General features: G+C 70.9%; 48 protein-coding genes (1 of these 48 running past the window's edge). 34 read left to right on the top strand and 14 right to left on the bottom strand.

What is annotated here, in order from left to right:
• On the top strand, positions 1–279 hold the 3' portion of the coding sequence (locus DEJ01_RS01050) for an alpha/beta fold hydrolase (protein WP_111029705.1). 594 nt of this gene lie to the left of the window's left edge; only the last 279 of its 873 coding nucleotides appear in the window; its start codon lies off the left edge, out of view; the stop codon is at positions 277–279.
• Between the two features lie 24 nt (positions 280–303).
• Positions 304–1500 carry a glycoside hydrolase family 1 protein gene (locus tag DEJ01_RS01045; protein WP_111091981.1) on the top strand — a complete coding sequence of 399 codons (1197 nt, stop codon included), beginning with the start codon at positions 304–306 and terminating at the stop codon, positions 1498–1500.
• A 107-nt stretch (positions 1501–1607) separates the two neighbouring features.
• Here the strand turns inward: DEJ01_RS01045 and DEJ01_RS01040 are convergent, their stop codons facing one another.
• Together DEJ01_RS01040 and DEJ01_RS01035 are read right to left on the bottom strand one after the other, a co-directional pair.
• A complete protein-coding gene (locus tag DEJ01_RS01040) occupies positions 1608–2795 on the bottom strand; it encodes an ankyrin repeat domain-containing protein (RefSeq protein WP_111091980.1) in 1188 nt (395 codons plus the stop codon).
• A 9-nt stretch (positions 2796–2804) separates the two neighbouring features.
• Positions 2805–3872 (bottom strand): acyltransferase, encoded by a 1068-nt coding sequence (locus tag DEJ01_RS01035; protein ID WP_181438323.1) that lies wholly within the window; start codon positions 3870–3872, stop codon positions 2805–2807.
• A gap of 141 nt (positions 3873–4013) precedes the next feature.
• On the opposite strand from DEJ01_RS01035, the gene DEJ01_RS01030 reads away from it, so the two are divergent.
• Positions 4014–5666: a glycosyl hydrolase gene (locus DEJ01_RS01030; protein WP_181438322.1), complete on the top strand. Its 1653-nt coding sequence runs from the start codon at positions 4014–4016 to the stop codon at positions 5664–5666.
• 48 nt (positions 5667–5714) lie between these two features.
• On the opposite strand, the gene DEJ01_RS01025 is transcribed toward DEJ01_RS01030, so the two are convergent.
• Genes DEJ01_RS01025 through DEJ01_RS01015 form a run of 3 tightly spaced genes read right to left on the bottom strand, consistent with a single transcriptional unit; the run spans position 5715 to position 9114 of the window.
• On the bottom strand, positions 5715–6632 hold the full coding sequence (locus DEJ01_RS01025) for a glycosyltransferase family 2 protein (protein WP_181438321.1): 918 nt from the start codon (positions 6630–6632) through the stop codon (positions 5715–5717).
• Positions 6629–7705 carry a polysaccharide pyruvyl transferase family protein gene (locus tag DEJ01_RS01020; protein WP_111091977.1) on the bottom strand — a complete coding sequence of 359 codons (1077 nt, stop codon included), beginning with the start codon at positions 7703–7705 and terminating at the stop codon, positions 6629–6631. The genes DEJ01_RS01025 and DEJ01_RS01020 overlap by 4 nt, the downstream gene beginning before the upstream one ends.
• Positions 7705–9114 (bottom strand): polysaccharide biosynthesis tyrosine autokinase, encoded by a 1410-nt coding sequence (locus DEJ01_RS01015; protein ID WP_111053876.1) that lies wholly within the window; start codon positions 9112–9114, stop codon positions 7705–7707. The genes DEJ01_RS01020 and DEJ01_RS01015 overlap by 1 nt, the downstream gene beginning before the upstream one ends.
• An 83-nt stretch (positions 9115–9197) precedes the next feature.
• On the opposite strand from DEJ01_RS01015, the gene DEJ01_RS18005 reads away from it, so the two are divergent.
• The 3 genes from DEJ01_RS18005 to DEJ01_RS01005 are packed head-to-tail and all read left to right on the top strand — an operon-like array spanning position 9198 to position 12227.
• Positions 9198–10535 (top strand): hypothetical protein, encoded by a 1338-nt coding sequence (locus DEJ01_RS18005; protein WP_181438320.1) that lies wholly within the window; start codon positions 9198–9200, stop codon positions 10533–10535.
• Positions 10532–11125: a low molecular weight phosphatase family protein gene (locus tag DEJ01_RS18000; RefSeq protein ID WP_181438319.1), complete on the top strand. Its 594-nt coding sequence runs from the start codon at positions 10532–10534 to the stop codon at positions 11123–11125. The genes DEJ01_RS18005 and DEJ01_RS18000 overlap by 4 nt, the downstream gene beginning before the upstream one ends.
• Positions 11103–12227 (top strand): glycosyltransferase, encoded by a 1125-nt coding sequence (locus DEJ01_RS01005; protein ID WP_258375615.1) that lies wholly within the window; start codon positions 11103–11105, stop codon positions 12225–12227. The genes DEJ01_RS18000 and DEJ01_RS01005 overlap by 23 nt, the downstream gene beginning before the upstream one ends.
• 83 nt (positions 12228–12310) lie before the next feature.
• Here the strand turns inward: DEJ01_RS01005 and DEJ01_RS01000 are convergent, their stop codons facing one another.
• Positions 12311–13456, bottom strand: a complete 1146-nt coding sequence (locus DEJ01_RS01000) for a glycosyltransferase (RefSeq protein WP_111091974.1) — start codon at positions 13454–13456, stop codon at positions 12311–12313.
• Positions 13457–13553: 97 nt separating this feature from the next.
• Here DEJ01_RS01000 and DEJ01_RS00995 point away from each other — a divergent pair, with 97 nt between their 5' ends.
• Positions 13554–14015 (top strand): DUF3060 domain-containing protein, encoded by a 462-nt coding sequence (locus tag DEJ01_RS00995; protein WP_111039423.1) that lies wholly within the window; start codon positions 13554–13556, stop codon positions 14013–14015.
• Between the two features lie 151 nt (positions 14016–14166).
• On the opposite strand, the gene DEJ01_RS00990 is transcribed toward DEJ01_RS00995, so the two are convergent.
• Positions 14167–17898 carry an Ig-like domain-containing protein gene (locus DEJ01_RS00990; RefSeq protein ID WP_181438318.1) on the bottom strand — a complete coding sequence of 1244 codons (3732 nt, stop codon included), beginning with the start codon at positions 17896–17898 and terminating at the stop codon, positions 14167–14169.
• Between the two features lie 264 nt (positions 17899–18162).
• Here DEJ01_RS00990 and dnaK point away from each other — a divergent pair, with 264 nt between their 5' ends.
• The 4 genes from dnaK (at position 18163) to DEJ01_RS00970 (ending at position 22332) form a co-directional block, all read left to right on the top strand.
• Positions 18163–20028 (top strand): molecular chaperone DnaK, encoded by a 1866-nt coding sequence (gene dnaK / locus DEJ01_RS00985; protein ID WP_111091972.1) that lies wholly within the window; start codon positions 18163–18165, stop codon positions 20026–20028.
• 2 nt (positions 20029–20030) lie between these two features.
• On the top strand, positions 20031–20690 hold the full coding sequence (locus tag DEJ01_RS00980) for a nucleotide exchange factor GrpE (protein ID WP_083404289.1): 660 nt from the start codon (positions 20031–20033) through the stop codon (positions 20688–20690).
• Positions 20691–20731: 41 nt separating this feature from the next.
• Positions 20732–21736, top strand: a complete 1005-nt coding sequence (locus DEJ01_RS00975) for a DnaJ C-terminal domain-containing protein (protein WP_017886377.1) — start codon at positions 20732–20734, stop codon at positions 21734–21736.
• 185 nt (positions 21737–21921) lie between these two features.
• On the top strand, positions 21922–22332 hold the full coding sequence (locus DEJ01_RS00970; RefSeq protein ID WP_027464889.1) for a heat shock protein transcriptional repressor HspR: 411 nt from the start codon (positions 21922–21924) through the stop codon (positions 22330–22332).
• A gap of 58 nt (positions 22333–22390) precedes the next feature.
• On the opposite strand, the gene DEJ01_RS00965 is transcribed toward DEJ01_RS00970, so the two are convergent.
• Together DEJ01_RS00965 and DEJ01_RS00960 are read right to left on the bottom strand one after the other, a co-directional pair.
• Entirely contained in the window at positions 22391–22900 is a 510-nt protein-coding gene (locus tag DEJ01_RS00965) for a hypothetical protein (protein WP_111091971.1), read from the bottom strand.
• A 199-nt stretch (positions 22901–23099) separates the two neighbouring features.
• A complete protein-coding gene (locus DEJ01_RS00960) occupies positions 23100–25148 on the bottom strand; it encodes an Ig-like domain-containing protein (RefSeq protein ID WP_146247537.1) in 2049 nt (682 codons plus the stop codon).
• A 122-nt stretch (positions 25149–25270) separates the two neighbouring features.
• Here DEJ01_RS00960 and DEJ01_RS00955 point away from each other — a divergent pair, with 122 nt between their 5' ends.
• On the top strand, positions 25271–26416 hold the full coding sequence (locus DEJ01_RS00955) for a class I SAM-dependent methyltransferase (RefSeq protein ID WP_258375614.1): 1146 nt from the start codon (positions 25271–25273) through the stop codon (positions 26414–26416).
• 72 nt (positions 26417–26488) lie between these two features.
• On the opposite strand, the gene DEJ01_RS00950 is transcribed toward DEJ01_RS00955, so the two are convergent.
• Both DEJ01_RS00950 and DEJ01_RS00945 read right to left on the bottom strand, forming a co-directional pair.
• Positions 26489–27319, bottom strand: coding sequence for an aldo/keto reductase (locus DEJ01_RS00950; RefSeq protein ID WP_111091968.1), 831 nt, complete (start codon positions 27317–27319; stop codon positions 26489–26491).
• Between the two features lie 73 nt (positions 27320–27392).
• The gene (locus DEJ01_RS00945) at positions 27393–27812 is read right to left on the bottom strand and encodes a hypothetical protein (protein ID WP_027464885.1); all 420 of its coding nucleotides are present in this window, start codon (positions 27810–27812) and stop codon (positions 27393–27395) included.
• Positions 27813–28050: 238 nt separating this feature from the next.
• Here DEJ01_RS00945 and DEJ01_RS00940 point away from each other — a divergent pair, with 238 nt between their 5' ends.
• The 18 genes from DEJ01_RS00940 (at position 28051) to DEJ01_RS00855 (ending at position 50276) form a co-directional block, all read left to right on the top strand.
• On the top strand, positions 28051–30786 hold the full coding sequence (locus DEJ01_RS00940; protein ID WP_111091967.1) for a glycoside hydrolase family 2 protein: 2736 nt from the start codon (positions 28051–28053) through the stop codon (positions 30784–30786).
• A gap of 111 nt (positions 30787–30897) precedes the next feature.
• The gene (locus DEJ01_RS00935; protein WP_111053867.1) at positions 30898–32430 is read left to right on the top strand and encodes a sugar transferase; all 1533 of its coding nucleotides are present in this window, start codon (positions 30898–30900) and stop codon (positions 32428–32430) included.
• A gap of 151 nt (positions 32431–32581) precedes the next feature.
• The gene (gene tatA, locus DEJ01_RS00930; protein ID WP_111029830.1) at positions 32582–32866 is read left to right on the top strand and encodes a twin-arginine translocase TatA/TatE family subunit; all 285 of its coding nucleotides are present in this window, start codon (positions 32582–32584) and stop codon (positions 32864–32866) included.
• A 104-nt stretch (positions 32867–32970) separates the two neighbouring features.
• A complete protein-coding gene (locus DEJ01_RS00925; protein WP_111091966.1) occupies positions 32971–34389 on the top strand; it encodes an MFS transporter in 1419 nt (472 codons plus the stop codon).
• Between the two features lie 53 nt (positions 34390–34442).
• On the top strand, positions 34443–36611 hold the full coding sequence (locus tag DEJ01_RS00920) for an ATP-dependent Clp protease ATP-binding subunit (protein ID WP_111091965.1): 2169 nt from the start codon (positions 34443–34445) through the stop codon (positions 36609–36611).
• Positions 36612–36685: 74 nt separating this feature from the next.
• Complete coding sequence (locus DEJ01_RS00915; protein WP_071404319.1) at positions 36686–37240, top strand: DUF2231 domain-containing protein; 555 nt, start codon at positions 36686–36688, stop codon at positions 37238–37240.
• 46 nt (positions 37241–37286) lie between these two features.
• A complete protein-coding gene (locus DEJ01_RS00910; RefSeq protein ID WP_111029730.1) occupies positions 37287–37940 on the top strand; it encodes a response regulator transcription factor in 654 nt (217 codons plus the stop codon).
• Positions 37937–39145, top strand: coding sequence for a HAMP domain-containing sensor histidine kinase (locus DEJ01_RS00905; protein ID WP_111091964.1), 1209 nt, complete (start codon positions 37937–37939; stop codon positions 39143–39145). The genes DEJ01_RS00910 and DEJ01_RS00905 overlap by 4 nt, the downstream gene beginning before the upstream one ends.
• The gene (locus DEJ01_RS00900; RefSeq protein ID WP_111039432.1) at positions 39142–39672 is read left to right on the top strand and encodes a hypothetical protein; all 531 of its coding nucleotides are present in this window, start codon (positions 39142–39144) and stop codon (positions 39670–39672) included. The genes DEJ01_RS00905 and DEJ01_RS00900 overlap by 4 nt, the downstream gene beginning before the upstream one ends.
• Complete coding sequence (locus DEJ01_RS00895) at positions 39669–40787, top strand: peptidoglycan-binding protein (RefSeq protein WP_111091963.1); 1119 nt, start codon at positions 39669–39671, stop codon at positions 40785–40787. The genes DEJ01_RS00900 and DEJ01_RS00895 overlap by 4 nt, the downstream gene beginning before the upstream one ends.
• Positions 40784–41494, top strand: coding sequence for an ABC transporter ATP-binding protein (locus tag DEJ01_RS00890; RefSeq protein ID WP_111091962.1), 711 nt, complete (start codon positions 40784–40786; stop codon positions 41492–41494). Before DEJ01_RS00895 ends, DEJ01_RS00890 begins: the two co-directional genes overlap by 4 nt.
• A complete protein-coding gene (locus tag DEJ01_RS00885) occupies positions 41491–42678 on the top strand; it encodes an ABC transporter permease (RefSeq protein WP_181438317.1) in 1188 nt (395 codons plus the stop codon). Before DEJ01_RS00890 ends, DEJ01_RS00885 begins: the two co-directional genes overlap by 4 nt.
• A 287-nt stretch (positions 42679–42965) precedes the next feature.
• Positions 42966–44291: a sugar ABC transporter substrate-binding protein gene (locus DEJ01_RS00880; protein WP_220038654.1), complete on the top strand. Its 1326-nt coding sequence runs from the start codon at positions 42966–42968 to the stop codon at positions 44289–44291.
• Between the two features lie 3 nt (positions 44292–44294).
• The gene (locus tag DEJ01_RS00875) at positions 44295–45332 is read left to right on the top strand and encodes a carbohydrate ABC transporter permease (protein WP_111091959.1); all 1038 of its coding nucleotides are present in this window, start codon (positions 44295–44297) and stop codon (positions 45330–45332) included.
• Positions 45329–46216 carry a carbohydrate ABC transporter permease gene (locus DEJ01_RS00870; protein WP_239001397.1) on the top strand — a complete coding sequence of 296 codons (888 nt, stop codon included), beginning with the start codon at positions 45329–45331 and terminating at the stop codon, positions 46214–46216. Before DEJ01_RS00875 ends, DEJ01_RS00870 begins: the two co-directional genes overlap by 4 nt.
• A gap of 112 nt (positions 46217–46328) precedes the next feature.
• Positions 46329–47117 (top strand): DeoR/GlpR family DNA-binding transcription regulator, encoded by a 789-nt coding sequence (locus DEJ01_RS00865; RefSeq protein WP_071404329.1) that lies wholly within the window; start codon positions 46329–46331, stop codon positions 47115–47117.
• On the top strand, positions 47114–48109 hold the full coding sequence (locus DEJ01_RS00860) for a 1-phosphofructokinase family hexose kinase (protein ID WP_111091958.1): 996 nt from the start codon (positions 47114–47116) through the stop codon (positions 48107–48109). The genes DEJ01_RS00865 and DEJ01_RS00860 overlap by 4 nt, the downstream gene beginning before the upstream one ends.
• Positions 48110–48188: 79 nt before the next feature.
• Complete coding sequence (locus DEJ01_RS00855) at positions 48189–50276, top strand: fructose-specific PTS transporter subunit EIIC (protein WP_111091957.1); 2088 nt, start codon at positions 48189–48191, stop codon at positions 50274–50276.
• Positions 50277–50357: 81 nt separating this feature from the next.
• Here DEJ01_RS00855 and DEJ01_RS00850 read toward each other — a convergent pair whose 3' ends face one another.
• Complete coding sequence (locus DEJ01_RS00850; protein ID WP_111091956.1) at positions 50358–52055, bottom strand: beta-N-acetylhexosaminidase; 1698 nt, start codon at positions 52053–52055, stop codon at positions 50358–50360.
• Positions 52056–52099: 44 nt separating this feature from the next.
• Between DEJ01_RS00850 and DEJ01_RS00845 the strand changes: the two genes are divergently transcribed.
• On the top strand, positions 52100–53269 hold the full coding sequence (locus tag DEJ01_RS00845; RefSeq protein ID WP_181438316.1) for an ROK family transcriptional regulator: 1170 nt from the start codon (positions 52100–52102) through the stop codon (positions 53267–53269).
• A 51-nt stretch (positions 53270–53320) separates the two neighbouring features.
• The gene (locus DEJ01_RS00840; protein WP_258375612.1) at positions 53321–54091 is read left to right on the top strand and encodes a DedA family protein; all 771 of its coding nucleotides are present in this window, start codon (positions 53321–53323) and stop codon (positions 54089–54091) included.
• 3 nt (positions 54092–54094) lie between these two features.
• Here the strand turns inward: DEJ01_RS00840 and DEJ01_RS00835 are convergent, their stop codons facing one another.
• Positions 54095–54298 carry a DUF2945 domain-containing protein gene (locus DEJ01_RS00835; protein ID WP_071404335.1) on the bottom strand — a complete coding sequence of 68 codons (204 nt, stop codon included), beginning with the start codon at positions 54296–54298 and terminating at the stop codon, positions 54095–54097.
• 198 nt (positions 54299–54496) lie between these two features.
• On the opposite strand from DEJ01_RS00835, the gene DEJ01_RS00830 reads away from it, so the two are divergent.
• Both DEJ01_RS00830 and DEJ01_RS00825 read left to right on the top strand, forming a co-directional pair.
• A complete protein-coding gene (locus DEJ01_RS00830) occupies positions 54497–55549 on the top strand; it encodes a serine/threonine-protein kinase (RefSeq protein ID WP_110864242.1) in 1053 nt (350 codons plus the stop codon).
• Positions 55550–55604: 55 nt separating this feature from the next.
• On the top strand, positions 55605–56225 hold the full coding sequence (locus tag DEJ01_RS00825; RefSeq protein ID WP_111089403.1) for a phosphoribosylanthranilate isomerase: 621 nt from the start codon (positions 55605–55607) through the stop codon (positions 56223–56225).
• 100 nt (positions 56226–56325) lie between these two features.
• Here the strand turns inward: DEJ01_RS00825 and DEJ01_RS00820 are convergent, their stop codons facing one another.
• Positions 56326–57084, bottom strand: a complete 759-nt coding sequence (locus tag DEJ01_RS00820; protein ID WP_111033922.1) for an HAD-IIB family hydrolase — start codon at positions 57082–57084, stop codon at positions 56326–56328.
• Between the last annotated feature and the right edge of the window lie 52 nt (positions 57085–57136).

Raw genomic sequence — 57136 nt, 5'->3', positions numbered from 1 at the left:
CGCGACCGGTTCGACGCGACGAGCCCGCTCAGCGTCGTCGCCGGTGGTCACATCCTCGAGGACCACACCGACGCCTCCGACGCCCTGCGCGCCACGGGCCTGCCGGTCCTCGTCGCCCACGGCGAGTGGGACAACGCCTGGCCGATCCCGTGGCAGCGGGCGATGGCCGAGCAGACCGGCGCCGAGTACGTCGTCATCCCCGCGAGCTACCACGGCCCCCAGGTCGAGAACCCGCTCGGGACGGTCGCCGTCTTCGACGCATTCCTGAGCCAGCACTGACTCGAACAAGCACTGAAAGGCACCATCATCTCCACGCTGCAGTTCCCCGACGGCTTCCTCTGGGGTGCCGCCACCGCCGCCCACCAGATCGAGGGCAACAACGTCAACAGCAACTGGTGGGTGCACGAGCACGAGCCGGACACCACCATCGTCGAGCCCTCGGGTGACGCGGCGGACAGCTACCACCGGTACCGCGAGGACATCCGCATCGCGGCCGAGCTCGGGTTGAACTCCTACCGGTTCAGCATCGAGTGGGCCCGCATCGAGCCCGAGCGCGGGTTCGTCAGCCGTGCCGAGGTCGACCACTACCGCCGCATGGTCGATGCCTGCCACGAGTTCGGCATCGAGCCGATCGTCACCCTCATGCACTTCACCGTGCCGCGCTGGTTCGAACGCGACGGCTTCTGGCGGGCACCCGACGCCGCCGACCTGTTCGCCCGCTACACCGAGGCCGCGCTCCCCGTGGTGCAGGACGGTGTCCGCTACGTCTGCACGATCAACGAGCCGAACATCGCGGCGATGCTCGCCGGCGGCGAGGACGCGGCCAACCTGGTGGCGTTCGGCCTGCCGAACCCGGACCTGGGCGTCGCCGACGCCCTGCTGGCCAGCCACAAGCGGTCGCGCGAGGTCCTGTCACAGGTGTCGGGCCTCCAGTCGGGGTGGACCATCGCGACCCAGGCCTTCAAGTCGTCCGGCGAGCCCGGGGCGGACGCCATGCTCCGCGAGTACGGGTACCCGCGCGACGACTGGTACCTCGAGCAGGCCGCCGGCGACGACTTCCTGGGCGTGCAGGCCTACACCCGCACGTTCATCGGTCCGGACGGGCCCCTGCCCGTGACGGACGACGTCGAGACGACCCTCACCGGCTGGGAGTTCTACCCCGAGGCCTCGGCCGACGGGCTCCGCAGCGCGTGGGAGCTCTCCGGCGGCGTTCCGCTGATGATCACCGAGAACGGCATCGCCACCGCCGACGACTCCCGCCGGCAGGCGTACACGCAGGGCGCCCTCGAGGGCATCCACCGCTGCATCGAGGACGGCATCGAGGTCCTGGGCTACCAGCACTGGTCGCTCCTGGACAACTACGAGTGGGCCTCCGGCTTCCGCCCGACGTTCGGGTTGATCGCGTGGGACCGCGAGACCTTCGAGCGCACGCCGAAGGACTCCGCCCGCTGGTACGGGCGGGTCGCGCAGGCGAACGCCCTCGAGCAGGTCGCCGTCTAGGACGGTCGATCCCGCAGGCGCGCGGCGGACGGGAGGCCCTGCTAACGTCCGCCGCGCTTCGTCACGTCCGGCACGGGTCGGCCCACGGGCCGTGGTGCGGAAAGCGCTCAGGCGGCGGCGAGCAGGTCGGCGACGGCCGTCTCGCGGAGCAGCTCCGCGCGGTCCGCGGCGGTCGAGCCCTCGTCGTCGACGGCGTCCCGGTCGACGTCGAGCGACAGCACGACCCGGACGGTGTCGAGGTCGCCGGAGTCGACGGCCGCGATCAGCAGCGTCGCGCCCCGTGACCCGCGCGCCCTGGTGTCCGCACCCGCGGTGGCGAGCGCACGCACGATCGCCGCGTGCCCACCCCACGCAGCGCGGACGATCGGGGTGTTGCCGTCGCCGTCACGGGCCTCCAGGTCGGCACCTGCTCCGACCAGCACGTCGACCGCCCGTCGCGCGTCGCGGTCGATCGCCAGCGTCAGCGGCGTCCGCCCCTCGGTGTCCTCCAGCTGCAGGGTCGCGCCGCGGCGCAGGAGCTCCTCGAGCATCTCGGGGTGGTCGAACCACGCGGCGGCGTGCAGCGGGGCGAAGCCCCAGCGGGGATCGACGTCGTCGACGTCGCTCGCGTCGTCGGCCAGGTGCAGTCCGCCGAGGTCGCCGTAGGCCGCTGCCCGCACCACCTCGGTCGTCCACTCGACCCAGCCGTCCGGCACCGGGCCGTGCCAGCCGCGTGCCGGGCGCGCCTCGAGGTCGGCGTACACGCTCTCGGCGACGCTCCGGATCGCCACCCGGACGCCCCGGAACCGGATCGCGACCTCGCCGACGGGGGAGATCAGCAGACGGAGCTCCCAGGCGTCGTGCTCGTTCAGGTACTCGAGCTCGCCCCGGGCGACGTGGGCGTCACCGGCGAGCAGTGCTGCGGCGTCGACACCCGGCGGGTCGATGACGGCGTCCCGGAGCCGGAGCGACACCCTGGCGTGGTTCCAGCGGCGCCACAGGCCGCTCGGGGTGTCGAGGACCTCGTCGTTGCGCACCACGATGTCGGCGTGCACGACGACCGGGTCAGGCACACCGTGTCCCGGCAGGTCGACGGGGGTCGTCACGTCGTCCTCGTCGGCGTCCGGGTCGACGACGGCGTCGGCGGATTCCACGACCCAGCGTTCGATCCTCGAGTCGGTCCACTTGACGGTCAGGAGCGCGGCGACCGTGGGTGGGGCGTCCTCGAGCAACCGGGTCACGTGTTCGCGCTGGCCGTCGAAGTCCTCGAGGGAGACGTAGCCAACGGAGGGCCAGTTCACTCGACTCCATCGCACGGGACGACACTACCCGGCGGGTAGCCGGTGCCTCGCGGTGCGCGGGGTCCGTGGTGGTGTGGTCCGTCGCCGCTGGAGCCGCCGGATCACCGGACGGTCGACCGCGAACCACACCACGACCGAGGCGGCCACGGCGGCGACCGGTGCGGCGATGCCCGCGACGATCGGCGCTGCGGGGCCGGAGACGACCGCGGCGACCACGGCCACCGTCGCCGGTGCGACGATCGGGTGCGTCAGGTACAACGCGTACGAGGCATCGCCCAGCGTCCGCCCGACGGTGCCGGCGCACCGGCGCAGGAGCGGCTCACCCGCCACCGTCGTCGCCAGCGCCACGGCCGCGAGCGGCAACAGCAGCAGGCTCGGCACGGACGCGCCCGCGACGGTGCCCGCCACGAGCCAGCTCGCGGTGATCGCCGCGGTCCGGAGCAGTGCCAGCCGGGTGCGGCGGTCGAGTGCCCACCGGCCGATCACCATGCCGACCAGGAAGCACAGGACGATGCGGTTCGCGTGGAACTGCCAGACCGGCCACCCGTCCGGCCCTCGGAACGCCGAGGCGACCGCGAGTCCGACGAAGACGACGGACGCCAGCCGGAGGGGGTCGATGCGAGTGGCGAGCGCGATCGTGACGACCACGTAGAACAGCAGCTCGAACGACAGCGTCCAGGTGACGGTGTAGAACGGCTCGACCACGCCGTTCGGGCCGCGGCCGGGCAGGAACACGTAGGACAACGCGATGTACGTCGGTGACGTGGCCGCGCGTTCCAGGGCCTGCGGGGCCACCAGCAGTGTGCCGAGCTTGATCGTCATCACCGCCCACGCGAGCGGCAGGATGCGGACCAGCCGACGGGAGATGAACTCGCGCCAGGTCGGCCTCGGGGTCCGCTGTGTCACCAGCACCGCGACGAACCCGCTGATCGCGAAGAAGACCGTCACCCCGACCTGGCCGACGGGGATGTCGACCAGGGGTGTGCCGAGACGGGCGTGCAGGTACGTCGGCAGGTGCGAGAACACGACGAGGAGCGCGGCGACGAACCGCAGCACCTGGACGCCGGTGAAGGTCGGTCGTTCGGCTGGCATCGAGCAACTGTGGGCGGGAACGATCGCCGTCCGCCAACAGTTCGCATGTTGTGTATCGCGCAGGATCGAGTCGATCGCATAGCGGGTGCCGTGCATTTGGATCGCTCGCCAGCACCTGCCCGTGCTGCCCATGATGGCCGGATGGAACACGTCGGGCCATCCGTTGGCCGCCCCGCTCCCCGTCCTCCGTCCACACGCCGCCGTGGCCTCACCGCCGCTGCCGTCACGGGCGTCGTGCTCGCGGCGATCCTGTCCGAGCACGCCCAGCCCCAGTCCGCACGCGGTACCACGCCGACGGCCACGACGACGCCGACGCTCCGACCCATCGGTGGGAGCGGTCTCTTCGGGCCCGACGAGCAGCCCGGGTTCACGGTCGCCGGTGTCGAGCGAGCGGCAGACGTCACCTGGCGGATCAACGACACCACGGGAACGATCGTCGACTCGGGGAATGGCCGGGCCGGCACCCGATCGGTCGAGGTGCACCCCACGAGCGCTCTCCCGTCCGGCACGTACCGATTGACCGTGCAGACGCCGGGGTCGACGTCCGCGTCGACCCGGTTCGTGCGCACCATCGCCGGTCCGGTCGGCTCCGACCCGTACTTCGGTCTCGGCGTCAACCCCGTGGCGAGCGCGCTGCCGTCACTCGCCGCACTCGGTGCCGGCAGCTACCGACAGGACCTGCAGTGGAGCGCGGTCGAGAAGGTCGCCGGCCGGTTCGACTTCACGGCGACGGACGCCCGCATCGACCCGATCGTGCGTGACATGGGTGTCAGCCCACTCTTCGTCCTCGATTACGGCAACGTCGCGTACACGAACGACCCGATGGCACCACCGGACGTCTCCAAACCCGCCCAGGCCGCCGCCTGGAAGCGCTACGTCAAGGAGACCGTGTCCCACATGCGGGACCGGCACCCGAACACCGATCTGTCCTACGAGGTCTGGAACGAGTGGACGAACAACCACGGTTCGCTGCCCGCGACGCCCGCCGCCTACATCGAGCTCGCACGGGTCACCGCACAGGTCATCCGTGCGACCGACCCGGCGGCGACGATCGTCGGGCCGACCCAGAACTCGGTGTCCGACGACGAGCGCGCCTGGATCGGCGAGTGGTTCCGCCTCGGCGGCGCTGACCACGTGGACGCGGTCAGCGTCCACCCCTACAACAACCCGTGGGGCCCCGAGCTCTGTGTCCCGACCAACCCGTGCATCGAGGACGCGCTCGCGTGGCTCCGGACGACGGCCGACCGGTACCCGCGCCCTGACGGCAGCGCCTTGCCGATCTGGATCACCGAGGTCGGGTGGCCGACGCAGTTCGCCGGACCGGGGTGGGTCCGACCGGAAGACCAGACCGCGTACATCCTGCGCACCTACGCCATCGCCGCGCAGTACGGCGTCGAGCGACTGTTCCTGTTCGAGATGGCCGAGCCCGCCCTGGCGAACGGCACCGCACGGACGTTCGGACTGATCGGCAACGCCGACGGCGGCTACGAGCCGAAGACCTCCGCCGCGGCCTGGGCGACCATGCAGCGGGTCCTCGCCGGCAAGCGGTACGTGGCAGAGCACCGGATCGGTCCGGTCCGCCACATGCGGTTCACCTCGCCGGACGGCAAGCACCACGCCCGGGTCGTCTGGCAGTCGGAGGCACAGCACCTGTCGACGCCCGTGCGCGTCTCACTTCGCGGAACAGGGCGGATCGTCGAACCCACCGGGTCCGAGAAGACCGTGCGGGGCACCGCCGGGAAGCTCGACATGTCCGCGAAGTGGATCCCGCGGTTCGTCGTCTGGGACGAGTGACTCGAAGCGGCCCCGCGGTGCACCTGGTGCGCTGCGGGGCCGCTCGTGTCACCCGTGCTGCGGCGTCGTGGTCCGGTCGAACGCGTGGTGCACGCCGTGGTCGTCCGTGCCGTGCCACCCCTGCCACCGGCCACGGAGCTGTGCCTGTTGGAACCGGGTCGCATCGTGGTCCCGCTTGACCCGTGCCACGAGGACGGCCGCCATCGACCGGGTGACCCAGTAGGCCGCCTGGCCGCGGAGCCGGTGCTTCCGGAGCACTCGGCCGAACCCCCGGTTGTACCGCAGCACCTTGGCCAGGGTCTCGTCCGTCATACCGTCGTGCCGGAAGTCGCCGTGCCGCACGGTCACGTCCGGCATGTAGGCGATGTGGGCACCGCGACGGAGTGCACGGATGACGAGGTCGTTCTCCTCGCCGGAGCCGAACGGCGTCGCCGAACCGGTCCCGAGGGCGACGTCGAAGAGTCCGTGCCGCTCGAGCAGATCGCGTCGCAGGAAGATGCCTGCAGCGACGATCGTCCGGGGAACCCGCCAGCTCGTGACCCGGCATGCCCGTCGGTGCCAGCGGAGCATCGTGCCACTGTCGTCACTCGCACGGCAGGGGATGGCTGCCCCGTCGAGGTTCCGGTCGTCCATCCGCTCGGACAGGAGTTCGAGGACACCGTCGTCGAACCAGCAGTCGTCGTCGGGGAACGCCACGATGTCCCCACGGATCGTGGCGAGCCCGCGGTTCCGGCCGCGGCTGACCCCACGGACGACGGGCTCGTGCACGTGTTCTGCGTGACCGGCCTCGATCAGGTCCCGGAGGAGCGGCAGCGCGTCGGGCGTCGGGCGCTGCTCGACCACGGTCACGAAGACCGGCAGTCGTGTTCGGCGGATCGAGTCGAGGCACCGCTCGATGTGTTCCGGCGAGCGGATCGTCGAGATGACCAGGTGGAACCGGTGGTCGGACCCTGCGACGGCGTTCACACCGACACCGTGTTCATCGTCAGCAGGTCCGTCGTCGAGCGCGTCCCCGACTTCCAGCCGAGCAGCTCGCCCCTGATCCGCTGCAATCGGTCCTGCAGTTCGCCGACCCGGTCGGCGATGCCCGAACGCTCCTGTTCTGCCGCGCGCATGGCGTCGACCAGGTCGTCCGCCGAGTGGCCCACCGTGACGGGGGCGGCACGGCCGGTGACGCTCGACCAGAAGTCGTCGCACTTCGAGGCGTAGGACAGCGGGACCGTCGCGATGCCGAGCGACACTGCGGCGACCGCGCCGTGCAGCCGTTCCGACACCACGAGGTCGCAGCTGCCGATCGCGGCCATCGTGGCCGCGACGTCCGTGTAGGCGTGGACGACCGACGACGTCGTCAGGCGGTCCGACAGGTGACGTGCCGCGTCCTGGTCGGCTGCCGACAGGGCGAACGCGACCACCTCGGTGGCACCGACGTCGCGTGCGTGTTCGTCGACGGCCGCGGCGACGGTGTCGATGTCGAAGCGGGAGTGGGGATCGGACCCGAGGCTCACGCCGATCCGCGGAGCAGCTCGAGCGGGGCGGGGCACGTGCTGAACGAGCGGGTAGAGCAGCGCCGGGTCACCGCTGATGTCGACGGGCATCAGGTGTGCGGAGACCTCGTCCTGGGTGAGGGGACCGCGAACGCCGGCGATGTGCAGCCGCTCGAGCGTGCGCCAGGCCTCCCAGCGTTGTTGCTGCCGCGCCAGGGAGTACGTGTCCGATGCCGACGCGGCACCGAGGCCCACACCGATCAGGCCGTCCGCGCCGAAGTTGCGGATCGCCAGCCGTGCATGCTCTGCCCACGACGCGAACCCGACGGACGTCCCACCGCCGAGCAGGACGACCCGTTCCGCGCCGAGGGTGCGGAGCCGGTCGAGCCCGAATCGTGGCGCCGATCGGAGGTAGTCGCGTGCGTTGAGCGGCGCCTGGACCGTGAGGGGGTCGTCGAGTGCAGCGCGCCAGGTCTCGTACAGCAGGTCGTCGCCGAAGTTGGCGTTGCCCTGCCAGCCGAGGTAGACGAGGGAACGGCGTGCGGGCGGCTTCATCAGTGGTCCTCCGGGGTGCGGCGAGCTCGCGACGATCGACGAGGGCTCTCGCTGACCGGCGCCGACGGCTCGTAGTTGTAGTAGGTCTTCGCGCGGCGCTGCACCGGCAGGCGGTTCACGACGAGGCCGAGCAGGCGGGCGCCGACCTGGGTCACGGTCCGTTCTGCAGCGGTGAAGTCGGCGCGTCTGGTCCGCCCGTCCACGCTCACCACGAGCAGGACACCGCTGCAGATCGTGCCCAGCACAGCGGGGTCGGTGACCGGGAGCATCGGAGGGGCGTCGACGATCACGTACTCGAAGCGGGACTCGAGTTCGCGGACCAGTTCGACCATGCGGCTCGAACTCAGGAGTTCACTCGGGTTCGGGGGAACGCGCCCCGCTGCGAGGACGTGGAGGGGCGTGTCCGCGCCGACCTGTTGGACGGCGTCGTCGAGGGCGACCTGCCGGGTGAGCACGGTGGAGAGTCCGACGCGGCTCTCGATGCCCAGGTAGGTGCCGGTGGTCGGTCGTCGGAGGTCGGCATCGACGAGGACGACGCGCGACCCGTTCTGGGCGAGCATGAGCGCGAGGTTCACGGCGGTGGATGACTTCCCCTCGCCCGGCGTCGCGCTGGTCACGACGATGCTCTGCGCGTCCCCGTCGAGGTTCGTGTAGGTCAGGTGGGTCCGGAGCTGGCGGAACGCCTCGGCTCGCGTGCTGTAGCGGTTGCCGAACGAGACGAGTGGTTCCTTCACGACCGAGTCGTCGAGTGCGAACTCACCCAGCACGCTCGCCTGGGTCAGCCGGCGCAGTGCTTCGAACGAGCGGAGGCGGGTGTCGAGGACCTCGCGGAGGACGGCTTGGGCGATGCCGAGGGCGAGGCCGGCGAGCACACCGATCGCGATGTTGACGGCCAGGCGGGGCGAGAACGGTGTGCTCGGAGCGGTCGCGGGCTGGAAGACGCTGAGGTGCACGAGGCCGGTGGTGGCGGCCCCCTCGTTCTCGACCTGTTCGACCACTTTCACCAGCTGAGCCGTGACGGCGTTCGCGATGGCGGCGGCCTGCGACGGAGATCCGTCGGTGGCGCTGATCGAGATGAGCACGGTGTCGCGCTTCGACTCCGCCGTCACCACCCGCGAGAGGCCGCCACCACCCGGCAGACCGAGCTGCTTCGCGGCCTGTCCGAGCACCTGGGGTGTGACCGCGAGCGCCTCGTAGGACTTGACGCGCGCGGCCGAGAAGGTGTTGGCCTGGCTGAGGTCGGTGACCGAGTCCCCGCCTGCCACGGACACGAACACCTCGCTCGTCGCACGGTACTGCGGCGCTTGGACCGCGGAGAAGGCCGCCGCGAGCCCGGTTGCGAGCAGCAGCACCGCAGCGATGGAGATCCAGCGGTGCCGGAGCACGTCGATGAACTGCGCGAGTGTCATCCGAGCCTTTCCTTCGGGTTTCGATGTGTGATACTCATAGTAGTTGATATGAAATATTACGCAACCAAGTGGAGGAAGCCCGGATGACCGTCCTCGGAGCCGTGCTCCTCGTCGCGCTCGGCGTCGGACTGACGGTGCGTCGTGAGTGGTTGCCGGTGATCATCGGGGCGGCCGCCGGGTTGCCGTACTCCGCGGGCGTCGTCGTCGGGGGGAACGGCGTGCCGCTGTTCACCGTCGCGGCAGCAGCCAGCGCCTGCGCACTCCTCGGGACGCGTCGGCTGGGGACGTCGCACTGGACTGCGAACGCGTTCGCCGTCTTCCTCGGTTGGACGACGGTGATCACCGCGCTGGCTCCGTGGATGTTCGGCGGCATCCGGGTCCTCGTCTCGCGCGGGGGAGTCGATCACCAGGTGGCCGACCCCGGTGTACTCGCCTACACCGTGAGCAACGGCGCACAGCTCGCCTACCTGCTCCTCGCCGCCTGCTGCGCGCTCTACCTGGTGCGCGTGCGGGGCGCCGTCCTCGCGGTCGGTGTCGCGCTGGTGGTGGGGACGGTGACGACGAGCATCCGGGGCTTCCTCCTCCTGTTCCGAGCGGACGTGACGGCTCCCGTCTTCGACACCCTGCCGAACGTCGCGTACGCCTGGACCACGACGGAGGACCGGTTGCGCGGGGTCTTCAGTGAACCGAGCGAGCTCGCCGCGTTCTCCTTGCCCGCGGTCGCGTTCTTCGTCGTTGCGGCGCTGCGCTCGACGGGCCGGGCCCGGTTCCTCTGGTCCGCGGCAGCTGCCCTCGCGTGCTCCAACCTGCTGCAGGCGTCGTCGGGCACTGCCGTCGTCGCATCCGCCGTCGTGATCGGTTTGGGCATCGTCGTACTGGCCGTCCGGTACGTCGTCCGCGGTGGTGTCGGCACCCCGTGGCTCGTCATCGGCGTGCTCACCGTGGCCGTGGTCGCCCTCGTCGCCGGTGACCACCTGCTCGCGCCGATCCGGGAACTCGTCGTCGACAAGGTGGACAGCAAGTCGTACGACTCCCGGACCGGGGCGGACACGTTCAGCTGGGGCGTCCTCGCGGACACGCTCGGGATGGGCGCCGGCATCGGCAGCAGCCGGCCGTCGTCGTTCGGCATGTCCCTGTTGTCCACCGTCGGCATCCCGGGCACCGCGGCGTTCGCGGCACTCGTCCTGGGCATTATCGCCAACGCGATCCGGCGTCCGGGCACGGTCGCGGCGGCCACGGCACTCGTCGCGTTGCTCGTCGCCAAGGTCGTCGGGACGCCCGACTTCTCGACCCCGGTCCTCTGGGTCCTGATCGCGGCCTGCGCGACCCCGACGTGGGTTCCGACCGCCGTCCCCGCCCTCCGGCCCACGATTCCCACCCTCCGGCCCACCGTCCCCGCACTGACAGGAACTCGATCGTGATCGCCATCCTCATCGTCTGCGAAGGGAACGTCTGTCGTTCCCCCTACGTCGAACGCGTGCTCCAGGCCCGCCTGGACGCTGTCGCCCCAGGAGCGTTCCAGGTGTCGAGCGCGGGGACCGCCGCCGAGCAAGGGGCAGCAATGTTCCCGCGCTCGTCCGACGCCGTCCTGCGCCACGGAGCCGACCCCTCCGGCTTCGCAGGGACGCCCCTGACGGCACGCGTGCTCGACGGCCCCGCGCTCGTCCTCACCCTGGAACGCCAGCACCGTGCCGCGGTCCTCGACCTCGCTCCCGCGCTGTTGCGGCGGACGTTCACGCTGCGCGAGTTCGAGCGGCTCGTCCGTCCGCTCCTCGATCAGGACGCCGTCGGCGCGGGGTTCTGGGACGACTTCCCCAGATTGGTCGCAGGTTCACGACTCGGCACCGCCCCCACCGACCCAGAGGCGGACGACATCACCGACCCGGTCCGCGGAGACGACGCCGATCACGCCCGGATGTGCGCGCTGGCCGACGAGGCGATCGACGCCGTCGTCGCCTGTGCCGCACGAGCGACGGAAGGAGCTCGCGATGCGCGGACTGCTCGTGCATGAGTGGATCGAAGCGGTCGGCGGCGCCGAACGTGTCCTCGACGCCATGGCGGACGAGTACCCGGACGCCGACCTCTTCGGCCTCTGGAACGACGCCCCGGGCCGGTACCCCGGCCGGAGGGTGATCGAGAGCGCCCTCGCGCCGACGCCGCTGCGGGGGCGCAAGGCCCTGTCTGTCCCGTTCCTCCCCGCGCTCTGGTCGCACGGGCTGCGCGACCTCGGGCTGTACGACTGGGCGCTCGTCAGTTCGCACCTGTTCGCACACCAGGCCCGTGTGCCCGGGGTCGATCCCGAGCGCCAGTTCACCTACGTGCACACGCCCGCGCGGTACCTCTGGAACCCGGAGCTCGATGCCCGCGGCACGTCCGTCGCCGCACGGCTCGCGGGCCCCGCGCTCCGCGCAGTGGACCGCCGTCGGGGTGGGGCGCTCCGGCACGTCGCTGCCAACAGCCGCTTCGTGCAGCAGCGCATCCGCGCGAGCTGGGACGTCGACGCGGTCGTGATCCACCCACCCGTCGGGGTCGAACGGCTCACCGCTGTCGACGACTGGGCACGGGAGCTCGACGACTGCGAGCGTGCCCTGCTCGAGTCGTTGCCCGCGGGATTCCTGCTCGGGGCCTCCCGGTTCGTGCCGTACAAGCGACTCGAGGTGGTGATCGAGGCCGGCCGGGCATCTGCGCGACCGGTGGTGCTCGCCGGAGACGGACCCGACCTCGAACGGCTCCGGGCGCTCGCCGCGGACTCGGACGTCGACGTCCGCATCGTCGTCCGGCCGTCCGACGCGCTTCTGGCGGCGCTACTGCAGCGTGCGGCCGTCTACGTGTTCCCGCCGGTGGAGGACTTCGGCATCATGCCGGTCGAGGCCATGGCGCTCGGCACGCCGGTCGTCGTGAACGCTCTCGGCGGCGCGTGCGACTCGGTGGAGCCCGACCGGAGCGGCGTCGTCCTGCACGACTTCGCCCCGTCGACGCTGCGGTCGGCCGTCGAAGCGGCGGCGGCACTCGACGGTGCGGACTGCCGAGAGCGGGCCGACACGTTCTCCACCACGCGCTTCCGGCGCGAGATCGGTGCGTGGACCGGGATCCCGAGCGCCGTCCGTTCCTGACGCGCGCCGGCCAGGAGGCCCACCCTCCGTCGCCGGGTCGACCCGCGACAGGCGACGCGCACGTGCAGTGCCGCCGTCCGGCGTCAGCGGGCGGTCGCCACCAGGATCGCCTCGAGCTGCGCGACGACGCGGGGGAGATCGAACCGTCTGGCGGTCCGACGGCCGTTGTCGGCGAGCCGGCCCCGGGCCTCCTGGTCGTCTGCCAGTCGCACCATGGCGGACGCGAGCGCTGCAACGTCACCGGGCGAGACGAGGAGACCGTCCCGGTCGTCGGTGATGATCTCGGCGGGGCCACCCGCGTCGCTGGCGATCACGGCCCGGCCCAGCGCCATCGCCTCGATGACGACCTGGCCGAACGGCTCTGCGCGTGTGCTGGCGTGGACGACGACGTCACATGCGGCCATCTCGGCGGCGACGTCGTGCTGGTGCCCACGGAAGTCGACGGAGTCGCGGACGCCGAGGTCGGACGCGAGTGTGTGCAGCGCCCGGGCGAACGCGTCGTCAGCGCCGAACAGCGGTGCGCCCACGAGACGGAGTCGTGCGTCGGGGTCGAGACCGGCTGCGCGGGCGGCCGCGAAGGCGCGGAGGACGACGTCCTGCCCCTTCCACGGCGTGAGGCGTCCGACCATGCCGATCGTGAACGCCGAAGCGGTGTGCGGCGCTGCTTCCGCCGGGACGGACACGGGGCAGGCGACGACGGCGACGGGCCGGGGCAGGCGACCGAGCGACCCGGCCGTGGTCCGGGAGTTCGCGATCACCGTGTGGGGGAGGACCGCGAACGCGAGCCGGAGCAACGCTGCGTTCGCTCGCGACGACCCATCGGCACCGGCGAGGTCGTGTGCATGGGCGACCACGGGGATCCCGGCCCGCCGTCCGGCGAGTCCACCCCAGATGTGCGCCTTCGCCGAGTGGGTCGTCAGCACGTCGACGCAGAGGGTGCCCAGGACGCGGGTGAGTTCGTGGGTGGCGCGGAGTGTGCTCACCGTCTTCTCGACGAGCCCCGCACCCGTGGCGGCGGTGTGATTCCGGACGGTCGCATCGAGGGGCACGACCTGACAGCGCACCCCGGAGTCAGCGAGGAGTCGTTCGAGCGGGCCGTGTTCACCGAGGATCACGATCGGTTCGATCCTCGTGCACGCCGCCGTCACGCGGGCGACCAGCAGTTCTGCCCCGGAGAGGGCTGCGGAGTGGCTGAGGAAGGCCGCCCGAGGCAACCGATCAGTTGTCATGCATTCAGCATATCAAGTATTGTATAGAAGGTGACATACAAATGTCCTCGGGTCCACTGTCGCGCCCGACATCTCCCGCTCCAGATCGGAACACACCATGGCCCTGAGCTCTCATCCCCCCGTCCGCCGCTTGCTCGTCACCGGACTCACCGTCGTCGGCATCCTCGCTGCAGTGACCGCGTGCTCCGGCACCGGCGACGACAAGTCGAGCCCGAAGCCGAGTGCAAGCGCGACGGCCAAGGCCGACAAGCAGGTCTTCTCCAACCCGCCCGCCGACATCGAGAAGGTCCAGGCCGGGTGCAAGGACGGCAAGGCCGTCGTCGACCAGGCCAACAAGGACGTCACCGTCGGGGACTGCGCGTCGGTGGAGATCACCGCGGGCAACGCGGTCGTCCACCTCGGGAACGTCGAGGAACTCGTCGTCTCCGGTTCCATCAACGACATCGCCGCGAAGCAGGTCGGCTCGGTGCGGGTGACCACCGACGGCAACCGCCTGACGAGCGACAACGAGCCGAAGATCAGCGACGACGGCGAGGACAACGTGTTCCGCACGCGCTGATCGTCACGCACGCAGAACGACGAATGCCGCCGGCCCGAGGCCGGCGGCATTCGTCGTTCTGTCCTGCTGTTCTCCTCGAGCATCGCGGTTGACGCACGGGAACGGGCGCCCCTCCTGGTGGAGGGGCGCCCGTCACATGGTGCTGGTGGTGTTACCGGATGACGTTGATGGTGCGCTGGTCAGCAGGGCCGTTGAGGTTGCCCTTGGTGATCTGCTTGGTGAACAGCGTGTACGCCTGCGGGGTGAGGGTGCGCTCGACGGAGATCGTCCAGGCGCCCTGACCGTTCACCGTTGCGGAGCCGAGGCGGCTGACGGTGCCGTTCAGGACGACCTTGGCTCCCGGGGCACCGGTTCCCGTGAAGACGACCTGGTCGCCGCGGAGGGTCCCGCCGTTGCCGGGGGTCTCGATGACGAGGTCCGCGGGCGTGCCGTAGTCGAGCGTCGCGGTCTTGGGCGCCGAGACCGTGCCGTTGACCGTCTGGGTGACGGTGAACGTGCGGACGCCGGCGACGGTGGCCGGGATCGTGACGGAGTACTTCCCGTCGACGGCCTTGACGCTCTCGATGACCGTCGTGCCTTCGCGGACGATGACGTCTGCCCCGGTCTGGGCATTGCCCGAGACGACGGCGTTCTGCTCGACGTCCTGCGCGAAGACCCCGTTGGCCGTCAGTGCCGTGATCTGCTCGTTGCGGACGGTGACGGTGATGTTGTCGCGCTGGGTGAGGCCGCCCTTGCTGGTCTGGAGTGCGTGGAGGGCGTAGACCGCCGGGTTGAGCTGGCGGGAGACGTCGACGGTCCAGGCGCCGTCGGTGATCTTGGTGTCACCGATGGAGGAGGTGTTGCCGCGCATGTCGAGCTTGGCGCCGGTGGCTCCGGTGCCGGTGAAGCGGATGGAGCCGTTGGTGACGGTGTCGCCGTTGGCCGGGGTCTGGATGACCGGGGCTGCGGGGTTGCCGTAGTCGAGGGAACGGTCCAGTGGTGCGGAGACCTGGCCTCGGACGGTCTGGGTGACGGTGAAGTCGTTGACGCCGAAGTGGGCCTTGTTCGCGGGAATCGTGATCGTGTAGCGGCCGTTGGTGGCGACGGCGGTGCCGATGGTGTCGCCGTTGCTGTCCTTCACGGTGACGGTTGCGCCGGGGTTGGCGGAGCCGGTCATCGTCGCGGGCAGGTTCTCGTCCGTGGTGTTGAACGCGGCGGTCGCGGTCAGCGGAGCAACCGGAGCCTCGTTGCGGACGGTGACGGTGATGTTGTCGCGCTGGGTGAGGCCGCCCTTGCTGGTCTGGAGTGCGTGGAGGGCGTAGACCGCCGGGTTGAGCTGGCGGGAGACGTCGACGGTCCAGGCGCCGTCGGTGATCTTGGTGTCACCGATGGAGGAGGTGTTGCCGCGCATGTCGAGCTTGGCGCCGGTGGCTCCGGTGCCGGTGAAGCGGATGGAGCCGTTGGTGACGGTGTCGCCGTTGGCCGGGGTCTGGATGACCGGGGCTGCGGGGTTGCCGTAGTCGAGGGAACGGTCCAGTGGTGCGGAGACCTGGCCTCGGACGGTCTGGGTGACGGTGAAGTCGTTGACGCCGAAGTGGGCCTTGTTCGCGGGGATCGTGATCGTGTAGCGGCCGTTGGTGGCGACGGCGGTGCCGATGGTGTCGCCGTTGCTGTCCTTCACGGTGACGGTTGCGCCGGGGTTGGCGGAGCCGGTCATCGTCGCGGGCAGGTTCTCGTCCGTGGTGTTGAACGCGGCGGTCGCGGTCAGCGGAGCAACCGGAGCAACCGGGGCCTCGTCGGTGATCGTGATCGTGATCGGTGCCTGCGTCGTGAGGCCACCCTTGGTGGTCTGCACGGCGCGCAGGTTGTAGACGTTGTTCGACAGGTCGATCGTCACCGGTGCGTTCCAGGTGCCGTCGGCGACGGTACCGGTCGCGATGGCTCGGACGGAACCGCGGACATCGATACGAGCGCCGTTGTCACCCGTGCCGGTGAAGGTCAGGCCGTTCTTCTGGACCGTCGAGCCGTTCGCCGGGCTGGTGATGCGGATCGGTGCCGGCGTGCCGTAGTCGAGCGAGACGTCCTTCGCGGGCGAGGTCGTGTCGTTCTTCGTCTGGGTGACGGCGAAGTCGTTGACGCCGGTGTGGGCGAACGACGGCGGGACCGGGATGGAGTACTTGCCGTCGACGGCCTCGGTGCGGCCGACCTCGTTGCCGAGGCTGTCCTTGACGATCACGGTCGCGCCGGTGGTGGCGTCGCCGGAGATCGTGGCGGGCTTGGTGACGTCGTCATCGAACGCGCCGACCGCGGTGAGCTCGGTCGTGAGCGGGTTCGTCGCGACCGTGAAGGAGACCTTCTCGGTGCTCGGCGCCCCGGCGAGCGGGGTCTGGGTCACGTCGAACTCGTAGGAGCCGTCCGCGAGGTCGGCGGCTGCGGGAACGCTCCAGGCGCCGTCCTCGACGACGGTGGTCGCGATGAGGTTGTCGTCGGCGTCGCGGATCTCGATCGTGGCGCCCTCGTCGCCGGTACCCGAGAACACCGGGCGCTTGGAGTCGACCGTTGAGTCGTCGGCCGGGGTGGTGACGACGAGTGCATCGGGTGCCGGAACCTCGGCGTCCGTCACGGTCGTGGTGGTCTTGCCCTGTGCGCGGAAGTCGTTCGTGCTGCTCGTTCCGCTGAAGTCGAACTCCATGGCGCTCTGGGTCTCCGGTGCATCTGTCGCAGCGGTGACGTCGATCATGAATCGGTACTGCTGGTTCGTCGGGCGCTCGCTGGCCCAGTCCACGTCGAACGTGAGGGTCGTGTTGTCGTTCGACAGGCGACCGTTCGAGAGCGGGATGGACGTGGAAGCGTTCCACGCGGTGTTGCCGACGCGACGCCACGAGCCCTGGACGGTGTCCTGCTCGGAGAAGGTCGCTCCGTCCGGAGCGGTCAGCACGACCGTGCCCTTGGTGTCCGTGCGGGATTCGCGGTTCTCGACAACGAACGGCACCGCCGTGCTATCGCCGCGCTCGAGTTCGATCGGGCCCTGATCGACACCGACGAGCGTGCCACCTTCGACGATCTCGGGGGACACGGTGACGCGGTCGTGTTCGACGCCGTAGACCGTCTGGACCACGACGAGGTCGTTCTTGCCGCCCTGAAGATCGGAGACGGTGATCGACCACGCACCGGAAGTAGCATCTGCCTTTACTTCTTGAGTGCCGATCGACACCTTCGCGCCCGGGGTTGCAGTCCCCGAGATCTGGGCGCTCTTGCTGATGTTGTTCGTGTTCGACACGGATGCGGTCAACGGCTTCGCGAGCACCACCGGGGACAGGTTGCTCGTGATGGTCGTGAAGCTTGCGTTCCGCCCGAGGACGGCCTGAATCGTCGCGCCAGGAGTGAGGTTGGCACCCCAGTTCGACAGGTAGTTGTTGCTGGCCTTGAAGTTGGAGACGAGTGTCTTCGACCCGACCCCAGCGCCGCCAGCGACCCATGAGAACTGTTGAGCCTTGCGTCCGTCGCAGCGCTCAGATGTCACCTGGATCCCGCTGGTTGCGGTCATGCATAGGTCCGTGCCATCAGCCCGGATGGAGCCAGATGCGTCTGTGTTCGGCATGATCCAGGTGCCGGCGGCGGCACGCGCACTACTCGCCGACGAGACGTAGACGGCCGGAACAACCGATCCCGCTGCCTTTGGCGCCTTGTAACCCGTGTACCAGTTGCCCTGATTCACGTAGGAGATGACGAACTTGCCCCGGAGGCCAGTGACCTCGTTGGCCTGCGTCGAGCTGGCGCGGGAGTCGGGAGCGGCAGTGGCGGGAGCGGCACCGAAGGACAGGCCGGACACGATGGTGGCAGCGGCCAGCCCGGCCGCACCCATGGACTTGAGGGCAGTCGATGCCCTCTTCTTGTGAGACATGTGCATCTTTCAGGACAGGCCGCAGACAGCGGCTGTGCGGGAAGGGGCACGCCCGTCGACAGACTCCGACGGCGCATGTGTATTCAGAATATCACGTGAAATACCAACATACGAACGTGCTAGCAACCGGGCGCTCGGGCTGGGAGTTGAGTGGGATTGGCGCAGGTTTGCTCTCTCTGAAGTTGACTCCGGCCGACTCAGGAGTAGAGTTGAGCCCATCGGACGCAAGTCCAACGACTTACCCCTAAGTAAGAGGAGCAACACATGGGACGTGCAGTAGGCATCGACCTCGGAACCACCAACTCCGTCGTCGCAGTTCTCGAAGGTGGCGAGCCCACCGTCATCGCCAACGCCGAGGGCATGCGCACGACGCCCTCGATCGTGGCGTTCACCAAGGACGGCGAGGTCCTGGTCGGCGAGACCGCCAAGCGCCAGGCCGTGACGAACGTCGACCGCACCATCGCGTCGGTCAAGCGTCACGTCGGCACCGACTGGACCACCGAGATCGACGGCAAGAAGTACACGCCGCAGGAGATCTCGGCCCGCACCCTCGGCAAGCTCAAGCGCGACGCCGAGCAGTACCTCGGCGAGGACGTCACCGACGCGGTCATCACCGTGCCGGCGTACTTCAACGACGCCGAGCGCCAGGCCACGAAGGACGCCGGTGAGATCGCCGGCCTCAACGTCCTCCGCATCATCAACGAGCCGACCGCGGCCGCACTGGCCTACGGCCTCGACAAGGGCAAGGAAGACGAGCTCATCCTGGTCTTCGACCTCGGTGGCGGCACGTTCGACGTCTCCCTGCTCGAGGTGGGCAAGGACGACGACTTCTCGACGATCCAGGTCCGCGCGACCTCCGGTGACAACCGCCTCGGTGGCGACGACTGGGACCAGCGCATCGTCGACTACCTGGTCAAGAAGTTCAAGGACGAGCACGGCGTCGACCTGTCCACGGACAAGATCGCCAAGCAGCGCCTGAAGGAAGCGGCTGAGCAGGCCAAGAAGGAGCTGTCGTCGCAGATGTCGGCGAACATCCAGCTCCCGTACCTGACGCTCACCGCCGAGGGCCCGCTGAACCTGGACGAGACCATCTCGCGTGCACAGTTCGAGCAGATGACCTCCGACCTGCTCGACCGCACCAAGAAGCCGTTCAACGACGTCATCAAGCAAGCCGGTGTCTCGGTCAACGACATCGCCCACGTGGTGCTCGTCGGTGGCTCGACCCGCATGCCCGCCGTGGCCGAGGTCGTCAAGTCGCTGACCGGTGGCAAGTCCCCGAACCAGGGCGTCAACCCGGACGAGGTCGTCGCCGTCGGTGCTGCACTGCAGGCCGGTGTCCTGAAGGGCGAGCGCAAGGACGTCCTGCTCATCGACGTCACGCCGCTGTCGCTCGGCATCGAGACCAAGGGCGGCCTGATGACGAAGCTCATCGACCGCAACACCGCGATCCCGACCAAGCGGAGCGAGACCTTCACGACCGCTGACGACAACCAGCCGTCGGTCGCCATCCAGGTCTTCCAGGGTGAGCGCGAGTTCACCCGTGACAACAAGCCGCTCGGCACCTTCGAGCTCACCGGCATCGCACCGGCTCCCCGTGGCGTCCCGCAGGTCGAGGTCACCTTCGACATCGACGCCAACGGCATCGTGCACGTGTCCGCCAAGGACAAGGGCACCGGCAAGGAGCAGTCGATGGTCATCTCCGGCGGTTCGTCGCTGCCGAAGGAGGACATCGAGCGCATGGTCCGCGAGGCCGAGGAGCACGCAGCCGAGGACAAGGCCCGTCGCGAGGCCAACGAGCGTCGCAACCAGGCCGAGCAGCTCGTCTACTCGATCGAGAAGCTCATCAAGGAGAACGACGAGAAGCTCCCCGCGGACGTCAAGTCCGAGGTGCAGGCCGACGTCGACGCGCTCAAGTCCGCGCTCGCGGGCGAGGACGACGACGCCGTGAAGTCCGCCTTCGACAAGCTCAACGAGTCGCAGGGCAAGCTCGGCCAGGCCATCTACAGCCAGCAGGACGCAGCAGCCGGCACCGCCGGTGGCGAGCAGCCCGCGGGTGAGCAGCCGGCCGACGACGAGGACATCGTCGACGCCGAGGTCGTGGACGACGAGGACGACAAGGACAAGAAGTAACGATGACGGATCCCAAGGACAACGCGCCCAACGAGGACGAGCCCCAGGTCGAGGGCGACGCCACGAACGCTGCCGAGCCCGAGGACCTCATCGAGGCGGAGGGGCCCGACGTCGAAGTACCGACGGACGGCCCCGCCGCCGGGGGCCCGGCGGCCGATGCAGCGAACGACCTCTCCCCGGAGGACGAAGCGCTGCTCGCCGACGCCGCCCGCGGCATCGCCGAGGACAAGCTGAGCACCGAGGACCGCGACCTCGTCGCCGAGATGCGTGCGGACATGCTTCGTGCGCAGGCCGAGCTGGTGAACTTCCGGAAGCGCGTCGAGCGTGACCGTGAGGCCAACCGCGAGGTCGCCATCGCCGAAGTGGTGCGGGCCCTGCTGCCGGCGCTCGACGACCTCACCCGGGCCGAGGCCCACGGTGACCTCGCCGAGGGCCCGATGCAGGTCATCGGCCAGAAGATCCGCGGGGGCTTCGAGAAGTTCAAGCTCGTGCAGATCGGCGAGAAGGGCGAGGCGTTCGACCCGAACATCCACGAGGCGATCGTCCAGCTCCCCACCCCGGGTGCCACCGGACAGACCGTCGCGGACGTCGTCGAGCCGGGCTACAAGCTCGGTGAGCGGGTCCTCCGCGCGGCCAAGGTCGCGGTGGCGGTCCCGGCCTGAGCCGGGTCCCCACGGTGACGACAGAAGAAGGCAGGTGATCCATGGCCAGTCAGGATTGGTTCGACAAGGACTTCTACAAGGTCCTCGGCGTGTCCAAGGACGCCTCCGACGCCGAGCTGAAGAAGACGTACCGGAAGCTCGCGCGGCAGTTCCACCCGGACTCCAACCCGGGTGACGCCGCCGCCGAGAACCGCTTCAAGGAGATCAGTGAGGCGTACTCGGTGCTCTCCGACAAGGAGCAGCGCCAGGAGTACGACCAGGTCCGCGCCATGGGCTCCGGCGCTCGCTTCACGGCGGGCGGCGGGGGCCAGGGCGGGTTCGAGGACGTCTTCGGCGGGATGTTCGGGCAGCAGGGCGGTGGCGGACAGCGCGTCCGCTTCGGCCAGGGCGGCCCAGGCGGTGCCGGCGGTTTCGAGGACATCCTCGGCGGGATGTTCGGCGGGGGTGGTGGCTTCGGCCAGACCTCCGGCGGCTACCGCGGCTTCGGTGGGCCGACGAAGGGCCGCGACGTCACGGCGTCGACGACCCTCGACTTCACGACGGCCATCGCCGGTGACACCGTCAAGCTGTCGCAGGGCAACGGTCGACCGGTGAACGTCCGCATCCCCGCGGGTGTCGCCGACGGTCAGAAGATCCGTCTGCGTGGCCGCGGCGAGCCCTCGCCCGACGGTGGTGAGGCAGGTGACCTCGTGGTCGCCGTGTCGGTGCGGAAGCACCCGGTGTTCGAGCGCGACGGGCTCAACCTGCGCGTGGACGTCCCCGTGACGTTCACCGAGGCAGCGCTCGGCGCGACGATAGAGGTCCCGACGCTCGGTGGTTCGCCCGTGAAGCTCAAGGTCGCGCCCGGCACGCCGTCGGGTCGCGTCCTGCGTGTCAAGGGCCGCGGCGTCACGACGAAGAACGGCACCGGTGACCTGCTCGCGACCGTCCAGGTCGCGGTGCCGTCGCACCTGTCGGACAAGCAGCGCGAGGCCGTCGAAGCACTCGCGGCTGCGCTGCCCGACGAGAACCCCCGCGAGGACCTCCTCGCCAAGGCGCGCGACTAGCGCGCACGCAACCACAGCAGTAGACCGGTCTGGGCCCACGCCGCCGGTACCGGCCCGTCGCGAAGCGGCGGGCCGGCCGTGCCGGTGGGGAGAGGCCCGGCGCGGCTCCGTCAGGAAGCCGCACCGAGCCTCCAGGCTGGTTTTCACCCCACGCGGACGACGGAAAGGAACGCGCCATGACCGACATGGACGAGAACTCGCCCGTCTTCGCGATCGCGGTCGCTGCGGAGCTCGCCGAGATGCACCCGCAGACGCTGCGGCAGTACGACCGGCTCGGCCTGGTCGTGCCGGGCCGCACACGGGGTGGGTCGCGGCGGTACTCGATGCGCGATGTCGTGCAGTTGCGCGAGATCGCGCGCCTCGGCTCCGAGGGGGTGTCGCTGGAGGGGATCCGGCGGGTGCTCGACCTGGAGAACGAGAACAAGGCGCTGCGCGACCGGGTGCGCGAACTCGAGTCGGCGTTGGCCGACCAGCTCATCAACCGGCCCGGCGCGCGGGTCTTCGCCGCCACCGCGAGTGGTGCGGCGATCTCGCTCAAGGCGGGGTCGAGGCCGCAGCGGAACACGCAGATCGTGCTGTACCGCGGACCGCGCTGAGTGTCGGAGAACGACGACGGGCCCGACGCTTCAGAAGCGTCGGGCCCGTCGTCGTTCGTCAGCGTGTCGACGCGACTCCGACCGGGTACTCGAAGCCGGTGACGGCGCGCTTCGTGACGACGTTCGCGTTGCCGAAGTACTCCATCCGGCGCGGCTGTTCCCCGACGACCTTCAACGCGCCGGAAGGAGTCCGTTGCCAGAGGGTGCCTCGTTCATCGCAGGAGTTCGAGACGATCGTCCATCCGTTCGATGCGGGACCGAAAGCCTGCAGGCACTTGCCGTTCTCGAAGACGACCTTGCCCGTCTCGCCGATGGTCGGAGCGGAGACCGTGGCGGCGGACTCGGCGGCGGCGTCGAACGAGGGTGACAGGCCGGGGGCCATGACGACGGCACCGTCTGTGCGGAGATTGAAAGACATGTAGGAGTCGGCCTGTCGTTCCACGACGAGCTTGATCTGTTCGGACGGTCCGGAATCGTCAGGGCTGGCGGCGTGCGCCGCAGTCGGTGCTGCAGACATGAGTGCGGCAAGGGCAGCAGCCGCCGCGATGGCGGCGAGCGGCCGTGTCATTCGAAACGTATTCATACGTGAAATGTACCATGTTGCACGAATCCGCGCTCTCTGCCGCTACTCAATGGCGATGTCGCGCAGCTGCGCGACATCGCGCCTCGGCTCGGAAGAAGTGCCGTTGGAGGGCATGAGTGCCCGAGAACAACGAACGCCCCCGGTGACCATCTGGTCGCCGGGGGCGTTCTGTGGGCTGTGTGGCTTACTTGACGGTGAAGCGGACGGGGAGCTCGCTGGTGGCGTTGCCGGGGGTGGTCTGCTTCGCGGTGAGGGCGTAGCTGCCACGGCCGAGGTCGATGTTCGACGCCACGCTCCACTTGCCGTCGGCGCTGACCTCCGCGGTCGCGACGACGCGGGAGGTGCCACGGATCTCGATCGTCGAGCCGACCTGGCCGGTGCCGGTGAAGGTGGGGCGGGGCCCGGTGGCGGTGCCGTTCATCCCGGGGGACGTCACCGTCAACGGCGCTGCCGTGGCGGTGATGGAGAAGCGGACGGGGGCTTCGCTGGTGGCGTTGCCGGTGGTGGTCTGCTTCGCGGTGAGGGCGTAGCTGCCACGACCGAGGTCGATGTTCGACGGGGCGGTCCACTTGCCGTCGGTGTTGACCTTGGCGGTCGCGACGACGCGGGAGGTGCCGCGGATCTCGATCGTGGACCCGGCCTGGCCGGTGCCGGTGAAGGTGGGGCGGGGGCCGGTGGCGGTGCCGTTCATCGCGGGGGTCTCGACCACGATCGGTGCAACGGAGTCGTTCTCGGTGGTGAAGGCGATGTTGCGCATCACCGACGTGCGGCCGTCGGCGGTGGTCTGCGTGAACGTCAGGTCGTACCCGGCCGTGCTGGTCAGGTCGGCCGAAGCCTTCCACGTCCCCACGCCGGAGCGCGCACCGGTGACTGGCGTCTTGAAGAGTTCACGGCCGCGCTGATCGGTGGCGGTGATCGTCGCGCCGGCCTCGGCCGTCCCCTCGAACGCGTGAGCGCCGGGCGTGTAGGTGTTCTCGTCCGTGATGCCGTCGACCTGCAGGAGACGGGGGAGGGCCACGCGCTCCGACAGGGAGGAGAACCCCTGCCCGTCGAAGCCGAGGTTCGCGATCTCGAGCTGCTTGCCGGTCTCCTGCGCGCGGATGACGTAGCTCCAGAGGTCGTTGTGCGCGATGCCGTCGACGACGCGATCGCCGTCGAGGATCCAGAGGCCCGGCGCCCCGTCGGGTTCACCGACGACCTGGACCCGGCCGTCGGTGTGGACGAACACCGATCGCAGCGTCGGCTTCGGCACGGACGCGTCCGTCGGGAGCTGCGCGAGCGGGGCTGCGGTGCGGCTCGAGGGCGTCCCGTCCGCGGCCTTGGCGACGACGTAGACCGTCGAGCCGATGCGCTCCTGCGGGATCTGCGCGACGTAGCCGGTCTGGGCGAGGGTCGCGTCGGCGATCGTCGCTCCCGATTCGTCTTCGACGACGACCGAGTCGACGGAGTCCGCGTGCTTGCCGGTCAGCACGAACGAGCCGTCCAGCCGTCGTTCCGTGGTCTCGAGGGTGGGTGCGGCCGGGGCGTCGCTCGCGGACGGTGCGAACCGGACGTCGCGCAGCTCGTTGGTCCGACCGTCGGGCGTCGTCTGCGTGAGGGTGATCACGTGGTCGGCGTCGGCGAGGTCGGCGTCGGCGCTCCACGAGCCACTGCCGTTCCGAGCGTTGCTGACGTCGGTCGTGAACAGGGTGTCACCGGACGCGGTGTCCTTCGCGACGATCGTGGCTCCTGCGGTCGCACTGCCGGCGAAGTGGGTCGTGCCCGGCGTGAACGTGTTCTGCTCCTGCAGCCCGTCGATGCGGATGCTCCGCGGCATCGGGACCCGCTCGCCGCGGGTCTGCGTGCCGTCCGCGGCGGTGTGGACCCGGATCACCTCGAGCCCGGCGTCCTGGTGACGGTCCTGCACGTTCAGGAAGAACAGGCCGCCTCCCGTCGAGCGGTCGTAGGCGGTGTTGCCGATGACGAGCCAGACGTCGTCGCCGCCGGCGTCCCCGGCGACGGTGCGGGACCCGTACGGCGTGCTCCAGTCCTGGTAGAACTTCGGAGCTGTCAGCGCGGGGTCGACGGGGATCGAGTCGAAGTCGGGATTGTCCTCCTGCACGGTGGAGCCCGCCGATGCCGCGGGAGTGGTGGTGGCAGCGGTGGCGACGGCGGGCGTCAGCACGCCGAAGCCGAGGGAAGCGGTGAGGACACCGCAGACGACTGCGGCGCTCCGGAACGAGGTGGATGCCATGGGGGGCTCCTTCTGGTGGGGGGATTCCCAGTGTATTGACATGTGAAATACATAGCCTGTTGATATCGCGAGTGCGATCACCACTCGCTCCGGTGCGGGCCGCCGCCGGGTACGCTGACGCGGTGCCAGACTTCGCCGACCTCTTCCGCCGACGCGACGACGACGCGCCCGACCTCATCGCGATCGACGGCACCGACCGCTTCCTGCTCGACGAAGCCCCGCACGTGCACGGCGACGCGCTCCGGCAGCCCGGCGAGGTCGCGGTCGTCGACGACCGGTACGGGGTGCTGACGCTCGGCCTCATCACGCAGTACGGCGCGAGCGACATCCGCGTCGTGCAGGACTCCCTGGTGGGGGAGCGGGCGCTCGAGGCCAACGCCGGCACGTTCGGGCTGCGCGGCTACCACCACCCCGACTCGCTCGAGGACGCGTTCCGCGACGTGCGGCTCGTGGTGCTGCGGCTGTCGAAGTCGCACGATCGCCTCGACGAGATCGCCCGCGCCGTCGCCCGGTTCGCCGCGCCCGACGTGGTGCTGCTCTGCGGCGGCAACGTGAAGTACATGCACGTGACGCAGAACGACGTGCTCCGGCGCTCGTTCGGCGAGGTCACGGCATCACGAGGCCGTGGCAAGTCGCGACTGCTCATCGCGCAGGACCCGCTCCGCGCACAGGCGAACCGCGCCGCCACGACGAACCCCTGGCCCCGGTCGGTGCACGTCGACGACCTCGGCATGACCCTGGTCGCCCACGGGGGTGTGTTCGCCGGGACGTCGCTCGACCAGGGCACGCGGGTGCTGCTCGACGCGATGGACCAGGCGGTCCCGACCGCGCGCACGATCGTGGACCTGGGGAGCGGCAACGGCGTGATCGCGGCTGCAGTCGCTCGTCGGCGACCGTCGGTGCGGGTGATCGCCACCGACGTGTCCCGCATCGCGGTCGAGTCGACGCGCGCGACGGCGGAGGCCAACGGCGTGGCCGACCGGGTGACGGTGCTGCGGACCGACGCGGGCGACGAGCTCGCCGAGGGGTCCGCACAGCTCGTGCTCTGCAACCCGCCGTTCCACGCGGACACCACGGTGACCACGGACACGGCCGAGGCGATGTTCCGGAACGCGGCCACGATCCTCCAGGCCGGCGGTGAACTGTGGTGCGTCTGGAACACGCACCTGCGCTACCGGCCGGTGCTCTCGCGCCTGGTCGGTCCGACCCGTGAGGTCGTCCGGACCCCGAAGTTCACGGTGACGGCCTCGGTCGCGACCAACCGCTGACCGGCCACGGACGGCGAGAGCCGCCCGGGCTGACCCGGACGGCTCTCGCGACGTGGTGCGGTGGGGGACCGATCAGGCCGGCACGTAGTCGAACGTGTCGGGGTCGGGGCCCGTGCGGTGACCCTTGTCGAGGGCGGTGATGTCCGTCATGTCCTCGTCCGAGAGCTCGAAGTCGAAGATCGCGAAGTTCTCCTCGACGCGGGCACGCGTGACCGACTTCGGGAACACGATGTCGCCGCGCTGGATGTGCCAGCGGAGGACGACCTGGGCCGGGGACTTGCCGACCGACGCGGCGACGCGGGTGATGGTCTCGTCGTCGAGGACGAGGCCCTGCGCGATCGGGGACCAGGCCTCGGTCGCGATGCCGAGCTCGCGGTTCACGGCGCGGAGGTCGTCCTGCGCGAGGTACGGGTGCACCTCGATCTGGTTGACCGACGGCGGGACGTCGGTCTCGGCACGCAGGCGGTGCAGGTGGTGCGCCTGGAAGTTCGAGACACCGATCGAGCGGGCGGTGCCGGCGTGGTACAGCTCCTCGAGGGCCTTCCACGTCGGGACGAAGTCCGAGACGGTGGGCAGCGGCCAGTGGATGAGGAACAGGTCGGTGTAGCCGCCGAGCAGGTCGGCCGACTTCTTGCCGTTCTCCAGCGCCGCCTCGGGGGCGTGGAAGCCGTTGTTGAGCTTGGAGGTGACGAAGATCTCGGAACGGTCGATGCCGGACTCGGCGATCGCCTCGCCGACCTCCTTCTCGTTGCCGTACATCTCGGCGGTGTCGATGTGGCGGTAGCCGACCTCGAGCGCGGCCAGTGTGGCGGCCTTCGTCTCGGAGGGGTCGATCTGGAAGACACCGAAGCCGAGCTGCGGGATGGTCTTGCCGTCGTTCAGGGTGATGTTCGGAACGGTCATGGTGTCATGCAACCAAACGCCCCTCAGCGCCCATTCCACCAACACCCAGGAACGGCGACCCCGGGCGTGCCGTTCACGCGAGCGCGGCCGTGATGTACGCCTGGAGGGCCTGGCCGTACGCGATCGCCGGCACCTCGGACGCGAAGCTGCGGTCGGCCCCGCCGATCGTCGCCGTCACGGTGAAGACCACGCGACCGCCGACCTGCACGCGGGTCAGTCCGATGAACGACGGCCCGAGCAGTTCGCGCAGCTGGTCCTCACGGGGGAGCCAGAGCGACTCGGTGGCGGTGACCGAGTCGAGCGCCCACTCGGTGGTGCCGTTGAAGCCGAGGATCGTGCCGGTGGGGGAATCGTGCCGTTCGACGGTCATCTCGGACACCGTGTAGACGTCGTCGTCGATGCCGGGCTTGTCGATCACGAACCGGTCCCCGGTCTCGGGGTGCCAGCGGAGGCCGGCGTCACGGAGGGACCTGGCGAGTTCGACGGTGATCACGTTCCCACCTTGCCCGCGCGACCCGCCCCTGTCACCACCTAGGTTGCCGAAAGCATCCCGTACTAGCATCGCCGAGCACCCCTCGCGCGAGCGCAACCCGTTCGTGCGCGCGACGTGACGACGCCCGGGCAACCGGTGCCGAGCCTCCAGGCCGTGGGAACGGGCCGCGGGTCGGACCGCCGGTCGGCGTCCCCGACCGAGGCTGACGGACACCCTGCCGCCGAAGAGAAGGACCCGCATGACCCTCGAACGCGAGGAACTCCGCGACGACTGGACCGTGACGATGGCCGGAGGAACCGGTGCGCCGGACGGCGTCGCGGGCCGCACCATCCCGGCGACGGTGCCGGGCCAGGTCCACACCGACCTGGAGCGGGAGGGCCTGCTGCCGGACCCGACGTTCCACCTGAACGAGCAGGCCGCGAAGTGGGTCGGCCGCGCCGACTGGGCCTACCGCCGCACGGTCGACGTCGACCCGCGGGGCCACGAGCGCGTCGACCTCGTCTGCGACGGCCTGGACACGGTCGCGGAGCTCAGTCTGGACGGCGTCGTCGTGGGCACGACCCGCAACATGCACCGCCGGTACCGGTTCGACGCCCGCGTGCAGACGGGGTCGGGCGGCACCACGAAGGACCTCGAGATCCTGTTCGAGTCGCCCTACCGCGAGGCCGGTCGGGTCGCCGCGAAGGCCGGCAGCATGCCCGGTCCGTACGACGAGCCGTTCCCGTACGTCCGCAAGATGGCGTCGAACTTCGGCTGGGACTGGGGTCTGACGGCGGTCACAAGCGGCCCCTGGCGGCCGGTCGCGATCGAGCGCTGGTCGACTGCGCGCCTGCGCGAGGTCCGCCCGCTCGTGGACGTCGAAGCCGGCGAGGGCGTGCTCGACGCGCACATCACCGTCGAGCGCTCGGGCATGAACGACCTGGACCAGGACGGCGAGGACGACGACCTCGTGCTCGTCGTCACCGTGAGCGGCGAGACCGAGGACGGCGGCACCACGCGCCAGCGGTCCCGCGCGCAGCTGACCCCGAAGGACGACGAGACCGTCGTCACCGTGCGCGTGCCCGAGGCGCGGCGCTGGTGGCCGCGCGGCTACGGCGCGCAGCCGCAGTACGACGTCGTGGTCGAGCTGCAGACCGTCGACGGCGAGGTGCTCGACCGCGACACGTTCCGCACCGGGTTCCGGTCCACCCGCATCGAGACCCAGGTCGACGGCATCGGCCGCCCCTTCGCCGTGCACGTCAACGGCACGCTCATCGACGTCCGGGGCGTCAACTGGATCCCCGACGACGTCATCGTCTCGCGCGTCGACCGTGCCCGACTCGAGTCTCGGCTGGGTGCCGCGGCCTCGCTCGGCACGAACCTTGTGCGCGTCTGGGGCGGCGGAGTGTACGAATCGCGCGACTTCTACGAGGTCTGCGACGAACTCGGTCTGCTCGTCTGGCAGGACTTCCCGTTCGCGTGCTCGGCCTACCCGGAGGTCGAGCCGATCCGCAGCGAGGTCATCGCCGAGGCGCGCGACAACGTCGCCCGGCTCGCCCGCCACCCCTCGCTGGTGGTCTGGAACGGCAACAACGAGAACATCTGGCTGCACGACGCCGACGGCTGGGGTGCGGAGCTGGGCGATCGTGGCTGGGGACTCGACTACTACCTCGACCTGCTGCCGACCATCGTCGACGCGGTCGACCCGTCGCGCTTCTACACGGTCGCGTCGCCGTGGTCCGGCTCCGAGTCGCTGCCCGCGAACGAGGTCGACCACGAGACGCACCACTCGTGGGACGTCTGGAACCGGCTGCCCGACACCGCCTACCGCGAGTCGGTGCCGCGCTTCGTGTCGGAGTTCGGCTGGCAGGCGCCGCCCGCCTGGCGCACGCTGCGCGAGGCGGTCACGGACGCGCCGCTGCGGGTCGACTCGCCCGGTGTGGTCCACCACCAGAAGGCGGCGGACGGGATGGCCAAGCTGGCCCGCGGGCTGGAGCCGCGCTTCGGCGCGGTCGACCCGGCCGCGTTCGACGCGTGGCACTACCTGACGCAGCTGCAGCAGGCGCGGGCGATCGCGACCGGCATCGAGCACTGGCGCACGCACTGGCCGCGCAACACCGGCGTGGTGGTGTGGCAGCTGAACGACCTGTGGCCGGTGTCGTCGTGGTCGGCGATCGACTCTGCGGGGCGCCTGAAGCCGCTGGCGCACGAGCTGCGCCGCCTGTACGACGACGTGCTGCTGACGATCCGTCCGGTGTCGTCGGTGGCGGTGACGCCGGGTGCGGCCGGTACCGCGGGTGCGTCGGGCGCGGTCGCCGCGTCAGGTGCGTCGGGTGCGTCGGGACCGTCGGGACCGTCGGGTGCGGAGCGGACTGGAGGCCCGGATCACCCGGGTGCGTCCCCTGCGGTCGGCGAGACGGCCGACCTGGGCGAGCTCGCGGACACGCTTTCGCTGGGCGTCTCACCCGGTGCGTTCGGGTCCTCGCCCGTCGAGGTGGCCGTCCGGTCGACCCGCACCGGGCACGACAGCGTGGTGCGGGTGCGCCGGATCACCACGGCCGGCACGATCCTGGCCGAGGCGTCGCTGCCGGTCCGGCTGTCGTCGGCCGGCGTCGCGGTCGTCGCCCTGCCCGAGTCGGTCGGTGTCGTCGACGACCCGGCCAACGAGCTCATCATCGCGGACATGGACTGGCGCCGCGCGGTCTGGACCCCTGGTCCCGACGCCGCGATGCGGTGGGAGCCCGCGCGCTACCGGACCTCGTTCGCGGTGGTCGACGGTGGCCTGGACCTGACCGTCGAGGCCGACTCGCTCGTCCGCGACCTGCTGGTGCAGCCGGACCGGGTCGCGGCCGACGGCACGGTCGACCGCGGGTTCATGACGCTGCTGCCCGACGAGCGGGTGGTGTTCCGGCTCGGCGGTGTGACCGAGGCCGACATCCCGGCGCTCCGTGAGGCGCCGGTGCTGTGGAGCCTGGACCGCGCGCTCGTCCGTTGATATGCAGAACGACACGGTGATATATTCAAGGGTGCGCCGCTCGTTGTCGTGACCTAAGCGACTCCGGCGTCCGGTCGACCACCTCGTCGACCGGTCGACAGGAGGCCCCAGATGTCGCTCGCGATGCGCCCACCCACCGGGGCGGTGCCGACCGTGCTGCCCCCGACCGTGCCCGTGGCGTTCCCTTCCGGAGCTGCTCCGGCCACCGCGTCGCACCGGACGGTCGCTCCGGCGGGGGCACGCCGAGGGTTCGTCCCCGCACTGGCGCTGCTCGACCTCGTGCTGCTGCTCACCGCGTTCGTCATCGCCCACGTCGTGCGGTTCCCCTGGGAGCTCGCATCCGTCCGGCCGCGGTCGGGCTGGTTCGAGTTCGTCGTGGCCCCCGCCATCGTCGTGGTCTGGATGCTCCTCCTCTCGGTGTTCCGCACCCGCGACCCCCGGATCGCGGGCATCGGCGGCGACGAGTACCGCCGACTCGTCACCGCGAGCCTTGTCGCCATCGCGGGTGTCGCGGTCGTGGCGTACGCAGCGCAGCTCGACCTGGCCCGCGGGTACGTCGCGATCGCGTTCCCGCTGGGGCTCGCGTTCCTGGCGCTCGGTCGCAAGGGCGTCCGGACGGTTCTGGCCCGGAGCCGCGCCCGGGGTGAGCACCTGCAGGACGTCCTGATCGTCGGCGACGCCGAGGACGTCCGGTACGTGGGCGCGCGCATCGCCGCTGCGCCGAGTGCCGGCTACCGCGTGCGTGCCGTCGTCACGGACTGCGCTCCGGCCGGAGCCCAGGTCGACCTGGGGGCTGCGACGGCTCCGGTCGTCGGTGGCATCGATGACGTGCTCGCGCACGCGCGGGCCGAGGGCGTCTCGGCCGTCGTCGTCGCGGGTGCTGTCCGTGGTGGGCACGCCCGCCTCCGTCGCCTCGGGTGGCAGCTCGAGGAGCACGGCGTCGAGCTCGTGGTGTCCTCTCCCCTGGCCGACATCGCCGCCGGGCGGGTGCACGAGCGCCCCGTCGACGGGCTGCCGCTCATGCACGTCGAGACCCCCGACTACCGTCGCCGGATGGGCAAGCGGGCACTCGACGTCGTCGGCGCCGTGCTCGGCCTGACGTTGCTCTCCCCGGTCCTGGCCGCGGTCGCGCTGGCGGTCCGCGCCGGCGACGGCGGTCCGGTCTTCTTCCGGCAGGTCCGCGTCGGTCGCGGTGGCACGGAGTTCCCGATCCTGAAGTTCCGGACGATGTGCGTCGACGCCGAGGCGCGCATGGCTGCCCTGCAGTCCGAGAACCAGGGCGCCGGCCCGCTGTTCAAGATGCAGGACGACCCGCGGGTGACCCGGGTCGGTGCGTTCCTGCGACGGACCTCGCTCGACGAACTGCCGCAGCTGTGGAACGTCCTCACCGGTTCGATGAGCCTGGTCGGCCCCCGACCGGCCCTGCCCCGCGAGGTTGCGCTGTACGAGGACTTCGCCGACCGCCGGCTCCTCGTGACCCCGGGCATCACCGGCCTGTGGCAGGTCAGCGGCCGGTCGGACCTCGACTGGGCCGAAGGGGTGCGGCTCGACCTGCACTACGTCGAGAACTGGTCGTTCCTGCACGACCTCGTGATCCTCGCCCGCACCGTCCCGTCGGTGCTCCGGTCCCGGGGCGCGTACTGAGTCCTGCGCTTCCCTGGGCGAACGGTGTCCGTTCCGGGGGCTGGCCTGGGCATCCGGGGGCGGGGGAGTTACCATGGGGGGACACGGACTTCCGCCGCGGTGATCGACGACGATCAGCGGACGGCGACCAGTTCCAGATCAAGGAGTCATGATGATTGGTAACCTGACCGGCCTTCACCTGCTGATCATCCTCGGGATCGTCATCCTGCTGTTCGGCGCGACCAAGCTCCCGGCGCTCGCCAAGGGCCTCGGCCAGTCGATCAACATCTTCAAGAAGGAGATGTCCGACGACGAGAAGAAGGCCCAGGCCAACGGCACGGCTCCGGACGGCACCGTGCAGAACAGCACCGTCCAGAACGTCCCCGCCGAGCCCGCTGCCGGTCCGGTCCTGAACCCGGGGCCGACCGCGCAGCCGAACACCGACTCCCGGCGTTAGGACACCCAGCCCCGTCCTGTCGGAAGCCCCCGCGACCACTTCGGTCGCGGGGGCTTCGTCGTGCGGGATCGACCGCGGGGTGCCCGGTGCCGCAGGATGAGCACATGACCGCTCCCGTTCCTGTGCCGGCCCCCGTGCCGCACGGCGTCGCGCCGCTCCGGGACGACCGGCGGATCGTGCTGGTGGTGGCGATCCTGGCGTCGTTCGTCGTCGGGCTCGACTCGAGCGTCGTGAACGTCGCACTCCCCGCGATCCGGCAGGAGCTCGGCGGCGGACTCGTCGTGCAGCAGTGGGTCGTCGACGCGTACCTGGTGACCCTCGGCTCGCTCATCCTGGTCGCCGGCAGCCTGTCCGACCTGTTCGGCCGAGTCCGGATCATCACGTGGGGGCTCGTGGTCTTCGGCATCGCGTCCGTGGTGTGCGCGATCGCCCCGACCGGCGAGGTGCTCATCGTCGCCCGGGCGCTGCAGGGAGTCGGCGGGGCGCTCGTCATGCCGAGCGCGCTCGCCCTCATCGTCGCGGCGTTCCGCGGGGCGGCGCAGGCGAAGGCCATCGGCACGTGGACGGCGTGGTCGAGCGCGGCCACGATCCTCGGCCCCGTGGTCGGCGGGCTCGTGGTGGACGGCATCGGTTGGCGGTGGGTCTTCGTGCTCACCGCGGTGCCGATCGCCGTGACGATCCCGCTGGTCCTGCGCATCACCGGTGACGTGCACCCCGCTGTCCGCCCGCGCATCGACGTCGTCGGGGCCGTGCTCGCCGTGGTGGGTGTCGGCGGTGTCGTGCTCGGCCTCATCGAACAGGAGCGGCTCGGGTGGGGTGCACCCGTGGTGGTCGGCGCGCTCGTGCTCGGCGCCGCCGCACTGGTGGCGTTCGTGCCGTGGGAACTGCGGGTGACGCGGACCACGGGTTCGCCGCTCGTGCCGCTCGAGCTGTTCCGGGCGCGGAACTTCACGGTCGGCAACCTCGCGACGCTGTCCATCTACGGGGCCCTCGGCATGGTGTTCTTCGTCGTCACCCTGTTCCTGCAGGAGGTCTGGCGGTTCCCGGCCTGGCTCGCCGGCCTCGCGACGCTGCCGCCGACGATCATGCTGCTCGCGTTGTCCACCGCCGTCGGATCCGCGGCCGGTCGGTACGGCCCGCGGTGGTTCATGGCCGCGGGTCCGGCGGTCGGCGCGGTCGGGGCGCTCCTGCTGCTGCTCGCCGGCGACGACCCGAACGGCTACTGGTGGTCGGTGTTCCCCGGACTGGTGCTGATCGGCGTGGGCATCGCCCTGATGGTCACACCCCTGACCAGTGCGGTGCTCGGATCGGTGCCGCAGTCCGAGGCCGGGTCCGGTTCGGCCGTGAACAACGCGGTCGCGCGGATCGCCGGGCTCGTCACGGTGGCACTGGCCGGCGTGGTGCTCGGCGGTGAGGTGAGCGTCGACGGGCTGCACCGGGCCATGGTGGTGATGGCGCTCCTGCTGGCGGCCGGTGCCGTCGTCTGCGCCGTCGGGATCCGGAATGTCCCGGAGCGCACGTAAGTTGAGTGGAGTAGACTCAACTCCAGGACCACCGCAACGAAAGGACGGAACGCATGGCGAACCTCCAGGGCGCTCCTGACTCGCAAGAACGACAGAAGACCGCCCTCGAGCAGTACGGCATCGACCTCACGGCGATCGCCCGCAGCGGCAAGCTCGACCCCGTGATCGGCCGCGACTCCGAGATCCGGCGCGTCTCCCAGGTGCTCACGCGCCGAACCAAGAACAACCCCGTGCTCATCGGCGAGCCCGGCGTCGGCAAGACCGCCGTCGTCGAGGGGCTCGCGCAGCGCATCGTCGCCGGGGACGTCGCCGACTCCCTCAAGGACAAGCGGCTCATCTCGCTCGACATCTCCGCCCTCATCGCCGGCGCCAAGTACCGCGGCGAGTTCGAGGAGCGGCTCAAGGCCGTGCTCAAGGAGATCAACGACTCCGACGGGCAGGTCATCACGTTCATCGACGAGCTGCACACCCTGATGGGTGCCGGTGGCGGCGAGGGCTCCGTCGCGGCGTCGAACATGCTCAAGCCGATGCTCGCCCGCGGGGAACTCCGGCTCATCGGCGCGACGACCCTCGACGAGTACCGCGAGTACATCGAGAAGGACGCCGCGCTCGAGCGTCGCTTCCAGCAGGTCTACGTCGGTGAGCCGAGCGTCGAGGACGCCGTGGCGATCCTCCGCGGACTCAAGGAACGCTACGAGGCGCACCACAAGGTGACGATCAACGACTCCGCGCTGGTCGCGGCCGCGAGCCTGTCGAACCGGTACATCTCCGGCCGGCAGCTGCCCGACAAGGCCATCGACCTGATCGACGAGGCCGCGAGCCGACTCCGCATGGAGATCGACTCCAGCCCCGTCGAGATCGACGAGCTGAAGCGGAACGTCGACCGTCTGCGTGTCGAGGAGTTCGCGCTCAAGCAGGAGAAGGACGACGCCTCGAAGGCCCGCCTCGAGACCCTGCGCAACGAGCTGCGCACCCGCGAGGAACGGCTGGCCGAGCTCGAGCAGCGCTGGCAGGCCGAGCGCGCGAGCCTGAACCGGATCGGTGAGCTCAAGCAGCAGCTCGACGACCTGAACATGCGGTCGCAGCGAGCCCAGCGCGAGGCCGACTACGAACTCGTCTCCCGGCTGGAGTACGGCGAGAAGCCCCGAATCGAGGCCGAGCTCGCCGCCGCCGAACAGGCCGAGAGCGCCGACCGGATGGTGAACGACAGCGTCACCGACGAGGACATCGCCGCCGTCATCGCGCAGTGGACGGGCATCCCGCTCGGCCGACTGCTCCAGGGCGAGACCGAGAAGCTCCTGCACCTCGAGAGCGAGCTCGGCCGCCGGATCATCGGGCAGCGCACCGCCGTGACCACCGTGTCCGAGGCCGTCCGTCGCACCCGCGCCGGCATCTCCGACCCGGACCGCCCGACCGGTTCGTTCCTGTTCCTCGGCCCGACGGGTGTCGGCAAGACCGAGCTGGCCAAGGCGCTCGCCGAGTTCCTGTTCGACGACGAGAAGGCCCTCGTCCGCATCGACATGAGCGAGTACGGCGAGAAGCACTCCGTGGCCCGCCTGATCGGTGCCCCGCCCGGGTACGTCGGGTACGAGGCCGGTGGACAGCTCACCGAGGCGGTCCGCCGCCGTCCGTACTCGGTGATCCTGCTCGACGAGATCGAGAAGGCCCACCCCGAGGTGTTCGACGTGCTGCTCCAGGTGCTCGACGACGGCCGGCTGACCGACGGCCAGGGGCGCACCGTCGACTTCCGGAACACGATCCTCGTGCTCACGTCGAACCTGGGGTCGCAGTTCATGACGGACCTGTCCCTGAGCGACGTGCAGCGGGAAGAGGCGGTCCGTGAGCTCGTGCAGCAGGCGTTCCGGCCGGAGTTCATCAACCGCCTCGACGACATCGTGGTGTTCCAGGCCCTGACGGCCGACGACCTCGGGCAGATCGTGTCGCTCTACGTCGACCGGCTGGCCCGCCGTCTGACCGACCGCCGACTCGAGCTCGCCGTCACTCCCGAGGCACGCGGCTGGCTGGCCGAGCGTGGGTACGACCCGCTCTACGGTGCGCGGCCGCTCCGCCGCCTGATGCAGCGGCAGATCGACGACCGGTTGGCCCGCGCGATCCTGTCGGGTGACGTCCGTGACGGCGACACCGTCCGGGTGGACGTCGCGGCGGACGGCGACGGCCTGACGGTCGAGCCCTTCGAGCTGGCAGAGATCGTCGAGGAGTAGTCCACCAAGACGGACGGGAGGCCCGTCACCGGTTCCTGGGACCGGTGGCGGGCCGTTCGTCTACCGTCCACGGCATGCCTGAGATCCGCGCGATCCGTCGCCTCACCGACGCCGTCGAGCACGCGAGCGTGCTCGACAAGGCCGTCGACATCGACCGTGCCGTCGTGAACGCCCTCGCCAAGCCGAAGGCCCTGCGCCAGCTGCTGCACGGCGTGCCGTTCGGCCACCCGATCCACCCGCTCATGGTGCAGGTGCCCCTCGGCGCCTGGATCTCCGCCGCGGTGCTCGACCTGGTCGGCGGGAAGGGCAACGCGAAGGCCGCCAAGACCCTGGTCGGCGTCGGGGTCGTCTCGGCGAGCAGCGCCTCGGTCGCCGGCTACGTCGACTGGTCCGAACTGAACCGCGAGCAGCTCCGCACCGGATGGGTGCACCAGGCCGTGAACTGGACCGGCCTGTCGTTGTACGGCCTGTCGTGGCTGCAGCGGAAGCGCGGCAACCACGGCGCGGGCAAGCTGCTCGGCTTCGCGGGTCTCGCCGTCGTCAGTGTCGGCGGGTACCTCGGCGGACACCTGTCCTACCGGCAGCGTGCCGGCGTCAGTGACCACGGTGAGGTGCCGTTCGACGCCTGATCCGGTTTCCCAGGTCCGGCAAAGGTACGTCACGTGTGATGTATCGATGCGCGTACTCGTGGTGGACGACGAACGGGCCCTCGCCGACCTGGTCGCGACGGGCCTGACCCGGCAGGACATGGCGGTGGACGTCGCCTACCGCGGCGACGACGCCGACGAGCTGCTGGCGGTGCACGACTACGACGTCGTCGTGCTGGACCGTGACGTCCCCGGGCTGCACGGCGACGAGGTCGCACGGCGGCTCACCGCGCGCGGCGCGCTCACACGGATCCTCCTGCTCACCGCCGCGACGACGTTGAGCGACCGTGTGCACGGGCTCGAGCTCGGTGCCGACGACTACCTGACCAAGCCGTTCGAGTACCCGGAACTCGTCGCCCGGGTCCGCGCACTCGGTCGGCGGAGCGTCGCACCCGTCGCCCCGGTGCTCGAGCGTGCGGGGTTCGTCGTCGACACGAACCGGCGGATGGCCACGCGCGACGGACGGCCGCTCGACCTGACCTCGAAGGAACTCGGGGTGCTCGAGACCCTCCTCCGCGCGGACGGTCGGATCGTCTCCGCCGAGCACCTGCTCGAGAAGGTCTGGGACGTGAACACCGACCCGTTCACCGCCGCGGTCCGCGTGACGATGTCGAAGCTCCGCCGGAAGCTCGGGGACCCGGACCCGATCCGGACGGTGCCCGGCCAGGGCTACGCGCTGTGAGCCGGTGGGCCCGGGGCTGGAGCATCCGGACCCGGACGGCCCTGACGTTCGCGCTCGCGGCCATGGCGCTGGCGACCGGGGTCGTCGTCTTCACGAACACCATGTCGTTGGCCGGTGTCGGTGCCGGCCTCGACACCGCGGCCGTGCAGCGCCCGCCGTCCGGATCGCAGGGCGCCACGACCGCTCCGGCGCCGATCGAGGTCGACGGAACCGACGACGACGGTGCGGTGGCGGTGATCCGGCTCGTGGCCGTGCAGCAGTGGCAGTGGTCCGCGATCGGGATCGCGGGTGCCGGGCTCGCGGCCGGGGGCATCGGTTGGCTCGTCAGCCGCCGGGTCCTCCGGCCCATCGACCGGATCACCGCGACCACGAACCGCATCTCGGCGTCGAACCTGCACGAGCGCATCGCGCTGGACGGTCCCGACGACGAGCTCCGGCGGCTCTCGCGCACCGTCGACGACCTGCTGGCCCGCCTGGAGACCGCGTTCGAGAGCCAGCGCCGGTTCGTCGCCCAGGCGTCCCACGAACTCCGGACGCCCCTGGCGGTGCAGCGCGCGGCGGTGCAGATCGGCCTGCACGACGACGCCGACCCCGCGGAGGTCCGAGCGGTCCGGGCGGAGCTGCTGGAGCAGAACCGCCGCACCGAGCGGTTGGTCGAGTCGTTGCTCGTGCTCGCCGAGGCCGATCGTGGCCTTGCGGGCGCGACGCGTGCGGTCGACCTCGACGAGGTGACCGCCGAGGTCGTCGCGGGGTCGGCCCGGGACGCGGCCGAGACGGGGGTGACGCTGACCCACGAGCGCCGCACCGGGCCTCCCGGCCTGGTCGTCCCGGGGGAGCCGACGCTGCTGCGGCAGCTGCTCGGCAACCTGGTCGGCAACGCCGTCGAGTACAACGAACCCGGCGGCGCCGTCCTGGTGACCACGGAGCCGGACGGGTTCGTCGTCGAGAACGGTGGACCGGTGGTGCCGGCGGACGAGGCGGGGCTGCTCGTGGAGCCGTTCCGCCGCGGCGGGACCGACGGCGCACGCGGCCAGCACAGCGGTCTCGGGCTGTCGATCGTGGCCGCGATCGTGCACGCGCACGGGTGGCGACTGTCGATCGCCGCACGGCCGACCGGCGGGCTGCTCGTCCGGGTCCGTGTTTCGTCGGTGCAACCCGACGTGCACGCGGGGCGAAACAGCCGTTCCGGTGTGCTGGAGGCATGAACCACACCACGAAGACGACCACTCGGCGCACCCGGTCCCTGATGAGCGCGGCCGCCGCCGTCGTCCTGCTGCCCCTGTTCCTGGTCGGCTGCTCGGACGCGTCACCGGACGCGTCACCGGACGCCGGCGGGACTGCGGCGTCCGGCGGTGCGGCACCCGGCGTCGCCCTCGCCGAGTGCATGCGCGACCGCGGCTACGACATGCCCGACCCGGGCACCGGCGGTGGCTCGATGCAGCTCAGCGCACCCGACGGCGTCGACCCCGAGCAGTACCAGGAGGACCTCAAGGGCTGCCTCGACGACTCCGCAGCGGCCGGTGACGCGCAGGCCGCGCAACCGATGCCGGGCAGCGAGGAGATCGCGAGGAAGACGGCGGAGTGCCTGCGGGAGCAGGGGTTCCCGGACTTCCCGGACGACCAGGAGGCGCAGAACCGGTTCCAGCCCGACGACCAAGAGGCGTTCGACGAGGCCGCCCACACCTGCACCGACGCGGCCTTCGAGGCCGTCCAGGGCGGAGCCGGGTCGTGACCCACCGTCGCGTCCGTCGCCGGGTGATCGTGTCGGTGTGCCTCGTCGCGGCGGTGGCCGCGGGGGCCGGGACGTGGGCCCTCGCCACGGTGCCGAGCGGTCCGGGAGCCTCGGCCAGCAGCGGGTCGCGCGGCGGGACCGCGTCGACCGGAGCCACCGCCACGGTCACGCGCGGCGACCTGACCGACTCGAAGGTGTTCGCCGGGACGCTCGGGTACGGCGCGGGGAGGGGGGTCCCCGGTGCCGCCGCCGGCACGATCACCTGGCTGCCCCGTGCGGGTGACGTCATCGAACGCGACGGGGCCCTGTACGCCGTCGACGAGCGGGACGTCCGTGCGATGTACGGCACCGTGCCGCTCTGGCGGGACCTTCAGCGTGGGCTGCAGGGCGCCGACGTGCGGCAGCTCAACGAGAACCTGGCCGCGCTCGGGTACGACGTGTCCGTGGACGACCGGTTCGGTCCACGGACCGCGCGAGCCGTCCGGCAGTGGCAGCAGGACCGCGGACACGAGATGACGGGGGTGCTGACGGCGGACGACGTCGCGTTCGTGGACGGCGCGGTCCGGGTCGCCTCGGTCGACGGTCGGCTCGGCGAACTGATCGCCGGCGGAGCGGGCGCAGGGGCGGGGGCCGGTGGCGCTGGTGCCGGCGCGGGTGCGGCGGCCGACGTCCTGCAGGTCACGAGCACCCGGCGTGTCGTCACGGCGACCGTTCCCCAGCGCGACGCGGAGCGGCTCGCGGTCGGCACCGACGTCGAGGTCCGGGTGAACGGTGCCGGGGCGGCGATGCCCGGTTCCGTCGTCGACGTGCAGCCGACGACGAGCGAGGACGGCGGCACGGCCGTCGACGTCTCGGTGTCGTTCGACCCCGGGAAGCGCACGTTGCCCGCGGCAGCCTCCGCGCAGGTCGATGCGAAGGGCACCACCGAGCACGACGTCCTGTCCGTGCCGGTCGCCGCACTCGTCGCGGGCGCCGGTGGTCGGTACGCCGTCGACGTCGTGCAGCGGGACGGCACGACGGAGCGGGTTCGGGTCGAGCCCGGCTTCAGCGCGGACGGACGGATCGCGGTCACGGGTGACCTGGCCGCCGGCGACCGCGTGGTGGTGCCCGGATGAACGCCGCCGTGCTGCCACCCGCCGCCGTGCTGCCATCCGCCGCCGTGCTGTCGCTCCGGGACGTCACGAAGACCTACGGGGACGTCGGAGCCCTGCGCGGGGTGTCGCTCGAGGTCACCGCCGGCGAACTCGTCGCGGTCGTCGGCCCGTCGGGCTCGGGCAAGTCGACGATGCTCAACGTCGTCGGGACCCTCGACCGTCCCACGTCCGGCACGGTGACGATCGCCGGCAACGACGTCGCGACGATGTCCGACGACGCCCTGTCCGGACTCCGTGCTGACCACATCGGGTTCGTCTTCCAGCACTTCCACCTGCAGGCCGGCGCGACCGCCACCGAGAACGTCGCCGACGGCCTGCTCTACCAGGGCGTGCCCCGGCGCGAGCGGCAGCGGCTGGCGGTCGAGGCCTTGGGACGAGTGGGCCTGGCGCACCGGGTGGACCACCGACCGCACCAGCTCTCCGGCGGGGAGCGCCAACGCGTCGCCATCGCGCGGGCCGTCGTCGGCGACCCGACGATCCTGCTCGCCGACGAACCGACGGGTGCGCTCGACACAGCGTCCGGTGCCGCGGTGGTCGAGCTCCTGCGCGAGCTCAACGCGGCGGGCACGACGGTCGTGGTCATCACGCACGACCTGGACCTGGCGGCGTCGCTGCCACGACAGGTCCGGATGCGCGACGGCATGATCGAGCCCGAGGTCACCCGATGAGTCGGCGTCGGTCCGTGGGCGCGGTCGACCTGCTCCGCCTCGGCGTCTTCGGGCTGCGGACCCGGCCCGGACGTGTCGTGCTGTCGGCGCTGGGCGTCGCGATCGGCATCGCGGCGATGCTCGCGGTCGTCGGGATCTCGTCGTCGAGCAAGGCGAAGGTCGACCAGGTGCTCGACACGCTCGGCACGAACGTGCTCACCCTCACCCAGGCGCAGGGCCTCGGCGAACCGGTCCCGTTGCCGTCCACCGCACTCGAGTCGGTGCTGCGGCAGGACGACGTCGAGTCGGCCGCCGCCGTCGGCACCGTGCCGGACACCGGCGTGTACCGGAACGACCACGTCCCGGCTCCCGAGACGAAGGGCCTCGGGGTGCTCGCCGCGTGGGGCGACGTGCCACGGGTCCTCGGCGGGCAGCTCGCAGCCGGGCGGTGGATCGACGACGCCGCCGGGGCGCCGCCGCAGGTCGTGCTGGGGGCACGGGCAGCCGCGGTCCTCGGCATGGAGGACCTGCATCCGGACAGCCGGGTCTGGATCGGCGGGCGGTGGGTGCAGGTGGTCGGGGTGCTCGACCCCGTCGCGCTCGCCGAGGACCTCGACTCGCGGGTGTTCGTGCCCCGCGGGTTCGCCGGGCAGCTGGGCTTCGACGGGGCCCCGACCGCGGTCTACACGCGCGTCGACCCGGCGCACGTCGAACGGTCGAGGGACCTGCTCGCCGGTGCGGTCCGACCCGGGGCACCGCAGGACGTCGGCGTGACACGGCCGTCGGACGCGTTGGCCGCGAAGGACGCCACGGACGACTCCTTCACCGGGCTGCTGGTCGGCATCGGCGGGGTGGCCCTGCTCGTCGGGGGCATCGGGGTGGCGAACACGATGGTGATCACCGTCCTGGAACGCCGCGCCGAGGTCGGCGTCCGCCGTGCGCTGGGGGCCCGTCGTCGGAGCATCCGCGACCAGTTCCTGGTCGAGTCGTTGCTGCTGTCGTTCCTGGGCGGCTTGGCCGGCGTCGTGCTCGGCGTCGCGGTGACGGTCGTCTTCGCCGTCACGCGGGGCTGGCCGGTCGCACTGCCGGTGTGGGCCGTCGTCGGGGGACTCGGTGCCACGGTCGTGATCGGCGGGGTCTCCGGGCTCTACCCGGCGGCACGCGCGGCGCGGATCCCGCCGACGTCCGCCCTGGCGGCCGTCTGACGCGTGCGGTGGACGCGCGCACTGGAGGCCCCGTGCCGGTCCGGCGGACCGGCACCGGGCCTCCAGACGGTCGCTTCCCCACACCGGACGCAAGTCGCAGATCATGCCTGGTCATGACCACCTGGTCAAGCATCTGCGTCGATCTGTTCGACATCCGTGATGCCCCGGAAACACGCGGATCGAAAGCGGTCACAGGGACCGATCCAACGGTTGACAAGGGGCCGTGCAGGGTCTTCTATTGCGAATACGCAACGTCCTTTCATAAAGGTCGGACCAAGGGAGTCATCGTGACACGAACGCGTTTCGCCGCACTCGGTGCGCTCGCCCTCGCAGGCGCGCTCGCCCTCACCGGGTGCTCCGCCGGGAGCAACGCCGCTTCCGACGGCGGCACGAAGTCCATCGGCACACCCGATGGCAAGGGCAAGACCATCACCGTCTGGATGATGAACGGCGACCTGAGCGACAAGGTGCTCGACGCCGCCGGCAAGCAGTTCACCGCCGACACCGGGGCGAAGGTGAAGATCCAGACCCAGCAGTGGGACGGGATCACCACCAAGCTCACCACGGCGCTCGCGCAGAGCGACGCCCCCGACGTCGTCGACCTCGGCAACACGCAGGTGCCGGTCTACGCGGCAGCCGGCGGGTTGACCGACCTGACGCCGTACCGCGACGAGCTCAAGGACGGCCAGACCTGGCTCACCGGGCTCGAGGGCCCCGCCACCGTCGACGGCAAGCTCTACGGGGCGCCGCTGTTCGCCGGCAACCGAGCCGTGGTCTACGACAAGCAGGTCTGGAAGGACGCCGGCGTGACCGACGTGCCGACCACCTACGACGAGCTCACCGCCGACCTCGACAAGGTCAAGGCCGCCAACCCGGCCAGTGACTTCTCCGCCTTCTACATGCCCGGGCAGTACTGGTACGGCGGGCTGCAGTGGGTCTGGGACGCCGGCGGCGAGATCGCCACGGACAAGGGCGGCAAGTGGACCGGCACGCTCGATTCCGCGGACGCGGTCAAGGGGCTGACCGCCTGGAAGGACTTCCAGAACACGTACTCGGCGAAGTCCACCCAGGACATCAACACCGACAAGCCCTCGCAGAGCGACGTCTTCGCACAGGGCAACACCTCGGCGTTCCTCGGGTCCGCCTGGGAGATCGGCTCGATCACCACGGCGAAGCCGGAGCTCGCCGATCGCATCGGCACGTTCCCGATGCCGTCGTCCACGGCGGGGAAGACGCAGCCGGTGTTCCTCGGTGGCTCCGACCTGGGGATCCCGGCCAAGGCGAAGAACCAGGAGCTCGCGCTCTACTACCTGAAGATCCTGACCTCGAAGGAGTTCCAGCAGGACCAGGTGTTCGGGGTCGACGGCTGGGAGCCGAACTCCACCGAGCTGCTCGACGCGGTCGCCGGCGACGTCGACGAGCTGCACAAGCCGTACTTCGAGGCGGCCGGTACGAGCCGACCGACCCCGGCCACCCCGGGCTGGGCCACCATCGAGGGTGACGCCTCGTTCCAGTCGATGTTCGCCGACGTCGCCACCGGCCGGAAGTCGCCGGAGCAGGCCGCCGAGGGCTTCTCGAAGCACCTCACGACCGCGCTGAACGCGCAGCCGTAGGCGATGACGTCCACTGCGGAGCCGGTGACCGACGCGGAGCAGTCCGCGCCGGTCACCGGCGGGCGGGCCGACGGGCAGGCTGGCGGGCCGGTTCAGGGTCCGTCGCGGAGTTCCCGTCGAGGCGGGCGGGGCACGGGTCGTCGGTCGCCGGTCGGGTCGCGGGCGCCGCTCGTCCTGCTGGCCCCGGCGGCACTGCTGCTCCTGGCCCTCGTCGTCTACCCGCTCGTCCGGCTCGTCGTCATCTCGTTCCAGGACTACGGGCTGCGGGCGATCTTCACCGGGCAGGCCGGGTTCACCGGGCTGACGAACTACACGGACGTCCTGACCGACGCGTCGTTCTGGCCGGTCATCCTGCGCACCGTGCTCGTGACGGGCGCGATGGTCCTAGGCACGATCGTCATCGGCATGGGGGTGGCGCAGCTGCTCACCCGTCTCGGGGTCGCGATGCGCACGGTCGTCAGCGTCGTGCTCGTGCTGGCCTGGGCGATGCCGAACGTGGCCTCGAGCCTGGTCTGGCAGTGGCTCTTCCAGCCGTTCTACGGCGTGCTCAACTGGCTCATCACGCAGCTGCGGGTGTTCGGGGACCACACGCAGGACAACTGGGCGTCGCACCCGGGGCAGGCGTACACGATCGTGCTGACGCTCGTCATCTGGCAGGCCGTGCCGTTCGTGGCGCTGACGCTGTACGCCGCACAGTCCCAGATCGCGCCGGAGTACTACGAGGCCGGTGCGCTCGACGGGGCCTCGGTGTGGACGATGTACCGCGCGATCACGCTGCCGGCCCTCGCGCCGACGCTGCTGCTCGTGTCGATCCTGTCGGTGATCTGGGACTTCAACGTCTTCAACCAGATCTGGCTGCTCACCCGCGGCGGACCGGAGGAGGCCACGCTGACCCTCGGCATCTGGACCTTCGTGCAGTCGTTCGTGTCCAACGCCTACGGGCAGGGCGCGGCGATCGCCGTGATCTCGACCCTGATCCTCGGGGTGCTCACCAGCTACTACATCCGCCGGCTCGTCCGCAGCGGTGAGGAGGACCTGTGACCGTCTCGAGAACGGCGCCCCGCGCGGGCAGCGTCTCCGCGCCGGGCCCCGTGCGGGTGCGCAAACGCAAGCCGCGCATCGTCGCGAACACCATCGCCGTGGTGTTCTGCCTGGTCTGGGTGTTCCCGATCTACTGGATGGTGAACACGGCCTTCAAGCCCGCCGACGAGGTCACCACGATGACCCCGATCTGGGCGCCGCTGCACCCGACGCTCGACAACTTCACGCGGGCGCTCACGCAGGAGGGCTTCCTCGTCTACCTGCGGAACTCCACCATCGTCGTGGTGGCGGCCGTACTGCTGTCGATCGTCGTCGGGTTCCTGGCGTCGGCGGCACTGTCGCGGTTCCGGTTCCGCGGACGGCGGGCGATCCTGGTCGCGATCCTGTTCGTGCAGATGATCCCGTCGGGCGCACTGCTCATCCCGCTCTTCCTGTCGTTCCAGACCCTGGGGCTGCTGAACAGCTACGTCGGGCTGATCCTGGCGTACGTGGCGAGCGTGCTGCCGTTCTCGATCTGGGTGATGCGCGGCTTCTTCGTGGCCGTCCCCGTCGAGATCGAAGAGGCCGCGAAGGTCGACGGCGCCGGCACCTTCCGGATCCTGTGGAGCGTGCTGTTCCCGCTCGTCATGCCCGGGGTCATCGCCACGAGCGTGTTCGCGTTCATCGCGGCGTGGAACGACTACCTGATCGCGTACGTGATGCTCAAGGACCAGGGGATGTACACGCTGCCGGTCTGGCTCGCCGGGTTCTCGACGAACAAGGGCACGGACTTCGGTGGGTTGATGGCGGCGAGCGTGCTGTTCTCGATCCCGGTCGTGGTGTTCTTCCTCATCGTGCAGCGCCGGCTGGTCAGCGGGATGACGGCGGGTGCCGTGAAGGGGTAGCGCTCGGACGACCGACACCTGTGGACGTGTCGGTTGCGTGACGGAACGGTTGCGTTCTTGTGGGTTTCAGACGTACAGTGCTCGAAACCCAACGGAACGAAGGAGTTCGGGCATGTACGCAACCGAGCGGCACACCGCCATCGCCGCCGAGCTGCAGTCCGCCGGTCGCGTGTCGGTCGCCGGTCTGGCCGAGCACTTCGACGTCACCACCGAGACCGTTCGCCGTGACCTCGACGCCCTCGAGTCCGCCGGGGTCCTGCGCCGGGTGCACGGGGGAGCGGTCCCCGTCGGCCGCTCGAGCGTCGTCGAACTCAGCGTCGCCGAGCGCGAGGGGCAGCACGGCACCGCGAAGTCCGCCATCGCCCGCGCCGCGATGCGCCTGGTGCCGCCGACCTTCACCGGCTCGATCGCCCTCGACGCCGGCACCACCTGCGCCGCCGTCGCCTCCGAGCTCGCCCGCTGGGAGCCCGAGGTCGCCGGCTCGACGATCACCGTCATCACGAACTCGGTGCCGATCGCCGCGACCCTGCAGCACAGCGAGCACCTCGAACTGCACCTGCTCGGCGGCCGCGTGCGTGGCGTCACGAGCGCCGCGGTCGGCACGGCCACCGTCGAGCAGATCGGCGCGCTCCGGCCCGACGTGGCGTTCATCGGCACGAACGGCCTGTCCGCCGGCTTCGGTCTGAGCACCCCGGACGAGTACGAGGCCGCCGTGAAGGGCGCCTACGTGCTCGCCGCCCGACGGGCCGTGGTGCTCGCCGACGCCGCCAAGCACGGCGTGGAGGCCCTGATGCGGTTCGCGCGCCTGGACGAGATCGACACGCTCGTCACCGACGAACAGCCCCCGGCCGACCTCGCCGGTGCGCTCGCCGACGCCGACGTCGAGGTGGTCGTCGCATGAACGCCCGCATCGTCACGGTCACCCCCAACCCGTCCCTCGACCGCACGATCGAGCTCGCCGGCGAACTGCAGCGCGGCGCCGTCCAGCGTGCGACCCGGTCCACCGCGGAACCCGGCGGCAAGGGCGTCAACGTCTCCCGCGTGGTCGTCGCGAGCGGTGGGGACACCGTCGCCGTCCTGCCCGGCGACGAGCTCGACCCGGTGCTGCTCGGCCTGGCCACCCGCGGCATCCCGACGGCCGCGCTGGCGATCGGGGCGCCCCTCCGCTCGAACGTCACCGTGACCGAACCGACCGGCACCACGACGAAGCTCAACGAACCCGGCCCCTCGCTCGCCGGCCGCCTCGACGACCTCGCCGCCCTGGTCGCCGACACCGCCGCTGCGACCGCCACCGGCCCCGCCGCCCGCTGGGTCGTGGTCGCCGGGTCGCTGCCGCCCGGTCTGCCCGACGACGCACTCGCCGTGCTCGTCCGGGCCGTCCGTGCCCGCCACGGTGCCGACGTCCGGATCGCCGTCGACTCGTCCGGGGTGCCGTTCACCGCGCTGCTGCAGTCGGGCGAACGGATCGACCTGGTGAAGCCGAACGCCGAGGAACTCGCCGAGGTCGTCGGCGGCGACCCCGAGGAGTACGAGCGCGACCTCGACGCCGCGGTGGCCGGAGCCCAGCGGCTGCGGCGGAAGAACGTCGGCACGGTCCTGCTCACCCTGGGCAGCGCCGGCGCCGTGCTGGTCTCAGACGAGGGGGCCTTCGCCGCCGCCGCACCGAAGATCGTCGCCCGGTCGACCGTCGGAGCGGGGGACTCCTCCCTCGCCGGCTACCTGCTCGCCGAGGTCGCCGGAGCCGCACCCGAGCAGCGTCTCGCACAGGCCGTCGCCACCGGTGCCGCGGCCGCAGCACTGCCCGGCAGCGACGTGCCGGCACTCGACCACACCGACCCGACGGCGGTCTCCGTCCGGGTGCTCGACACGCACCCGGCCCCCGAACCCGCCTGATGCCCTCCCCACCCCGCCCGACCACCCCACGAACACCTGCACCACCGCGCGATCAGCGCCATTGCGAAGGAGCAAGCACATGTCCGCAGACTCGAGTCCGCGCCTCATCAGCGCACAGCTCGTCGGCCTCGACGAGGACCTCGGCGCCACGTCGACCGACGTCATCCGGGTGCTCGCCGATCGCGTCGCCGCGACCGGCCGCGCCGCCGACGGTGCGACGCTGGCCGACGACGCCATCAAGCGCGAGGCGAGCGTCGGAACGGGCGTCCCCGGTGGCATCGCCATCCCGCACGCCCGGTCGGCGTCGGTGTCCGAGCCGACGCTGGCGTTCTCGCGCCTGGCCCGGAAGGTGCCGTTCGGCGCCCCGGACGGCGACGCCGACATCGTCTTCATGATCGCCGTGCCCGAAGGGGCGGACAAGGACCACCTGACGGTCCTCTCGACCCTGGCCCGTGCGCTCATCCGCGAGGACTTCACCGCCGCGCTCCGTGCCGCGACCACCCCCGACGAGATCGTCCGGTTGGTCGACAACGAGGTGAGCGGCGAAGTGGCCGAGGCCGGCGTCGGGAAGGCGAGCGGTGCCTCCGAACCGGCCACCGCGCCGGAGGCGGGCCGCAAGGTCTTCGTCGGCGTCACCGCCTGCCCGACCGGCATCGCGCACACCTACATGGCGGCCGACGCCCTCGTCGCCGCCGCCCAGCGTGCCGGTGCCGAGATGCACATCGAGACGCAGGGGTCCTCGCAGGTCGAACCCCTCGACCCGGCCCTCATCGCCCGTGCCGACGCCGTCGTGTTCGCGGTCGACGTCGACGTCCGCGACCGCGGTCGGTTCGCCGGCAAGCCGCTCGTGTCCGGACCCGTCAAGCGCGGTGTCGACGAGCCCGACAAGATGATCGCCGAGGCCATCCGCGCCTCGGAGGACCCGCACGCCGCACGCGTGCAGGGCGGTGCCGCCGTCGAGGGCGAGTCCACCGCCAAGAACGAGCACTTCGGCCAGTCGCTCAAGCGCTGGCTCCTCACCGGCGTCAGCTACATGATCCCGTTCGTGGCCGGCGGCGGGCTGCTCATCGCGCTCGGCTTCCTGCTCTCCGGGTACGGCATCGCGCTGACCCACGGTGACTCGGGCCAGAACAACGCCGTCTTCACGCTCACCAACTACACCCTGCTGAACCTGCCGCCGGAGGGCCTCGGCTACTACCTCGGCGCCGCCGCGTTCCAGATCGGACAGGTGTCGCTCGGGTTCCTGGTCGCAGCACTCGCCGGGTACATCGCCTACGCCATCGCCGACCGTCCCGGCATCGCACCGGGCTTCGTGGCCGGGTCGATCGCCGTGTTCATGAACGCCGGGTTCCTCGGTGGTCTGGTCGGCGGTCTCATCGCCGGTGCCGCCGCGTACTGGATCGGGCGCATCCCGACCTGGCGCTGGCTGCGTGGTCTGATGCCGGTCGTGATCATCCCGCTGTTCGCGTCGATCATCGCCTCGGGCCTCATGCTCCTGGTGCTCGGTGGCCCGATCGCCTGGGTCATGACCGAGCTCACCGCCTGGCTCAACTCCCTGTCGGGTGCCTCGGCCGTCCTGCTCGGGATCATCCTCGGGCTGATGATGGCGTTCGACCTCGGTGGTCCGGTGAACAAGGTGGCGTACGCGTTCGCCGTCGCCGGGCTCGGTGCCGGGACCGCCACGAACGTGGTGCCGTTCGAGATCATGGCCGCCGTCATGGCGGCCGGCATGGTGCCGCCGCTCGCACTCGCGCTCGCCTCGACCGTGCTCTACCGCAAGGGCTTCACGAAGCCGGAGCGTGAGAACGGCAAGGCCGCGTGGCTCCTCGGTGCGTCCTTCATCTCCGAGGGTGCGATCCCGTTCGCCGCAGCCGACCCACTGCGCGTCATCCCGGCGTCGATGGTCGGTGCCGCGATCACGGGTGCGATCTCGATGGCTGCCGGCGTGACCTCGCGAGCGCCGCACGGCGGGATCTTCGTCTTCTTCGCGATCGGTGACGTCCTGATGTTCGTCGTCGCGATCCTGGCGGGGACCGTGGTGTCCGCGCTGGTGCTCGTCGCCCTGAAGAAGTGGGTCCGTCGTCGCCCCGTCGACGAGGCCGCTGCGGGCAGCGAGGCTGCTGTGGCAGGCGAGACGGTGGGCCAGCGCTCGCCGGTCGCCGCGTAGTCGATCGCAGCACACGACGGACGGGAGGCCCGGTGCCAGCTGGCACCGGGCCTCCCGTCCGTCGTCCGGTCGCGACGCGTGCTACTCGGCGATGTTCGCCGTGACCGCGTCGATGTACGCCGCACGCTCCTCGCGCGAGTGCGGGCGCCCCGGCACGCCCGGCCGCTGCTCCCACGGGAACGGCCCGGCCTCGTGCCGGTACTCGATGCCCATGGCCTCGAGCCGGGCGGTGTGCTCGGCCAGGCGTCCGCGGAACTCGGCGAGGTCGCGCGGCCCGGTGACGTCGGCCGACCACAGTGCCTCGGCGAGGGCGGCGACGCGGGGGAAGAGCTGGTAGTCGAGTCGACGGGCGGAGTCGACGTGCTCCGTCCACATGTTGCCCTGGCCGCCGATGACGTGGGTGCGCTCGTCGTCGGTGAGCCCCGACGGCACCGGGTCGAAGGCGAAGACGTCGTCGACGGTGAGCACGATCGACACCGGGATCGGCTCGGTCGGCAGGTCGCTCTGGCGGTAGTCGAGGTACACCTGGTCGTCCGGCGACGAGATGACGTCGTGCCCGCGGCGGGCGGCGGTCCGTGCGCCGGTCAGTCCGCGCCACGAGACCACGGTGGCGGAGGGGTCGAGCGTGCCGCCCTCGAGGATCTCGTCCCACCCGAACGCCCGCCGGCCGTGCGACTCGACGTGTGCGGCGAGCTGTCCGATGATCCAGGCCTGCAGTTGTTCCTCGTCCTGCAGCCCGAGCTCGCGGATGCGCTCCTGGGTGCGGGGGTCGGTCTCCCACTGCACCTTCGGGCACTCGTCGCCGCCGATGCCGATGTAGCCGGAGGGGAAGAGTGCGATGACCTCGTCCAGGACGTCCTTGAAGAAGTCGATCGTGGCGTCCTCGGCGTTCAGGACGTCGTCGGCGATGCCCCACTCCGTCCACACCTCGACCGGTTCGCCCGTGACGCCGAGCGACGGGTAGGCCGCCAGCGCCGCGCGGACGTGCCCGGGGGTCTCGATCTCGGGGACGACGGTGACGAACCGGTCGGCCGCGTACGCCACGATCTCGCGGACGTCGTCCTGCGTGTAGTACCCGCCGTGCGGGCGGCCGTCGAACCCGGCGACGACGAGTGCGCCGTCCGGCCCGGGGACGTGCGCGCCGACCTGGGACTCCCGACGCCAGGACCCGACCTCGGTCAGGCGCGGGTACTTCCGGATCTCGATGCGCCACCCCTGGTCCTCGGTGAGGTGGAAGTGCAGGCGGTTGATCCGGTGCGCGGCGAGTTGGTCGACCACCCGCATGACCTCGTGCTTCGTCCGGAAGTGCCGGGCGACGTCGAGCATCACGCCGCGCCAGGCGAAGGCCGGGGCGTCCTCGACGACCACGGCGGGGACGGACCACGGACCGGTCGCGACCCGGCCGCGGCGGTACACGTCCGGGGGCAGCAGCTGCAGCAGGGCCTGCACACCGTAGAAGACCCCGGCGGGCGAACCGCCGACGACGTCGACGCCGTCCGGCGTCACCGTGAGGCGGAACGACTCCGCCCGGTCGCCCTCCGACGTCGTCGGGCCCGCGGGCAGGGACGGGTCGTCGGCGACGCGCAGCGCGATCGTGCCGGCCTCCGGTGCCGTGTCGTCGAGGGCGTCCCGCACCGGCAGCCCGGTCGATCCCCGCAGGGTCTGCTGCAGGTACAGTCGGACGGACTCGCTCGCCGGGTCGGCGGCGATCCGGGTCGACGGGGTGATCGCGAAGGCCCCGACACCGGGAGCGGTGCGGCGCGGTCGTGGGACGAGCATGTCGGAGCCACCATTCCTCAATGATCTTTCGTAATGTGGAGGCTATGACCGTGCAGCAGACCGTGTCAACGACCCCCGGTGTCGTGGGGACGACCCCCGGCGTCCTGCGGCAGATGAACTCGCGGGCGATCCTCGACGAGCTCCTGCGCGATGACGTCTCCCGCACGGTCACCGAGCTCGGGCGCACGGTCGGACTCTCCCGCCCCACGGTCGAGGCGGCGCTCGCCGACCTGGTCGACGAGGGGTGGGTGACCGAGGCCGAGGCGATCGCCACCCCGAACAAGGCCGGTCGTCGCGCCAAGCGCTTCGCCGCGGACGCGTCGGCCGGCTCCGTGCTCGGCGTGGACCTCGGCCTGCACGGGATCGTCGGCGTGCGCGCGGACCTGCGCGGCGTCACGCTCGCACGCGTCGAGGAGCGCTACACCGACCTCGCCGACGCCGAACAGGCCTGGTCGAGCGTGCAGGACGTCGTCCGTCGGCTGACGGCACCCGTCGGTGGTGCGGTCGGCGGCTCCGCCGGTGGTGCGCCGGTGCTCGGTGCCACGTTCGGCGTCCCGGCGGTCGTCGACCGCGACGGCGCGATCGACTACACGGTCGCGGTGCCGGAGTGGGTCGAGCGGCGGGTGCCCGGCCGGATCCAGGACCTCTTCCCCGGGGTCGCCACCTTCTTCGACAACGACGCCAAGCTGGCGGCCACGGCCGAGGCGCGGTGGGGGCGGTTCCACGGCGTCCGGGACGCCCTGTACCTGGTGATGGGTCGGCAGATCGGTGCCGCCCTGGTGGTCGACGGCTCGCTGGCGCGCGGTGCGTGCGGTGCGGCCGGCGAGATGGGCGGCATCGCCTCGACCGGCTGGCCCGCCGCGCCCGCCCGCCTGGAGGCCCGGATCCCGTCCGGCACGGACCTCGAGTCCGTCTTCGCGGCGGCGGCCCAGGGCTCGGTGTCGGCCGTCGAGACCGTCCGTGCGTTCGCCGCCGACGTGGCACCCGGCGTCGTGCAGCTCGTGACGACGATCGACCCCGAGGTCGTCGTCGTCGGTGGCGAGGTCCTGCCGGCTGCCGAGGTGTTCTGCGCCGCGCTCGACGAGATCGTCACGCCACAGCTCCGGCACCCGGTGGTGTTCGCCCCGTCGACCGTCGGTCGCGACGCCGTCGCCCGGGGTGCACTCGCCCGATCGCTCGCGCACGTCCGGTCCGCTCACATGGGACTCGGCTGACACCCAGGGAGCGTGCCGGGTCCTGACAGGGCGTTCAGGGATGCTGGGGGCATGACGACTGCCGTGACCGCCCGTGCCATGACCGTCGCCAGTGGCGACTCCACCGCCCCGTCGGACCTCGGCGGCCTCTCCGGCCTGGTGCTGCAGCTGATCGACGCGCTGGGGGAGTGGGGCGTCGGGCTGATGCTCTTCGTCGAGACGGTGTTCCCGCCCATCCCGTCCGAGGTCATCCTGCCGCTGGCCGGGTTCCTCGCGGGCGCCGGCCAGATGAACCTCGTGCTGGTCCTGGTGCTGGCGACGATCGGCTCGTACCTCGGGGCCCTGGTGCTGTACTGGCTCGGCGCGAAGATCGGGTTCGAACGCACCACGCGGTGGTTCGGCAAGCTGCCCCTCGTCGACGAGGACGACTTCCGCAAGGCAGCCGGCTGGTTCCACCGGCACGGCAAGAGCGCGGTGTTCTTCGGCCGGTTCGTCCCGATCGTCCGCAGCCTCATCTCGTTGCCGGCCGGCGCCGACCGCATGCACCTCGGCACGTTCTCGGTGTTCACGATCATCGCGAGCGGCATCTGGAACAGCGCGCTCGTGCTGCTCGGTGCCGCGTTCGGGTCGCAGTACGACCAGGTCGAGGCGTACACCGAGTGGATCGACCGCGTGCTCTACGTCGCGATCGCCGCGGTCGTGGTGACCTTCGTCGTGCGCCGGGTCCGCCGTGTCCGCGCCGAGCGGCGCACGGGCGGCCCCGACGACCACGACGACGCCGAAGGCAGCCCTGCCGTGGGCGGTGCCCGGGGTCGTCGTCGCGCCGAGCCCGCCCGCGACTGAGCCTCAGGCCTTCGTCAGCGCCGACTCCTTGTGGGCGGCCTGCTTGCCGCTCTTCTCCGACTCGACGATCCAGTACGGGTCGTCGTCGGTCGGCGTGAAGTGCTGCCCGTCGAACTCGAAGTCGCTCGTCCGCTTGCGCACGAGCGTGCCGGTCGTCCTGCCCTGCGAGGTGTTCCAGTGCACCTCGTCACCCTTCGACAACGCCATGCTGTCCTCCTTGCGCGATTCCTCGTCCTGGTGGAGGTCGGACTGTACCCCGTCGATCCCCGGGAACTCAGGGAAGTAGGGCGATCACGATGTCGTAACGGCCATGCGGATCGAGAGTCGGACGCGTACCGTTTCCCCTGAGCCCACACGCCGGCAGCGGCCGCGGAACCACGGGCTCCGGACGGGACGACGGACACCATGACCCTGCTGGACAGCGCGCGGGCGGACACCGTCCTCTCTGCGCGGTACCGGCTCGTGAAGCTCATCGGCACCGGCGGCATGGGATCCGTCTACGAAGCCCGTGACGAGCACACGTACCGGGCCGTGGCCGTGAAGCTCTTCGCGACCCCGGACAAGATGACCACCGCCGACCGCGTCCGCCAGGAGCGCGAGATCCGGCTGCTCAGCATGCTCTCGCACCCGGGCCTCATCCCGCTGTACGACGCCGGCACCCACGAGTTCGAGGACGGCCCGCACCGGTTCATCGTGATGGAGCTCATCGCCGACACGACGCTGCTCCGCCGGCTGTCCGAGGGCGCCCTGCACAACTACGAGGTGGCCGACCTCGGTGCGCAGCTCGCCGACGCCCTGGCCTACGTGCACTCCCGCGGCATCGTGCACCGCGACGTCAAGCCCGCCAACATCCTGATCAGCGACGAGGGCTCGTCCGGGTTCGCCCGTACGGTCAAACTCACCGACTTCGGCGTCGCCCACTTCGTCGACGGTTCCCGCCTGACGAACGACGGCACGGTCATCGGCACCGCCGCCTACCTCAGCCCGGAGCAGGTCGCCGGCGAACCGATCAGCTTCGCCACCGACGTGTACTCGCTCGGGCTCGTCCTGCTCGAGGCGCTGACCGGCAAGCAGGAGTACTCGGGCACCCTCATCGAGGCCGCACTCGCCCGGCTCCGCCGCGACCCCGAGGTCCCGGACGACGTCGCCGACGAGTGGCGCGAGCTGCTCAGCCGGATGACGGCCCGCGACCCGGAGCGCCGGCCCACCGCGGTCGCCATCGCCAACGCGCTGCGCGGCGGCTCCACCCAGATCACCGGCCCGGTGCCGCTCGGCCCGGAACGCGTGAAGCACCAGCGGGACCACCGCATGCACCGCGCCGCGCACCGGCACGCCAAGCGCGGCACGTTCTCGGCGGTGCGTCGCTGGCGCCGGCGGAACGTCCTGGTCGGGTCCTTCGCGGCCTTCGGCGTCACCGCGGCCTGCGTGGCCGCCTACGTCGCGGGTGCCCTGCACTGACCCGCTCGGCGGCTCCGTGCTCCGGGCACCGGAGCGCCCTGGCAGGATGGACAGCATGACCGACCAGCGCTGGATCAAGATCTGTGGCCTGTCGACGCCCGACACCGTGGACGCCGCCGTCGACGCGGGTGCCGACGCCGTCGGGTTCGTCTTCGCGGCGGGCAGCCCCCGGACCGTCACCGCCGACCTGGCGAAGGAACTCGTCGAGCGGGTGCCGGACGGCATCGACGCCGTCGGGGTCTTCCGTGACCAGAAGATCGACGAGATCGTGGGCATCGCCTCCGAGGTCGGACTCACGACGCTGCAGCTGCACGGTGGCGAGTCGGCGTCCGACTTCGCCCGCGCGCGCGACGCCGGCTTCTTCACCATCCGGGCCATCGCGGCCGAGGACTACCTGCGCGAGACGCCCGAGCAGCGCGCCGCGTTCGACCACGACCTGCTGCTGCTCGACGCCGCCGTGCCCGGCAGCGGTCGCCTGATCGACCCGGCCACGATCGACGGCGTGGACGAGGCCTGGATCCTCGCCGGCGGGCTGACCCCGGCCAACGTGGTCGCCGCGGTCGAGGCGCTCGACCCCGACGGCGTCGACGTGTCGAGCGGGGTCGAGTCCGAGCGCGGCGTCAAGGACCCCGCCAAGATCCGCGCCTTCGTCGAGGCCGTCCGCAGCCTGGGCTGAGCGCCCGGCCGCATCGGTCGCGTTCGCGGCTCTGGACGCGACCGGGGACGGACAGGAGGCGCGGTGCGGGCCCGCCACGGGCCTCCCGTCCGCCGCGCGCTCAGCGCAGGGTGGGGATGAGCTCCGTCAGGAACGCGTCCGTGTCCTCCCAGCCCTGCACCGCGTGGCAGGGGACCCCGAGCGCCTTCACCGGGTAGTCGTTGCCCTCGGGGTCGAGCCGGTCGCCCACGAAGAGCATGTCGTCGAGCGCGATGCCGGTGATCTCGGCGAGGCGCTGCATGCCGTAGGCCTTGTCGATGCCCTTGCGGGTGATGTCGATGCTGGTCGAGCCGCCCGAGCGGACCTCGAGGTCGGGCAGGTCCTGCTGCACCAGACGCCGTAGGTGGTCCTTCTTCTCGCCGGTCGGGTCCCACTGCTTCTTGACGTCCACCGGGGCGGCCTGGCCGAGGGCGGAGAACGTGATCTGCGACCCGCGGTCCTCGAGGATGGCGCCCCAGGTCTCGGACTCCCAGTACCCGGCTTCCTTCGCACGGGCCTCGACCGCGGCGAGGGCGCGGTCCTTCTGCTCGTCGGTGAGGTCCTCGGCGTACTGCAGCGCCCAGTCCTGGTCCTCCCAGCGGTAGTACCGGGTGCCGCAGGTGGGCAGGAGGTGCAGGGCGTCGAGCGTCAGGCCGTCGCGCTGCCGGAGCGGGGTGACGAGCTGCTGCTCGAACTGGGTGAAGTTGCCGCCGGAGATGACCGCGACCGGCACGACCTCGAGCAGGGACGCGAAGGTCTCGAGCATGCGGGGGTCGAGGGAGGACTTCGACGGGGCGAGCGTGTCGTCCAGGTCGAAGGCGACGAGGCGGGGCGTGGTCATGCCCCCGATCCTGCCAGAGCCCGCCGACCACCCGCAGGGTGCGACCATCCGG

Source organism: Curtobacterium sp. MCLR17_040 (genome assembly GCF_003234735.1).
In the GTDB taxonomy this organism is placed as follows: Bacteria; Actinomycetota; Actinomycetes; order Actinomycetales; family Microbacteriaceae; genus Curtobacterium; species Curtobacterium flaccumfaciens.
Note: the sequence above shows the minus strand (reverse complement) of the source record. Positions and strands in the feature narration are given on the sequence as shown.

What these genes read in the sequence shown, in the direction of transcription:
- DEJ01_RS01035 (WP_181438323.1), bottom strand. Translation starts at nt 3,872, where the DNA reads ATGCCAGCCGAACGACCGACCTTCACCGGCGTCCAGGTGCTGCGGTTC.
- DEJ01_RS01030 (WP_181438322.1), top strand. Translation starts at nt 4,014, where the DNA reads ATGGAACACGTCGGGCCATCCGTTGGCCGCCCCGCTCCCCGTCCTCCG.
- DEJ01_RS01020 (WP_111091977.1), bottom strand. Translation starts at nt 7,705, where the DNA reads ATGAAGCCGCCCGCACGCCGTTCCCTCGTCTACCTCGGCTGGCAGGGC.
- DEJ01_RS01015 (WP_111053876.1), bottom strand. Translation starts at nt 9,114, where the DNA reads ATGACACTCGCGCAGTTCATCGACGTGCTCCGGCACCGCTGGATCTCC.
- DEJ01_RS18005 (WP_181438320.1), top strand. Translation starts at nt 9,198, where the DNA reads ATGACCGTCCTCGGAGCCGTGCTCCTCGTCGCGCTCGGCGTCGGACTG.
- DEJ01_RS01005 (WP_258375615.1), top strand. Translation starts at nt 11,103, where the DNA reads ATGCGCGGACTGCTCGTGCATGAGTGGATCGAAGCGGTCGGCGGCGCC.
- DEJ01_RS01000 (WP_111091974.1), bottom strand. Translation starts at nt 13,456, where the DNA reads ATGACAACTGATCGGTTGCCTCGGGCGGCCTTCCTCAGCCACTCCGCA.
- DEJ01_RS00995 (WP_111039423.1), top strand. Translation starts at nt 13,554, where the DNA reads ATGGCCCTGAGCTCTCATCCCCCCGTCCGCCGCTTGCTCGTCACCGGA.
- DEJ01_RS00990 (WP_181438318.1), bottom strand. Translation starts at nt 17,898, where the DNA reads ATGTCTCACAAGAAGAGGGCATCGACTGCCCTCAAGTCCATGGGTGCG.
- dnaK (WP_111091972.1), top strand. Translation starts at nt 18,163, where the DNA reads ATGGGACGTGCAGTAGGCATCGACCTCGGAACCACCAACTCCGTCGTC.
- DEJ01_RS00980 (WP_083404289.1), top strand. Translation starts at nt 20,031, where the DNA reads ATGACGGATCCCAAGGACAACGCGCCCAACGAGGACGAGCCCCAGGTC.
- DEJ01_RS00975 (WP_017886377.1), top strand. Translation starts at nt 20,732, where the DNA reads ATGGCCAGTCAGGATTGGTTCGACAAGGACTTCTACAAGGTCCTCGGC.
- DEJ01_RS00970 (WP_027464889.1), top strand. Translation starts at nt 21,922, where the DNA reads ATGGACGAGAACTCGCCCGTCTTCGCGATCGCGGTCGCTGCGGAGCTC.
- DEJ01_RS00965 (WP_111091971.1), bottom strand. Translation starts at nt 22,900, where the DNA reads ATGACACGGCCGCTCGCCGCCATCGCGGCGGCTGCTGCCCTTGCCGCA.
- DEJ01_RS00960 (WP_146247537.1), bottom strand. Translation starts at nt 25,148, where the DNA reads ATGGCATCCACCTCGTTCCGGAGCGCCGCAGTCGTCTGCGGTGTCCTC.
- DEJ01_RS00950 (WP_111091968.1), bottom strand. Translation starts at nt 27,319, where the DNA reads ATGACCGTTCCGAACATCACCCTGAACGACGGCAAGACCATCCCGCAG.
- DEJ01_RS00940 (WP_111091967.1), top strand. Translation starts at nt 28,051, where the DNA reads ATGACCCTCGAACGCGAGGAACTCCGCGACGACTGGACCGTGACGATG.
- DEJ01_RS00935 (WP_111053867.1), top strand. Translation starts at nt 30,898, where the DNA reads ATGTCGCTCGCGATGCGCCCACCCACCGGGGCGGTGCCGACCGTGCTG.
- tatA (WP_111029830.1), top strand. Translation starts at nt 32,582, where the DNA reads ATGATTGGTAACCTGACCGGCCTTCACCTGCTGATCATCCTCGGGATC.
- DEJ01_RS00925 (WP_111091966.1), top strand. Translation starts at nt 32,971, where the DNA reads ATGACCGCTCCCGTTCCTGTGCCGGCCCCCGTGCCGCACGGCGTCGCG.
- DEJ01_RS00920 (WP_111091965.1), top strand. Translation starts at nt 34,443, where the DNA reads ATGGCGAACCTCCAGGGCGCTCCTGACTCGCAAGAACGACAGAAGACC.
- DEJ01_RS00915 (WP_071404319.1), top strand. Translation starts at nt 36,686, where the DNA reads ATGCCTGAGATCCGCGCGATCCGTCGCCTCACCGACGCCGTCGAGCAC.
- DEJ01_RS00910 (WP_111029730.1), top strand. Translation starts at nt 37,287, where the DNA reads ATGCGCGTACTCGTGGTGGACGACGAACGGGCCCTCGCCGACCTGGTC.
- DEJ01_RS00900 (WP_111039432.1), top strand. Translation starts at nt 39,142, where the DNA reads ATGAACCACACCACGAAGACGACCACTCGGCGCACCCGGTCCCTGATG.
- DEJ01_RS00890 (WP_111091962.1), top strand. Translation starts at nt 40,784, where the DNA reads ATGAACGCCGCCGTGCTGCCACCCGCCGCCGTGCTGCCATCCGCCGCC.
- DEJ01_RS00885 (WP_181438317.1), top strand. Translation starts at nt 41,491, where the DNA reads ATGAGTCGGCGTCGGTCCGTGGGCGCGGTCGACCTGCTCCGCCTCGGC.
- DEJ01_RS00875 (WP_111091959.1), top strand. Translation starts at nt 44,295, where the DNA reads ATGACGTCCACTGCGGAGCCGGTGACCGACGCGGAGCAGTCCGCGCCG.
- DEJ01_RS00865 (WP_071404329.1), top strand. Translation starts at nt 46,329, where the DNA reads ATGTACGCAACCGAGCGGCACACCGCCATCGCCGCCGAGCTGCAGTCC.
- DEJ01_RS00860 (WP_111091958.1), top strand. Translation starts at nt 47,114, where the DNA reads ATGAACGCCCGCATCGTCACGGTCACCCCCAACCCGTCCCTCGACCGC.
- DEJ01_RS00855 (WP_111091957.1), top strand. Translation starts at nt 48,189, where the DNA reads ATGTCCGCAGACTCGAGTCCGCGCCTCATCAGCGCACAGCTCGTCGGC.
- DEJ01_RS00850 (WP_111091956.1), bottom strand. Translation starts at nt 52,055, where the DNA reads ATGCTCGTCCCACGACCGCGCCGCACCGCTCCCGGTGTCGGGGCCTTC.
- DEJ01_RS00845 (WP_181438316.1), top strand. Translation starts at nt 52,100, where the DNA reads ATGACCGTGCAGCAGACCGTGTCAACGACCCCCGGTGTCGTGGGGACG.
- DEJ01_RS00840 (WP_258375612.1), top strand. Translation starts at nt 53,321, where the DNA reads ATGACGACTGCCGTGACCGCCCGTGCCATGACCGTCGCCAGTGGCGAC.
- DEJ01_RS00835 (WP_071404335.1), bottom strand. Translation starts at nt 54,298, where the DNA reads ATGGCGTTGTCGAAGGGTGACGAGGTGCACTGGAACACCTCGCAGGGC.
- DEJ01_RS00830 (WP_110864242.1), top strand. Translation starts at nt 54,497, where the DNA reads ATGACCCTGCTGGACAGCGCGCGGGCGGACACCGTCCTCTCTGCGCGG.
- DEJ01_RS00825 (WP_111089403.1), top strand. Translation starts at nt 55,605, where the DNA reads ATGACCGACCAGCGCTGGATCAAGATCTGTGGCCTGTCGACGCCCGAC.
- DEJ01_RS00820 (WP_111033922.1), bottom strand. Translation starts at nt 57,084, where the DNA reads ATGACCACGCCCCGCCTCGTCGCCTTCGACCTGGACGACACGCTCGCC.